Here is a 57,671-nt window from a genome sequence, read left to right on the forward strand (position 1 = left end):
TTTTGCAAAATATCATAAACAAAAAAACGTAAGCGCCGTATAGATTGGAATAGCATGCTGACCTTATGCGGTAAAACCCGCGCGTGGATAAATAAAATAAATCGCCATTGCCGCAAAAAACATTACCGTGACCGCCATAATGCCAAAGCTGACCTAAAAGGCGTCGATCGGCGGCTGCGTGTTATCCACAGCTAGCGTGTGCCCTCAGATTATACAAAATTTTTATAGTAAATATAGACAGTTATCAGCAGCGTAAAGGCAATTATCTATAACTCACTTCTAAAAGTTCACAATACCTCCATATCGATAACTTTACGCAAAAGTCTTGGTTTAATACTGAGAATAACCATTTATTACCTTACAGAAATTGTGGTTTTGTATTATAATGGCATTATAATGTTACAGATTAATCAATAATCATAATATTATGTATTGGTCACTACTGTCATCCCTCATTAGCTGACTGATAATCTTCTATTACGTTAAGGAATCAAACGATGAAACTACAATCCCTAGTTTTAGCCGCTGCTACTGCACTTACTATGACTTCTGCTTTTGCCGTTCCTGCTGGTACTTGGACAGTGGCTGCTGGTGCACACTATGTTGACCCTAAAAGCGACAACGGTACTTTAAACAATGGCTTATCAGTAGATGTTGATGGCGATGTGCGCCCAACCATCAGTGGCGAATACTTCATCGCTGATAACGTTGGTGTTGAGCTACTAGCAGCCATCCCATTCCATCATGACATTACGCTAACTGATGCAAATGGTAACGAAGTTGATGCCAAAACTCAGCATCTACCCCCTACTCTATCTGTACAGTATCACTTCGACGGTTATAATATGCCTATGAATGTGAAACCTTTCGTTGGTGTTGGTGTGAACTATACAACTTTCTTTAAAGAAAGAGTTTACCTAGGTAACGGTAATGATTTAGAGCTAGACGATAGCGTTGGCGTTGCTGGTCATATCGGTCTTGACATCCCATATGCACCTACTGAGTCTTTCCGTATTGACGCGCGCTACATGGACATCAAAACTGACGCTAGCCTAAACGGTGATAAAATTGGTGAAGTCGATATCAGCCCATGGGTATATGGCGTGGCGTTTGTAAAACAGTTCTAAGAAATCTATCATAGCAAATAAAGTACACTAGATAAGAAGCCAGCCGATGTGCTGGCTTTTTTGTTGGTATGATTTGCTACAATCTGTTTATTGTTATTTTTTTATAATCAATCCACTATAATATTGGCGCACTTAATGTCATGTCATAAGCCCGTAAAAAAAGACCATCCGTGCTGACAGTCTTTTTATAATACATAACCATTGATGCAATCTATCAGCCGCTATTAGCCAAACAGCACTCAAAAGTGCTGCCAGTCAGAGCTACAGCAAGATACGGCGCGGATCGGCTAATAAGGTAGCAATATAACGGGTAAACACTGCTGCATCAGCACCATTAATCACTCGGTGATCATACGATAAAGATAACGGTAACATCAGACGCGGCTCAAAAGTCTGCTTACTCTCATTCCAGCGCGGCTGCATACTGGCTTCAGAGACGCCTAAGATACCGACTTGTGGCCAGTTGACCAGCGGCGTAAATGCCGTACCGCCTAAGTTCCCTTGGCTCGAAATCGTAAAGCTTGCACCTTGTAAGTCTTTGGTACCGAGCTTTTTATCGCGAGCCTTTGCTGCCAGCTCACCTATTTCGATGGCGATCTGCTTAAGACCTTTGTCTTGAACGTTTTTGATAACGGGTACGATAAGCCCATCATCCGTCGCCACAGCGATACCCATGTTGACGCTTTTGCGTACGATAATCTGAGTATTGTCATCGCTCAAATGACTGTTAAAGCGTGGGTGCTGCGTCAAGGCATGAGCCGTCGCTTTTACCACAAAGGCTAGGATAGTAAAGCCAATACCTTCAGCTTTCATACCGCCTTTGAGCTCACCACGCAGTTTTTCAGTCTCGGTGATATCAGACAAATCAAACTGTGTGACTTGTGGCAGCAAGGTATTGTAGTTAAGCTGCGGTATAGAGACCTTTTGTAGGCGGCTTAGATCCTGAGTCTCAGTCTCTCCCCAAATCTCGGTATTACTCATATCGGGTAAGTTTGGCAGGCTTGCCTGAGCGCCAGTGCTGTTTGTCGGCGCCGCTTTTTGTTTGCTTAAGCTTTCTTTGACATGAGCAAACACATCTTCTTTTAAGATACGATCATTGAGTGCTGAGCCACTCACTTGAGTAATATCCACACCCATTTGGCGTGCCAGCTTACGTACGGCAGGACCTGCATACACATCGACAAGCTTTTCATTCACTTGACTTTCTGTCAGCTTGCCACCGCTTTTGCTGGCAGCACTAGCGCCTGTCGCTTGAGCGCTTTGTTTTGGCTTAGCGGTCGACTGTGTTTTAGCACTGGCTTGCTGCTTACTGCTGCCAGCCTCGCTATCTGCCTTGGCTGACGCGGCTTCTATTGCAGATGACTCTGTTTCAGACCCCTGTGTCTCAGATGTGCTATTGGTCTCATCCTCACCAATAATGACAATAAAATCTTGACCGTTGGCGACCATGTCGCCTGCTTCGACCAGTATTTTTTCGACCTTACCAGCGATGGGGGCTGGTACTTCCACCGAGGCTTTGTCCGACTCAATCAACAAAATCGATTGCTCAGCACTGACGGTATCACCGACACTGACCATAATCTCGGCCACTTGCGCTTCTTCAACACCTAAATCTGGCAATGCATGTGTACTGGCTGTACCCGCGCTCGTCGCAGGCTGTTTGGACTCTGACGAGCTAGCATCGCCAGCTTGAGACTCAGTTGTGGTCTCAGACTGTGCGCCAGCATCCTTTTCATCCGCTTGATTGCGGGTGTCATCAGTGCTCTTTTCACTGACTGGTGCTTTTGCTTGTGTATCGGCCGCAGTGCTCTCAAGCTCAATGAGCACCATGCCTTCACTGACTTGGTCACCAACAGCAACGCTGATTTTGGTGACTTTACCAGCAGCAGAGCTTGGTACTTCCACTGATGCCTTGTCAGACTCTAATAAAATGATATTGTCGTCTTTTTCGATGACATCGCCAACTTCGACCATAATTTCGCTGACTTCGGCACTATCGACACCCAAATCGGGGGCTTTAATGTCCATGGTTTATCTCCTCGTCTTATCGTTATTATTCTTTGACATCATCGTTATTGAGCAGCGTCGCGTCAGCTTGATCTTCGGCGCGACCTTCATTACTGATTTCATCATCCTCTTCACTGACAAACTCAGGCACAGGGCTTGGGTTGATGTTGTCAGGAGCTGGTGCATCTGGGAAATGATCGTAATAAGGCTGCTGCTGCCATGCTGGCGGCTGATCGGCCTCAATCTCAAAGCTTGAGATGGCATCTTTGACCAAGCGCATTTCTACTTCGCCTTCATCTGCCAAGCGCTTGAGCGTCGCCACCACGATATGAGCGGCATCTACATGGAAGAAGCTGCGTAGTTTTTCGCGGGTATCTGAGCGGCCATAACCATCAGTACCCAATGTAGTATAAGGACGGCTATCAGGTAACCAGCCACGTATCTGCTCTGAGTAGTTACGCATATAGTCTGTTGCCGCGACCACCACCCCTTTATGCGGTGCCAATTGCTCTGTGACCCATGGCACTTTTTCTTCATCCATTGGGTGCAAGCGATTGTAGTCATCACATGCCATACCGTCACGCGTTAGCTCATTAAAGCTGGTGACGCTCCAAACGTTGGCAGTGATATTAAACTCTTCTTTTAAAATCTTCGCCGCTTTTTGTACTTCGCGTAAGATAACCCCAGAACCAAGCAGCTGTACTTGGCTTGAGCCATTGTCTTCTAGCAAATACATCCCGCGCTTGATGCCTTCTTCCGCACCCTCTGGCATGGCTGGCTGCTCGTAGTTTTCGTTCATGAGGGTCAAGTAATAATACACGCGCTCACCCTCACCATACATCCGGCGTAGGCCATCATGCATGATGACCGCCAGCTCATAACCATAGCAAGGGTCATAGCTCACGCAGTTCGGCACGGTGTTAAACAAAATCTGCGAATGGCCATCTTGATGCTGCAAGCCCTCGCCATTGAGCGTCGTACGGCCTGCTGTCGCACCAAGTAAGAAACCTTGTGCCTGACAGTCGCCTGCCGCCCATGCCAAGTCGCCCACACGCTGAAAGCCAAACATAGAATAGTAAATATACAGCGGTATCATTGGCAAAGCGTTGACCGAATAACTGGTCGCCAGCGCAATCCAGGTACTCATCGCCCCTGCTTCGTTGATGCCTTCTTCCAACATGTGACCGTCGATGGCTTCTTTATAGCCCATCAGCGCTTCACTATCTTCAGGCGTGTATTTTTGTCCTGACGCCGAGTAAATACCTAACTGACGGAACATGCCTTCCAGGCCAAAGGTACGCGCCTCATCAGGAACGATCGGCACGACGCGATCTTGAATGTCTTTGTTTTTTAGCATCGCTGATAGCAGACGCACAAACACCATCGTCGTTGATTGCTCTTTACCTTGACTACCCTTTAAGATACGATCAAAAATCGATAAATCAGGAATATTTAGAGGAATATGACCACTACGACGGTTTGGCAAATGACCGCCCAACGCTTCACGGCGACCTTTTAGGTACTTCATCTCAAGCGAGTCTTCTTTTGGACGATAAAACGGCAGCGTCTCAAGCTCTTCATCATTGAATGGCAAATCAAAACGATCGCGGAAATACTTCAATGATTCATGATCTAGCTTTTTGATTTGGTGCGATTTATTCACCGCTTGCGCTTGCGTCGAGAGCCCATAACCTTTGACTGTTTTGACCAAGACAACTGTTGGTTGACCTTTGGTCTTCATGGCTTCACTAAAGGCAGCATAGACCTTCATTGGGTCATGACCACCACGGTTTAGACGCGCGATGTCATGGTCAGACAGCTCATTGGCCATCTCTTCAAGCTCTGGGTATTTACCAAAAAACTCTTTACGGGTAAATTCAGGAGTACGTGCCTCATATAGCTGGTACTCACCATCGACCACTTCTTCCATACGGTGCTTGAGCACACCTGTCACGTCTTTATCAAGCAGTGTATCCCAGTTACCACCCCAGATGACTTTAATCACGCGCCAGCCTGCACCGCGAAATACCGACTCTAGCTCTTGAATAATCTTGCCATTACCACGCACAGGGCCATCGAGGCGTTGCAAGTTACAGTTGATGACCCAAATTAGGTTATCTAGCTTTTCGCGGCCAGCAAGTGAGATGGCACCCAAGCTCTCCGGCTCGTCTGTCTCGCCATCACCTAAGAAAGTCCAGATTTTACGGCCTTCTTTTTCGAGCAAGCCACGGTTTTCCATATAGCGATGGACGTGCGCGTGATAAATCGACATGATCGGGCCAAGTCCCATAGAGACCGTTGGGAACTGCCAATAGTCCGGCATCAGATAGGGATGCGGATAACTTGATAAGCCTTTACCACCGACCTCACGGCGAAAATTATCCAACTGGTCTTCACTCAAGCGGCCTTCTAAATAAGAACGGGCATAGATACCTGGCGCGGAGTGACCTTGATAATAAACCATGTCACCACCGAAATGATCACTTGCGGCTCGAAAAAAATGGTTAAAGCCTGTCTCATACAGCGTGGCACTAGAGGCAAATGTCGCCAAATGGCCACCTAGATCATCATCGTTTTTGTTGGCACGCATCACCATTGCCAGCGCGTTGTAGCGAATCAGCGCACGGATCTTACGCTCAATGGTCAAGTCGCCAGGATACATCGGCTCGTCCTCGACTGCGATGGTATTGATATAAGCAGTATCAAGGCGGTTGAATGGCAGGCCTTCTTGCACCGCCATATTGTATAAGGCTTTTAGTAAAAACTGCGCGCGATCTTTGTCTGCATGTTTGATCACAGACTCAAAGGCTTCAAGCCATTCTTGGGTTTCGGTGCTGTCAGCATCCTTGTAATAATTCATTGTTGTCGATCCTTTTATATCAGTCATACCTACCTATCTAGACGGTAAGGCTGTGTTAAATACTGGTGTGAAGTGAGATATCGGTTTACTTATGACTTCCTTGATATGTCCAAGCATTCCCTTGTTTCATACGGTGAGATACAGCTAGATTATACAAAATAGTGCCACTGAGAATTGACATATGCGTCAAATGGACGAAGCTACAAAACAGATCATACTGTTGTCCCTGTATATTCAGTCATGGATGATTTTGACACTCTATTATAAGCGTTTGCGAGGCAATTGTTTATGGCTGTAGAGAAATGGATAAATAACAAGTATTTTTTAAATAAATAATGATTAGTTTTTTTAAAAATGACTATTGATCACTTGCTAAACTGTATCTATTCAACCTTGCTGAATGTATAAAAAATTAATACCGTCTCTGTAGTAACAGTTTGAGTTACTAAATAGATATTATTTGAGTAAACTTTTATGCTATTCATACCCTATAAATAGACTTTCATCTCATTTTTGTATATTAATTGTCACTTAGACATTATGCTTATCATAAAGCTATATCCAAATTCCATTCTTACTCTCGGAGCTATTATGAATTCGTCTATTGAACTGTCAGCTTTTAAGTCAAGAGTAACGCGTTGGATAGCTGTACCATCTTTATTAATACTGCTACCTAATTATTTAGCTTTTGCGGCAATAACAACATGTCCTGCTGGTTACATTTCTGATGAGTTTTCAAGCACTGATTACAGCAACTTAGGATCGACAGCATCACCACCTATTCTTGGTGTAAACCAACTTTTAAATGGTCTTAAAAGTGAAAGTTACACTGTTGCTTCTAACAGTTTGACTACTACTGGCAGTTTAGATGCAGGTGGCTCAAATTTTTATAGACCTAAAACGCTAGCGGGCAACCTTCAATCGTTTGAATTTTTTCAGGACTTCGTTACCAAGGAATCCACTCGTACGGTTTCGTATACTTTTAAAAATAAGTTTGATGATCAACCGCAAGCCCTTACTAATGTAAGCTTAAGTATATACGACATAGATACAAACTATTTGGGAGTAGCTTACAATACTAGATTTTTTGAATTTTCTGACCAAGTTACGATAACAGGTATTACTAGTTCAGGCACAAGTGTAACTCCAACTCGAAAGTATAGTGGTGCTGGAATGACAACTACTGCGCCTTATCGTCAAAAAACTAGTACTTCTAGTGTTATATGTGATACAGATTCAGTAGATGAAAGGTGCAAGGTCTCTGTAGCTTTTGATCAGCCAGTAGTCAGGGTGAATGTGACTTATGGCAATAACCCTGACTTAGAATATTATGATAGTAACAATAGACCTTTTTACAACAACCCTGGTGATCAGCTGATTAATATCGTATTTGATGGATATTGCTACCAACCACAGCCACGCTTAACATACTCGAAAGCGCTTTCGACTTCTCGTAAAAAAAATACGGATCAATTCACTGTTCAAATTAAAGACAATGCAGATAACTCCGTCGTTACCAGTGGTATTAACTCAGTTACTACAACGGGTTCAGGTAATACAGTTACTACGGGCACAGGTACTACAGGAACTTTCAAGGTTAATCCTACCAAGACTTATACATTGACAGAGGCGGTCTCAGGAACGACAAATTTAGCAGACTATACTGCGTTATATGCATGTAGAAGATCGGATGGTACAACCGTTACGACTTTAGACCCAAAGAATCTAAAGCTTACGTACGGAGATAGTTGGACATGTACAATCACAAATGATAGATCTAACTATGTATTCTCAGGCACTGTATTTAACGATAACGGTAACGTTGCAAGCCCAAATAAAGACGATGTATCAGATAAATATCTAAATAATGTCTTTTACTTCAACGGTAAGTACGATTCACCAACCGAATCTGGTATTCCCTTTACTACTGGTCATACCATTACTCTAAATAAATGTACAGGTGATAGTGGTACGTTCTCACCTCAGACGGTAAACATTGGTAATGATGGAACCTATAGTTTTAGCTTGACGCCAGCACAAGTAGGTAGCTATACAAGACTCTGCGTTACTCAGAATGAACCTAGCAACTATACATATTCTGTAGACACGACAAGCGATGTGCGACAAATAAACATTATTAGTAGTCAGTACAACTATCCTAGTAATGATTTCGGTGATGTTATCCAAGCAAATGCTGCGTTGGTATTAATCAAAAGTCAGTATGTGCATGACTGTAGTCTAAATAACCTTGCCACAATTGGTGTTAATTATGAAGGTAGTGCTAGTAGTGCGTATAGTACAAAACCAATATCTGACATTATTCCTGGACAATGTATCGCCTATAGAATTGAAGCTATCAATCGAGGTAATGTTTCCTTAGCCGATATTGTTATTAAGGATAGGCTACAGAGTAAAAACGACTCTAATAATTCGCTAATTACCTCTACCTTAGTCAATCCAATACCTATTGGTGAAAGTAGTGGCACTCCATCATTTGCAACAAACTCGGTATCTATTGGTAACAACGGTACAGTGATCACCAATACTTTTTCCTTAGGTGCTACTACAGCCACTAGCCGTCAGGCCATTCGTTTTAATACTAAATATGGTACTACCATTAGTAATTAAACACCTGTGTATCGAATTACTGAGTACTCAATCAAGCCCTGTCTAACCAGACAGGGCTTTTACCGTTTGTATCCTCCAAAATGCCAGTTGTCATTTTTGTGATGACTAATTGTATTAATTACGTGAAAATAGAAGAGAGGGAGATAGATGCCTTTTAAAACGATGAATGATATTAGATTACTAGCTCCTCCATCATGATATACGACGTTCACTTTTTACTGATAGTCATGTTCTAAGAAAGGATTTTATATGAAACGTTTCAAGATTCTACGCAATATTCTATTAGCTACTATAGCTTCTAGCTCTTTACTAAATGTAGCACATGCTGATGATGCTCTAAAAATGGAACTAACAGCCAATCAAGTCATAAAGAATGCGGAAGGTAAAACAGTCTATACGCCAGTACGCACCGCACCAGCTGGTACTGTCATTCAATACAAAGCAACTTATACCAATACCATCAACAAAGACATTAATGATCTGATGGTGACACTGCCTATCCCTGCCAACATGACATTTACTGGTGAGGCAAATCCTGCCAGCGCACAAGCCAGCACTGATGGTAAGAACTATGCTGATATGCCACTCATGCGTAAAGTCGATGGCAAGATGGTCAAGATTCCATATTCTGAATACCGCACTCTGCGTTGGAATATTAAGTTATTGCCAGCTAAAAAGTCAGCAGCTGTTGCTCTCAATACCACCGTTAATTAATTCAATAGACATTAAACCTTCACGCTTTTAACGTTTCAATTTTTAATCTTAACTCTGGAGCATTATATGAAATCAAACACTTTTAACTATAGCCTGCTAGCTGTCGGCGTCGCCGCAGTAATGGGTGTGTCTACTGGCGCTAATGCAGCGACCCCAGATGCCGCTGTAACAGCAGGCGCTGCGCCAATTAATAACGTAGCAACTGCAAGCTACAGTGTTGCTGGCGTCAGTCAGCCATCTGTAACCTCTAACACAGTAACCGTTAACGTTAGCGAAACGGCTAACTTTGCACTCACATCGACTGTTGATGATGGTAGTATTGGTGACGATATCGCTATCAATCAGACTGCTACGCCAGGTGGTACAACTACCTTTACTCATAATTTAACCAACACGGGTAACGTGACGGATACTTATACCATTAACACCACAGGTAATAACTCATCACTAGTAACGGCTGATCCCAACTACCCTTTAGGTACTGCGCCTGTTACGTTTACTATTGTACAAGCAGATGGCACTCCTTTAACTACTGCTCAGATAAACGCTTTAAATGGTCAAGCGCAGACAGGTACCCTAACTAATGGCGGTACTATTAGACTACAGCCAGGTACTAGAGCTAACTTAAGCTACGAAGCAGCTACGCCAGACAATCGTAACGGTAATGACAAAGGTGTAGGCACATTAACAGCGACCAGTACTTTCTTTACGGCTAATAATGCACCTGATGCGACATTGGTGAACGAAAACCAAACTATCGTGAGATTGCCTACCTTCAAAATTGTAAAAACAGCGACCAGTACTGTCGATTTGACAGTCGCCAACCCACAGATTGCTTATAGTATCGTAGTCACTAACGCGACTACTGACTATAGTGCTGCTGCGACTGATATTGTTATCAGAGATGTCCTTCCTGTAGGTTTGAGTTTACCTAATGGCACAGCATCAGACGTGACCGTAACTGGTGGTGCTGGTACCGCTACGATTTCTACTGTTGGTACTCGACAAGCTATTGATGTTGCCGTAGCGAACTTAGCTGTTGGCGCAAGTCGCACGATTACTTTCACGGTTAACGTCGATAAAGATCAGTTTAAATCTGCTAATAGTTCAGTAACTAACAACGCAGAAGTCTACGATAAGTTTGTCGGTCCGGTTAGCCCGCTACCTGCTAATCCTGTACTTGGTACTGACTATGATATTTTGGATAGTACAGATAGCAAGATAGATGTTACTAGAATACCTGATGATGCGGGTGAAGGTAACGGCGCTGGTGTAGATACTGCTGGTGTGACTAACTTCACTAGACGAGCAGTTGTATTGGATGAGCCAACCACCAGAGAGATTGCCCCTGCCTCAGGTACTACTGGTCAAGCCACACAGACGACTACTATTACTAACAATGGTCAAGATGCTGAAGGTACTGATGCTAATCCATTGACCTTCACTATTGCTGATGGTGGCTTGAATCCAGCTGTCAGACCTGTTATTGGTCCTGTCAGTGTGACTTATACACCACCTGGTGGTGGAGCAGCTGTTATCACAACTATTCAACCTACTGTTGCTAATGGTAATACCTACACGCTCAACACAACTACATTACCTGGTGGCATTGCACCTGGTGGCGTACTAGCGATTAACTATAAAGTGTCTTCAGGCAATGTCACTACTCCTGCAACTGTTGCTGATGCGGCAGCTGTTGGTAGCAAAGAAGAGACTATCGTCACTTTGACCCCAGCTGGTACTAACCCACCTGCTGCTACTACAGTGACTGATACGACTAATGTTAGAGGCTTAGATTTAGTGAAGACTCAAGCATTAGATGAGACTTGTTCAGGTACGGTTGCTGCAAGTACCTTTGTTCAGGATGCGATCAATGCAAAACCTGATCAGTGTGTTATCTATCGTATTCAGGCGACTAATACGTCTTCAGCGGCATTAGGTTTCAGTCTTACCGATCTAACCATCTCGGATTTGTTATCTAACTTCTCAACTGGTGCGGATTTAGTAGCTGGTTCACCTGCTACTTCTGCTACTACTAACTCTATTGCAGGCATAGCTAGTACTACCAGTACTGAAGTTCTTGGTACTAACTATACCCTAGTTCCTCAGGGCGTTGGCACCTTGACCTTTAGAATCAAGATCAAAAACGCTCGTTAATTGATATTTAACATTTCAAAGTCTATAAGCTTCACAAGACGCTTATAGACTAACGCTCCAGCTTGACCTAATTGATTTTGATGAGCCAAGCTGGAGAATTACTACCCGACCCTTTTATATTTTATTGGATAAGCGACATATGACTAAATCTTTAATGACACCGTCTAATCGTATTACGTTGCATACAGCGAAGATCTCTGCGCTGACAGCTGCAATGTTGCTTATGCAATCAAATATGGCGTTTGCTGCACCCACCACTCTCGTACAAACTATCAACAACATCGCTAATGCTTCTTATGACGTCAATTCTATCAAACAGAATAGCATTTCAAACCAAGTTCAAGTCAAAGCCTCTGCCTTACCTGAATACGGTATTAACTTAACTCAGCAACCCTTGCGTACTGTCGCACCCAACACACTGGTGAATTGGGTTAATGTTCTTAGTAATACTAGCTATAGTGATCAGACTATTGAGCTGACGCTTGATGTAGCACCTTCTTTGTCTAACCTTAAAGTTTATCAAGACTTGAATAAAAACGGCATTGTCGATAGTGGTGATACACAACTGATTCTTGATAACATGAGTGCCCAAATCAAGCTTGGTCAGAGTGAAAACATTCAGTTTATTGTACAAGCTCTATCAGATGCTAATGGTAAGGATGGAGATACTGCTGACATTAAGATTGGTGCAGTTGTCTTAGAAGACCCGTCAGTGACCAGCGTGAGTGCGACCGATAGTTTAGTCATTATCGAATCTGGTATCAAATTCACCACTCCTAAATTTGATGAAAGCAAAACGATTTCACAAATTAATGATGACGTTTATGTCAGTGCCAGCTATGCGCAATGTAATGTACAAACTGACAAGCCTGATCAAGTATGGGTAACCATCAAATCAGCTAACCCGCCCATTGGTAGTGGTGATAGCTACTCACTTAAAGCTATAGAAACCGGTAATAACACAGGTAAATATCAGCTATCAGCAGCCACTCAAAATAACGCTAACGCTATTGACGATAAGCTTATCCAAACGTTGAACAGCGACACATTGACTGTCAGTTTAGATGCTTGTATCGCCCCTTCGGTTGGCATTGATGCTGATGAATTGCCAAATGCGTCTGACTTCACCGTGCGTATCAGTGATCTGAGCTCACAAATTAATATCGTCGATGACAACCCAGCTTTAGTTGTTACAAAGGAAAGTGACGTAAAAAGTGCTGAACTCGGCGATTATGTCAGCTATACCATCGAAATCAAAAATAGCGGTAAGTCTACTGCTTACGATGTACAACTAAAAGATGCCTTACCACGTGGTTTTGACTACGTTGAGAATAGTGTACGTGTTAGTCCAACGACTGATATTGATATCAATCAAGCACAGACCACCGAGTTTAAAGCTGATGGTAAATATCAGGTATTGAACTTGGGAAACATGGCAAATGGCGAAAGTAAAAAAATTACTTATCGTGTGCTTGTTGGTGCTTCATCACTAGGTGGTGATGGTATCAACCGCGCAATCGCAGTTGCTAACAATGAGCAAGGCCAAAGCTTAGTATCAAGAGAAGCACAGTGGAAAATCGACGTAGAACGCGACGTCATGAATACTGACGGTATCATCGTTGGTAAAGTCTATCACGATATCAACCGTGATGGTATTCAGCAAAAAGAAGACGGCGAGCTTGGGGTTGCTGGCGTCCGTATATATATGGAGAACGGCAACTTCATCGTTACTGATCCTGAAGGTAAATACAACTTTTATGGGGTCAGTGCCAAAACACACGTACTAAAAGTAGATAGCACTACGATCCCTAGAGAAACAGAGCTGGTCACCCAAAGCAACCGTAATGCGGGTGATGCTGGCAGCCGTTTTGTCGATTTGAAATATGGCGAGCTACATCGTGCAGATTTTGCGATTGTGGGCGGCATGGGCGATAGTACTGAGCATCTGAACGCCGAGCTAATCGCTCGTAGCAAATCAGTGAGTGCTAAGAATGATACGCTAGAGCAAGCGGTAAAAACAGCGCTAACATTAGAGCCAAACTACGATGCCGACACGACTAATAATGTCGATGCTAGCGGCTGCAATATCAATGGCGACCTAGACCTTGGTAACAACTGTGATTCTGCTATTGTCAACGATATGATTGGGGATGCGACCAATCGTGTAGACATGGCCGTGACAACGGTTGCACCTCCAGTAGAAAAAGAGCTCGAAGAATATTTAAAAGAAGTTGCCAATAACGATGTCTCGTTTATCAACCTGAGCGAAGGTCAACAGCTCAGTACTTACAAGCAGATGGTACAGGTACAAGCACCACTTGGTTCAATATTTACTCTATACGCCAATGGCAAAGCGATATCAGAGCAGCAAGTCGGTAAAACTGCTGAGCAAGAAAAGCAAAATGTAATGGCTTTTGACTATTATGCGGTTGACCTAAAACGCGGAAGCAATACGTTACGTGGTGTGGCAACTGACATCAATGGCAAAACTATTTCCGAGCAGACCATCACCGTATTAACACCTGATAGTCTGCAAGCGATTGATTATCGTACGCAAGCACAATTAGTCCCAGCAGATGGTATCAGCGAATATCAGGTTGTTATTAGTCTAAAAGATCGCGACAATCGCCCCTATATCGGTACTACTTCTCTTACACTTGATACTAATATCGGTCGTATCAATCTGAAAGACAGCAGCCAAGATCAAGCCGGTACCCAAGTTACTGTATCAGGTGGTGAGCTATTAATACCAGTCATCGCGCCAAGCGCACCAGGCAAAGGTGAGTTGGTAATTGATACTGGTAGTAGTAAACAAATTATCCCACTACAGTTCACGGCTAAGCTGCGTCCACTCATTGCTGTGGGTATCGTCGAAGGTACTATCTCTCTCAAAGACTTTGATGGCAGCAATATCACAGACGCACAAGGCGCGTTCGAGCAAGAGCTGCATGAAATCTCAGGCAATGATGATTATTCAGCCACTGGTCGTGCGGCGATGTTCCTAAAAGGCAAAGTACGCGGCGATTATCTGCTGACACTGGCCTATGACAGTGACAAAAAAGGCGAGCGCCTGTTCCGTGATATCGAGCCGGGCGAGTATTATCCTGTGTATGGCGACTCATCGGCCAAAGGCTTTGATGCCCAATCGACCAGCAAGCTTTATGTACGTGTCGATAAAGGCCGCTCGTTTGCGATGTACGGTGATCTAAAAACCCAAATCGACAACGATGAAGGGATTGAGCTTGGTCAGTACAATCGCACCTTGACTGGTCTAAAAGCGCAATTTGAGGACGATAATACCCGTATTACCGCCTTTGCTGCTGAAACCAGCACGTCACAACGCGTCAATGAAACGCGTGGTCTTGGTATTTCAGGCCCCTACCCACTTGGCGAAGACTTCGATGCGGTACTTGAAAACTCAGAGACGGTCGAAGTCATCATTCGTGATGCAAACAACTCAGGGCTTATTATCAGCCGCAAAACACTGACCCGCTTTGCCGATTATGAAATCGACCCGATTAGCCGCAGTTTATATCTAAAATCGCCAATTGCCAGTCTCGATATCGATGGTAACCCGATCTACCTACGGGTGACGGTAGAGGTCGATGAAGGTGGCGAAAAATACTGGGTTGGTGGTGTGGCCGCTAAGCAACAACTGACCAAAAAAGTCGCTATTGGTGGTAGCTATGTCAATAGTGATGATCCACTTAATAAAGAAGAGCTTGCCAGTGTTAACAGTGTTATTAAACTTAACAATAAGCTAAAACTGGTCGCTGAATATGCCAAAAACAAAGCAGAAAATCCCAATTACGACCCCAGCAATCAGATCAATAACACTGAGCTTACTGGCAATGACGTCGAAGGCGACGCTTTCAGAGTGGAGCTTGATTATGACGACAAGAAAAGTACCCGTGCCAAAGCCTATTATCATGATGCCGATACAGGGTTTGTCACTGGTGCGTCTCCGCTAACGGCTGGCCGTACCGAGTCTGGCGTAGAAGTCACTCATACCTTTAATGATAAAAACACCGCCTTAAAACTAGAAGGTGTACGCACAGAAGACCACGCCACTGATGCCAGCCGTGAAGGCGTACAGGCCAGTGTCGAGCAGCGCCTGAGCAAAAACATCGTGGGCGAAGTTGGTCTGCGCTACTACAAGCAAGATGCTACTGCCGCTTCACGCAACACTCAAGCTGCCACAGATGTCGTAGACGTCACTGACGATACGTTATTTAACGATGACATTATCAACCAGTCAGCACTGAATGGTGTTAGCAATGCGGATAAAGACATCGAAGGCACCACCGCTCGTGCTCGTATTACCTCTCGCCTGCCCAAGCTAAATAATAGCTTGGTATTTGCAGAGTATGAGCAAGATATCGAAAACAGCTCTCGTAATGCCACGTCCATCGGCGGTGAGACAGCGCTGGGTAACCTCGGTCGCTTGTATGCGCGTCACGACTTAATCAATAGCTTATCTGGCAGTTATGGCCTTGATGATACAGACGAGCGCCAACGTACTGTTGCTGGCTTTGATGCTACCTACATGAAGGATGGCAAGGTCTATAGCGAATATCGTATGCGTGATGCGATCAGTGCGCGCGAAGCAGAAGCCGCTATCGGTCTCAAAAACAAATGGTACGTGCAAGAAGGTCTGACCCTAAGCACCTTGTTTGAGCGCGTCGAATCACTAGAAGGCGAGACAGACAATACGGCGACCGCAGCGGGCATTGGCGTCGAATACTTAGCCAAAGAAAACTACAAAGCCTCAGGACGCTTTGAGAAACGTTGGGGCGAAACCAGCGACACCTTATTAGGAAGTGCAGGCATCGCCTATCGTTATACCGATGATATTACCCTACTTGCCAAGGACATCTACTCACAGGTCGACTATGATGATGGCCATCGCACCATCAACCGTTTTCAGTTAGGCGCTGCATACCGCGACTATGATAGCAATCAGCTAGACATGCTAGCAAAACTTGAGTACCGTTTAGACGACAATGCTACTGGCACTGACCAATATCAAAAAGATACAACGATATGGTCGTGGAGCGGCAACTACCATCCAACGCGTGCCCTTACTCTCTCTGGTCGCTATGCGGGCAAATATACCCAATACGACGCTGATGATATCGTCAGCGAAAACACCGCGCATGCTGCCTATGCACGCGGTTTATATGACATCAGCGAGCGCTGGGATATAGGTCTACAGGCCGGCACTTACTGGAATGAGCAAGCCGATGACATGTCCTACATGCTTGGCGCTGAAGTTGGCTACAGCCCGATGACTAACCTCTGGTTATCACTTGGTTATAACTTTATGGGTTTTGAGGATGAAGATATCGCTTATGACGACAGTACACAAGAAGGCGCATACTTCAGATTACGCTTTAAGTTTGATGAGAATTTATTCAAACGCGAAGACCCACGCAAAAATAAGCGTTTGCTGAGCAACGCGACGCTATAATCTGACAAAATTGTCGTCGCTCTGAGCTGCGGCAATTTTTTCATTACTGTACTGATATTTTTCAGTTGGCTTATATATACTGATAAACGTTTGATATAGTGATTAGGGTATGTCCTGATATTGACAAATACTTAAAAAATAAAACCGATTGCCTGAATACAAGGGTTGTAATATGTCGAAGTCTGCCAGCACAGTAGCTACCTATAAACGCTCTTTTTATACGGCACTGTCCGCAGTATTGCTACTCACGTCTGCTTCATCAGCATTGGCAGCAAGCGACCGTGTCAAAACCAACACACTGATAAGTAATGACTACTGTCATAGCAATTTAGAAAATCATATCCCTTCTTATCAATACCAAAGTACTCAGCAGCGCGCATTGAGCTGTATGCTCACACAGGTAAAACCCTATCAGCAAGCGGATAAGACAGCACACCAGCGCTACTGGGCCTACAAAGCGCAAGCATGGCTGAACTACGCCATTCATCAGGACAGTATCAATAGCCGCTCTACCGCTGGTGCCTACGCTGCCCAAACGGCAGAGTCCATACTGCACTCATTAAAGAATGGCACAGAAAAAGATATCAGCCTGCATCAAGACATCCCTGCGATGTCTGCCTTGATGCGACCAGACCTATGGGCAACGATAAGTGCCCTCAAAGACAGTGACGGCATCGCTGTTGCCCCACGTGAGATGGCGTTTAGCGAAGTGGCTCTGATTTGGGCGGCCACCAATCAATGCGCGCGCGGCTGGCGAGAGTCAGGGATTCATTTTCGTATGGCCGATCGCTGGCTTGAGCAAGCACGCCAAGCCTACGTCAATGCTCACGACTCACAGACCAATGTTGCCCTGCAAGCGCGTATCGTTCGCTATTATGAGGCGTACGCCCCTCTTGACTCAGGCGAAGACACATGTCATGGGCAAGCGCTCTCTCCTATCTAAGCCACCTACCCTGCTAACTAATCATCAAGCACCAAGCACTAAACACTAAACACTAAACACTAAGCATAAGTACAGGCATAAAAAAGCCGACTATGCAGTGAGCATGTCGGCTTTTTCGTTGCTATTCAACCAGTAGCATACTGTCAACTAACGGTTTTTACGCGGTAGCTTTTCTGGCAAATAACAGCGCAAATAAGCGATAAATGCCGTATTTGCTTCTTGAATATAGTCATCCGTAATGGTCTGGTGGCGACGATAAGACAAAGTAAAGATCGCATTGACGATGCTATAAGCAATCAATAACGTGTCTTGAATATCATCAAAGTTCGGCATCTCATAGCGTTCTGATAAGCGCTTATACACCAAGTCTACGATTTGATGATCGATATCTTCACCGAAACTGTCTCCTTCAAAGTCTGGAGTATTGGTATCATAGATCAGCTTGGCTTTGGTTTCATCATTATGAAAAATTGTCACACACTTATCGATCAACGCGGTCAAATACCCCTGCCATCTGTCGTAATTGCCGATATCGACCGTCTCTACCATCTCTAATATCTCGATGGCGTTCAAAAAACGCAACGCTAAAAATATCGCTTCGATATTAGGGAAGAAATGATAAGCAGATGCGCGCGGAATACCTGCCTCTTCGCACACCGCTGCAAGGGTAATATCGTTAATAGCATGGGTTTCGCTTAGCTTTTTGGCACCAGCCAATAGCTTTTGACGGCGTGCACGACCCTGCTGACTGGTAAACTTAAACTTATTTGGCACCAGCTTTTTTGCCAGCTCCGAATCTACCAATACGTCTTCAATCTTTTCGTCTTTATTTTCGCTCATTGTAAGTCTCTTAATGTTACGCCCTATTTTATAAATACGGTCTTTATTGAAAGTTTGGTCTTAAATAAAAAACAACGATGATTGACTAACAATAATTCATTGCTATCATCGCCACCCCTTTCAATAAGGAGGCATCATAAACGCTTGTATACTATCAAGCAAGGCAGTTTAGTGGGTTAAAAATAATATATGAGTCAACAACATAACAATGTCGATATAACTGTATGATACTGCTAATTATTTAGTTTGATTTTCGCTCTTATAATACCATGATCGATGACCCTATCTGCATAATCCCATTTCAAATGATCATTAAAATAGTCCACCCGCTCTACCTGACCGAGCGAAAACTTGCTATCAGGTAAGAACTCTTCTGACACAAATAATTGATCGATGACCTCTGGCATACCTTGGTAAATATGAGTATAAGCCACATCTTTCATCCAGCCATAACGCGCTTGAATACGGGCAGCATCAAATAGTGCAACATCGCGCATGCTTTTATCATAATTGACCTCGCCCGTCTCCGTCATCAGCTGCGTGGTGACGCTATTCGTCACATCATTCATGTCACCCAACAAAATCAGCGGCTCACGGGTATTCTGCAAACGCTCAATGATAGACATACGAATCGAAGCCGCCTCGGCCGCACGCATACAAAGACTTCGCAGCTTGGCACGGACCCTGATATTAGGGTCATCCATATCTTCTAGCAAGTTACCGGCCTCATCACGCAAGAAAAAAGCACGTTTGCTTTTTAGATGCGCGGTGACGATGGTGATTGGCTGACCATAAGCATCAACTCGCACCATCAGCGGCGGCCGATTAAAGCGCTGATAGAGGCCTACATCAGGGACATCAAGCACTGCCTTCGATGCCACCTCCTGTAACAAACTGACCTCTAACGGCTCAAAACGACTGATCATGCCTACCGCTGGTGTCTTTTGGGCACCCTGCCCTTGGGTATAAGGGCTGGCCGCATCATTACTTGCCAGCGGTGCGATGACGTGCTTTGCCTCAAAACCTAAAGACGCCGCCAGCGCTACTAAAGCGGCACTATCCCAAACTTCTTGTACAGCGATGATATCGGCATGAGCCTTCGCCAACAATTCGCTGATACCGCGTAGCTTATGATTGTATTCAGTATCATTATAAGCAGGGGCATTGTCATAATAAATGCGGTTGGGATTTGCAAAGTTCAATAAGTTTGCGGTCGCGATATAAAATTGATGATTATCAGCCTTATTATTCATATATTCCCTATTATTTTTATAATGTCTGATATATTCATTAACACCCATAAATAATAAACTTTTTTCATAAAAAAAGCTTCCAAAGATGCCTTCGGAAGCCTCAAAATAACATAAATAATATAAATAAAAGCGATTGAAAGAAACTAATGTACAATTAAAATCTCTGCTGTAACGTCATAGTAAGCTCTTATAATACTGCTTAGTTTTTACGCTTTTTTATTCATATTTCTAATGAGTTTTTATAAGATTTTTAGTGCCTTATAAAGAAGCCAATTAAGAAACACGGTTCCATGCATCGCGTGAAGCTCGGCGAGCATCATTCCACTCTAGGCGAGACTCGCCTTTTACTTCGTGCCATGAGCGCTCTAAGTCAGCTTCGTGGTCTTCAAAACGCGCATCAGCTGGATAGCGCGCACGATTGGCGTAGCCTACTGCATATGCTGGGTGTAAATCACGATCAAAATCTAGGCCATCGCGATAGTAGTCTGCATTGGCATACTCAGCGCGCCAGTATGCTTCTTCACGCGTCGGATCAATCGCTTCTGCAGCTGCATGACCGGCGCCGCCACCGACGACTGCGCCAATCGCGCCGCCAATTAGTGTCCCTAGCGGCCCTGCCATTGTACCAATAGCCGCGCCCGCTGCTGCACCGCCAACGCCGCCAATACCTGTGCCAATAGGATGCGATCCTGGCTCACCGGTGATGATGTCTGCGTTTAGGTCTTTTTTAGACTCTTTTGACATGTGTTTTACTTCACTGCGATCGATACCGTCATGGTTACTCATAATATTATCCTTACATTCATTATTTGTTATATTTTAACTACTCAGACCGCCAAGCTTGCGGACTTGTGAATACCATTAAAGTATAGGAATTTATGGATAAGCTTCGATAGACGCGTTATGTAAACTCTGTCCCACTTCAGATTGCCTTACGTTACAGCCTGTATCTTTCTCACGGTCGTGTACGGCCGTTTCAGGGTTTCAGTAATAGTCTTTTATTAACTTTATCGTCTCCTTAATTGTCTATATCGTTATTTATCGCGTTGTTTTATAGCGGCATTAAGGATCGTTTGATGGCTTGCTGCCATTTACTCAGATGCTGCTCACGCATATCTGCCGACATGCTCGGCTCAAATATACGCTCTACTTGCCAAGACGCTTGCATCGTGGTGTCATCATACAGCCCTGTTTTTAGACCCGCGAGCATTGCTGCACCTTTTGCGGTGATTTCTGTATCCCTAGGACGCAGCACTGGCACATCCAGTAGATCTGCCTGAAACTGCATCAGCAAATCATTATTGGCCGCGCCGCCATCTACCCTGAGCTCTGTAAGCGGATGGGGGCTGTCTTTTTGCATTGCAATCAGCACATCATAGGTTTGATAAGCGACCGCTTCTAGCGCTGCACGAGCAATATGCGCCTTAGTAGTGCCGCGGCTCATCCCAGTGATACTGGCGCTGATATCAGAGCGCCAATAAGGCGCGCCAAGTCCTGTAAAAGCTGGCAATAGTACCACCTCTTCACTACTGTCTACTTGCCGTGCCAAATCCTCCACTTCACCACTTGTCTTAATCATACCCAAATTATCTCGTAGCCACTGGATAATGGCACCTGCCATAAACACACTACCTTCCAAGGCATAGGTCACTTCTTTTTTTGGTGGCTGTAATAGGCGCATACCTGACTGAACGATTTGGTCAAATGATAAGTTATCTGGGCGCGTTGGGCTGGTTTTTCGCTGCCATGCGATGGTGGTCAGCAGTTTATGTTCGCTGATTTTTGGTTGTTTGCCTATGTTCATCAGCATAAAGCACCCAGTCCCGTAGGTGTTTTTGGCCATACCCGCGTCCAGACAGCCTTGGCCAAAGAGCGCCGCTTGCTGATCGCCCAATACCGACTGAATAGGTATTTGCTTGGCAAATAGGCCTTTTTTGGTCTTGCCAAAATCTCCGTCAGACGGCAAAACGGTGGGTAGGATGCTCATAGGTATCGAAAAACGGGCACAAAGCACCTCTGACCATGCCAGCTTATGAATATCAAACAATAACGTCCGAGATGCATTGGTCACATCGATGACATGCGCGCCACCAGTCAGTTTGTATATCAACCAGCTATCGATGGTGCCCACCGCTATCTCACCTCTACTGGCGCGCACGCTCAGCTTAGGGTTGTTTTCGAGCAGCCAAGCGATTTTGCTGGCACTAAAATATGGATCGAGGCGCAGGCCTGTCAGACGCTGCACCTCTTCTGCCATGCCATGCTGCGCGCTGCTATTGAGACCCGTGTCGATAACCGCAACTTTGCTCAATGCGCTTTTGCTCCGTGCACCGCTGTCAGACTCGCCGCGACTTGCAGGTTCAGCGGCCAGAGTTTTGCAATAGCTGGCCGTACGCCTGTCTTGCCAAATAATCGCTGGCGCTAATGGCTTGCCGGTTTGTTTGTCCCACATCACAATAGATTCACGCTGGTTGGTGATGGCAATGCTACTAACATCGGTGGCCAGCAGGCCTGCGAGGTTGATCACATCGTGCGCACAGCTAATCTGCGTCTGCCAAATTTGCTGGGCATCTTGCTCTACAAAACCTGCCTTAGGTGTTTGCAAGGTCGTCGGTTGCTGCGCCATCTTAATGGGGCGGGCGTGATCGTCGTAGAGTATCGCTCGGCTCGATGTCGTGCCTTGATCTAAGGCCAATATATATCCTGCCATTACCTGCCCCTTTTTTGCTGATATGCTAAATAATCGTCAGCTCAGTTTACAATATGTCCTGAGTCTGTCCTATTCTGAGTATAGTCGATGTACTCTAAAAAGAGCATAGCGCTACTGGGATGCTATTTTTAAACGTAGGTTGCGCAGCCTCTAGGAACGCAGCACGCAAGTAAAATTTATACCAGTAGCGCGTTTAAGTTTATATAACAGTTTCATGTTCAACTGACTATATGTCCTATATAACGCTAAGTCTTCTATTTTTGATGTTAGGCTTATGATACCGATTATAGCGCGGTATTTTGACGGCACTGCTTGCCATATGTATAGCCATCTTTTGCGCGGTTTGATGTCTATTTATTTACTGTAGCTGATTGTCTATCATGGCGCTATTTAATACACAATAGAAAAAGTCAAAATACTGAGCATTGACCCGTCACGATTGAGGCTCTACAGTATGTTCATAATAGGGCACATCCTCACTTATTTGCTTTGGATGAATAGTCTATAATAAATGTACAATGCTATCTGCTGCCGGCTTGCGATACGCAGTCATACCCGTAGCAACCTGTATACCAGTGTACTTTTTTATAGGTCTGATGGTCTTGAATCATACCTTGCACTCTCATTAACGGCTTATGTGACTTATGAAATTTGCTTTATCGGCTCTCTCTATTGCTATGATGACGGTGACTCTAATGAGTGCATCGATAGTTACCCATGCAAACACAGACACTCGTGTAGACCCCACGGCAGCGCCTAGCCACGCCGGCTTTCAAAATGAGATACCAACCATCACGCAAATCGTTGAGGCAGAGGATAGCGCGGCGCGTATTCAGGCAACCGACGACATCCGCATCGCACACAGTGCGATGAATCATGACAATAAGCGTGCCACAAAGCCCTTAAGTACGCTTATCGACCCCATCACGCACAAGACAGTGGACAACAGCTATGCGCTGGATGTGTCTAGTTTTTTGAGCCTTGAGCAAGCACAAGATATCTTATTGCAAGTCTCACCCAAGATCGCAGCCAATGATGCAGCCATCGCCGCCAGTGAATACCAAACCGACGCTCTCAAAACCTTAGACAACCCACTGGTGTTTGCGCGCGTTTCAGCCAGTGCCTACCACCTCGATGAGGATATCGATTTGTCTTCACTCAGAAGCGGCATTGTCAATGAGATTAATAACAGCGTCGATGGCATTGTCCCGCCGCCTGTCCCAGATTTGCCAAACTTCGGTGAGCTCGTCGGCGAACGCCTGCCGGACTCTTATGATTTTAAGCGCTCAGGCGAGACGACCAGCGCTGGCCTAGGCGTGGCGTGGCCCATCTATACCGCCGGACGCACCGCAGCTCTAACGGGAGCCTCCCGCGCCCGTACCCAAGAAGCACTCGCAGATAGCATACTGGATAAAAACGCACTATATAACACATTAATCGAGCGGTATTTTAAAGCGCAGCTTGCCATCATTGCCGCCTATTTGCGCGACGATGCTTATGATACGTTAAAACAGACCGACCATATGGCCGAGCGCTTGTATGAAGAAGGCTTTATCTCTCATGTCGATAGACTAGAGGCACAGTCGGCGCTGGCAGATGCCAAAAGCGAAGCTGTCAAAGCCAACAACGATGCTCGCCTTGCGATGATTGCACTACAAAGACTGCTACGCACTGACTACCGTATCAAGCCCACTACGCCATTGTTTGTCTCCAGCCGCCCGTTGCCTGATGTCAGCTACTTTCAGGACTTGGCGCTCAATAATCACCCAGGGCTACAAAAAGTTGCGGCCAAGCGCGCGCAGGCGCAGCAACTACATGCCTTGTCCGATACAGGCTACAAGCCGACGGTCATGCTTTATGGCTACGGGCAAGTTGAAAAAGACCCAAGCTGGGTCGCTGGTATCTCTGCCAGCTGGAAACTGTGGGGCGGGCTCGACAAAACCGCATCACTGGCCTCTAGTAGCGCGCAGATTCGTCAAGCTGACTTGTCTGAGATCGAGGTCAGTGACAACTTACTCCTGCTGGTCGAAAAAAACTGGCATGATGTCAATAATGCCCAAGCACGCTATCAAGCCCTGCAGAGCAATGTAGATCTGGCCGCAGAGGTGCTGCGCTTACGCCGTTTGGGATTACAAGAAGGTGTCAATACCACGATAGATGTGGTACAAGCACAAACGCAAGCGCTCAAAGCTCGTACCGAGCAGGCACAAGCAGCACATGATTATGTACAAGCACTGGCCTCCTTGATGCAAAGCTGCGGTACACCGTTGGCATTCAATGCTTACCTCAATGCTGCTGACATTCAATTGCCGACTTTATATACTCAGCAATAAAAAAACACAGCGAAAAACAAATCACAACGACTTAAGTAAGCTACCGTCATTTACTTAACATGGCTGATAGAGACACCTAACCTGAACCTTTAGTGTGAATGATTGTCTTATGAAAAATCTGACTGCTACCTCGACCCGCAATTGGCGACAGACGTTACTAGAGACGTGGCGTATTGCTAATACCTCAAACGTTTGGGCACACTGCGCAAGCGTCGGTTATTTTGGTTTTTTGTCGATTTTTCCAGTCATGGCTGTGTTTGTGCTGCTGTACGGCTTGGCGTTTTCGCCCGCCGAGATGCAAGAGCAGATATCACTGCTACGCCCCTTTATACCTGATACGGTATATGACGTCTTAGATTCGCGCCTAAGTGATCTGGTCTCTAACACCGCCTCTACCCTCACTTTTGGCCTGACTGTCTCAGCCTTAGTTGCTTTATATGCAGGCTCCAAAGGGGTTAAGTCATTAATCGTTCTTATCAATCTGGCCTTTCATATCAGCCAAGAGCGCGGTTTTATTCAAGGCACTATACGCGCCCTTGGTTTAACCTTGGCGGCGGTGGTGGTTTTGATTATAGCCATATCCTCTATCGCGATTATTCCTGTCGCCGCCGCTTATCTGCCCTTCCCGCAAGTCGCCAAGACAGTGGCGCTTTGGAGCAGATGGCCGATACTGGCAGGCATTATATTTTTATGCTTTTTGGGTTTATACCGATTAGCGCCCAATCGGGACGCAGTCGCGCTAAAAAAACTGGTACCAGGTGCGCTGGTAGCGACCGTCCTTTGGATTGTGCTGTCGATATTGTTTTCGCTGTATGTGCAAAACTTTAATAATTATAGCGCTGAGTTTGGCGTGCTTTCGGCTGCTGTGGTCATTATGCTATGGCTGTATTATTCAGCGTTTATCGTCGCCTTTGGTGCTATTTTTAACGCTGAGACGATCGAAAACGCCAAGCCTTATGCGATTCGTGTGTATTAATATCCTCTTTGTTTTCAACTTTGTTGCTTTAGGACTCTCACCGTCATGACTGAATTTCCAAACGAATCAGACGACTCACGCAAACTCCCTGATTCTGATGAATCAGCGCGGCCTCATGATGCACAGACGCCAACGGAGTCTGTAAAAGAGACGCCTGATGACAGCCCAGCACCAGCCGCGGCCGATTATTATCGCGGTACGCCAAAGTCAGACAATGCCGCCATGCGAAAAAAAACCCTACTGGCTGGCGTGGCACTCATCATCATTGCTGTCATTGCCTACGGCCTATACAAAAGCACCGCGCAAAGTGAGCCACCGCTTGTGACGCTGCAAGGACAGATGCAAATGCAGCAAACATCTATCGCCGCAAAGGTGCCAGGGCGCATCGCTCAAATCTTAGTTACCGAAGGTGATGAGGTCACACCCGGCCAGCAGCTGATTGAAATGGACTCGCCTGAGATCAATGCCAAGATCGCTCAAGCGCGGGCAGGCAAACAAATGGCCCAAAGCCAGTTGGATAAAGCCGAAAACGGCGCGCGCCCGCAAGAGATTGCGCAGGCAAAAGCGGCATGGCAGGCCAACAAAGCCGCCTCTGATTTGGCACAAAACACCTATCAGCGTGTCGACCGCCTTTATAAAGAAGGCTTGATGGCACGGCAAAAACGTGATGAAGCTTATGCGCAGTATCTGGCCACCCAAGATCAGACCGAAGCGGCGCGGCTGCAGTATGACTTGGCACTAGAAGGTGCGCGCAGTGAGGATAAATCAGCGGCCACCGCACAAGTAGCGCAGGTTGATGCCCAGCTTGACGAGGCTTTGGTCGCAAAAGAAGAAGCCAATCTTAAAAGTCCGATTGCTGGTATCGTTGATAATGTCATCGTAAGCGCAGGCGAAGTCGTCGGTCAAGGAGTGCCAATCTTGACGCTGGTCAACACCGACGATCAGTGGGTGGTGCTCAATGTCACCGAGTCGCATCTCAATCAATTTGCCATCGGTCAAGTGTTTACGGGCACCATCCCAGCGCTATCTTCTGCCGGCAAGCCCTACAACAAACAATTTACCGTTTATGCCACCTCGACCCTCTCCGACTTTGCCACGTGGCGACCGACCAATAACGATGATGGTTTTGATGTGCGCACCTTTGAGGTCAAGGCTCGCCCGACTGTGCCCGATGCCCGTATCCGCTCCGGTATGAGTGTCATCGTACCTATCGACCCAACCACCATGAGCCAAGAGTAAGCCATGCGCCTAACTCAGCTAAGTGAGGCTTTTATACGTAGCGCCGCCTATGAGCGGCGGTTTTTGCACAAAAACCCATGGGACTTGACCATGGTGGTATGGATTCCCTTGCTCACCGTCTTGCTGATTTGGTGGATATTTTCGCAGACTCAGATTACCAACCTGCCTATTGGGGTCATTGATCAAGACAATGGCCCAGTGGCCAATACCGCCGTGCGCTATCTTGATGCCAGCCCAACGCTGAGCGTCAGACAGATGTATTATTCAGCCGCAGAGGCAGAAGCGGCTATTTTGCAGCGTGATATCTACGCTGTTGTCATCATCCCTGAAGACTTCTCGCGCAATATCTTATCGAGCAAATCCGCACCGCTTATTTTACAAGTAAATGCCCAGTATGGCACGCACTCAGGTATTATTCAGACTGGTGTGCAGGCAGTCGCAGGTACTCTGTCGGCAGGCGTTGAGATTCAGCGCTTGATCAAACAAGGCATGGCACCATCACAAGCGGCAATCGCCTATTCGCCAATCAGCATACAACGCATCAGTCTGTTTAATGCCGCCACCGACTATCAGCAGTTTTTGGCCTCTACCGTGATACCGGCGCTATTACACATACTGGCCATGGTCATCGGTGCCACGACCATCGGCCGTGAGCTACGAGATAAGCAGCTTGGCCATTGGTATGGTTTTATCGCCTCTGCTCAGGCTTATGACAATCTTAGTGGCAGCATTAGTGCCAATATTAGTGATAGTGCTAGTGCCAATATTAGTGCCAATATTAGTGCCAATGTGAATAACAATGTAGCTGATAACACTGTGCAAAATATAGCCGCGCTCAGTCAACCTGCAGCTAAGCTGCCAAATAGTACCGCTAAGGACAACACCAATCAAAAACCTGTATCTACGCTGCCGAGCGTGCACATGGGTGTTTTGCTTTTTGGGTTGTTGGGTAAGTACTTTTGGCCGATGCTGGCTTATGGTCTCTGGTCTATCTTGGCGCTGTGGCTGGCCACGCCGCAAGAGTCCGTAGCGAGCAGCGCTGTTTTTGCCACTTATCTTGGCCTGCTGCTTTTGATGATGCTATCGTTTTGGCTGGGCGCTATTTTTACTTTAGGCTCTTTTTCATTACGTATGGGTTTGTCTGCCACTGGTTTTATCTCCGCGCCTTCGTATGCCTTTGCTGGCGTGACCTTTCCTTATATTGCCATCAGTGACAGTGCCAAGCATTGGTCAGACGCCTTGCCACTTACCCATTATCTTAAGCTACATATCGCGCAGATGCAGATGCAAGCGCCTGTCGCCATCTCCCTGCCGATACTCTACGGCCTTGCCATCGCCACTGTCGTCGCTATGATGCTGACTGCCCTACTCACCAAACGTGCACTGGCACATCCTGAGCGCTGGGGAGCACGCTAATGCCGCCATTATCAACAGATCATAACGCTAAAGGCACCCAGCCGCAGCCGCCAGCGCAAGGCTTTTTTGCAAGCTTTTTTCAGACCCTAACAGACGTCTTTACGGACAAAGGCATTGTATTGATGCTGATTATTGCCCCCATCATCTATGGCTTTTTTTATCCGTGGCCATACTCATCGGAGGTCGTCAATCATGTGCCAGTCGGCATCATTGATAAAGACAACAGCGATTTATCACGCACCATCGTTCGTTATGCCAGCGCCAGCCCGCAGCTCGACACCAGACGGTTTTTAGACGAACAAAGCGCTAAGGAAGCCATTTGGGCAGATGAAATTGCAGGCTATATGGTGATCCCAAGTGGGCTTGAGCAAAACGTGCTGTCGGGTAAAGCAGCTAGTGTCAGTGTTCTTGGTAATGGCGGTTATTTTTTGCTCAACAAAAACGTGCAGATGGGGTTTTTAAAAGCGGTTAGCACGGTCTCCGCCGGGGTCAAAATTAAAAAGAGTGTCGCGCAAGGTGCCTATGCCCCGACAGCCGCACAAAACGCACAGGCCGTTCCGCTACAGATTGTCCCGCTATACAACCAGACAGAAGGCTATGGTGCTTATGTGGTGCCCGCCGTTTCTATTATCATCTTGCAGCAAACACTACTTATGGCCACTGCCATGCTCATTGGTACTTGGTATGAGCAGCGGCGGCATCAGACCAGCATCAGCGGCTGGCTTGGGCGTATCACAGCGCTTAGTACACTGAGCTTTTTGATCGGCTGCTTTTATTATGGCTGGGCGTTTGAGCTACATCACTACCCACGCGGGCAAAATATGCTCGGCAGCCTGCTGTTTCTTTTACTGTTTTGTCCGGCGGTGGCGACACTTGGCTGCCTACTTGGGCTTTGGTTTCGTCAGCGTGAGCGCAGCATGCAGATTTTGATTTTTAGCTCATTGCCGATGTTTTTTGTCAGCGGCTACCCATGGCCTGCCGACCAGCTGCCTACTTTCTTACAAATAGTGCGCTGGTTTATTCCGACCACGCCCGCCATCAATACCTCAGTCCAGCTAAACCAAATGGGCGCGAGTATCTCTCAGGTCGCGACTGGGTTTTATGCGCTAGCGGCCTTATGGGCGCTGTATTTTGCGCTACTTGTGTGGCTTCGCTGGTATAATGCGCCAAAGCGTAGGCAAGTCTCGTAGCGGCGGCTCGGCTCGTTTAAAAGCTTTCTAGGGCGTGTCCTCTCATCTCATTTTTATCGCCATTTTTAAAATGAGGACACGCCCTAGTCTAAAAGGCAACTCATCTAAAAATGCCATAAAAAAAGCGCCTGCTAATCATAAGCAGACGCTTTTTTATTTGACTGAACGTCGCGCGTCATTTTTAAAAAACGCGGTTTAGTCCATTTAATGCAGCCACGCGATACGCTTCAGCCATCGTTGGATAGTTAAAGGTGGTATTTACAAAGTACTCAAGGGTGTTGTTGCTCTTGCACTTCATCACCGCTTGACCGATATGGATAATCTCTGAGGCGTGATTGCCGTAGCAATGAATACCCAAAATCTCCAGCGTGTCACGGTGGAATAATATCTTTAATACACCAGAGCGCTCGCCGATGATCTGTGCGCGCGCCAGATGTTTAAAAAATGCTTGACCTACTTCATAAGGGACTTTTTCGTCCGTCAGCTCTTGCTCTGTCTTACCGATACTAGAGATTTCAGGAATGGTATAGATACCAGTCGGTACACTTGATACAGGCTCTGCATCACTGTCACCGACCATAAAGGCTGCCGCACAGCGCCCTTGGTCATAAGCGGCCGACGCCAGAGACGGCCAGCCAATCACATCGCCGGCTGCATAGATATTGTCGATTTCGGTACAGTAAGTATCATCGACTTTTAGCTGGCCTCGGCTATTGGCTTCAAGACCGATGGCCTCTAGGTTTAGGCCTTCTGTGTTGCCTGAACGGCCATTAGACCACAAGATCGCGTCTGACTTGATGCGTTTGCCGCTCTTTAGGTGCAAGACCACATAATCGTCATGGGTTTCTAAATAATCAATCTCTTCATTACTACGGATCAGAACGCCAAACTGCCTAAAGTCATGGGCAATCGCATCGCTAATTTCACTATCTAAATAGCTCAGTAGCTGGTTTTGGTTATTGATTAAGTCAACTTTATAGCCAAGGCCGGTAAAGATAGAAGCATACTCACAGCCGATAACCCCTGCGCCATAGATGATGATTTTTTTGACGACATAGTCCATCTGCAAGATTTTGTCAGAGTCAAATACCCGTGGATGGTTAAAGTCAAGAATATCTGGGCGATAAGGGCGGCTACCGACGGTGATGATGGCTTTGTTAAACGTGACAGTCTCAAAGATATTGTCATCGGTTTCGACGCGCAGAGTATGGGCATCGACGAAGCTTGCCCAGCCATTAATCACTTCGATACGATTGCGCTCATAAAAACGCGTGTGGGTGTTGACTTGCCGGCGAATCACTTGACGCGCTTTGGCCAGCACTTCATTGAGCGGGACTTGCTTGTATTCCATCGCTTTGGTAAACATGGGATCACGGCGAAAGTTGATCAAGTTAAACACCGATTGACGCAGCGCTTTACTCGGTATGGTGCCGACGTGCGTTGAATTACCACCGACCTGCTCACGCGGATCAATCACCGCCACCTTTTTGCCCGCTTTGGTCAGCTTCATGGCCGCCGCTTCACCAGCAGGACCCGCCCCTAAGACCACCACATCATACTCATACTGATGCTTATCGCCCTTTAGACGACGCGAGTCTTTGGTAAAGCCAGTTTTGATATCGATACGAGTATCATCGAGCGGATTGACCAAGTCAGGATGATGCATGATGTCTTCGGTGACTTGCTCGTGGGTTTGCTCGATTTTCTCTTTTCTACCTTTACCTTTGGTGTGCTCAGGGTTTGGTATAGGCGCGCTTTGTTTGTTAGATACTTCGGTATGGGTATCTTCACCAACATCGTTGGTCGCATCGCTTGGTTTTTTACTTCCCATTATGTCCTCTTTATATATTAATGTATGTATCGTATCGCCCATGAAACAGCGTCATAGATCTTCTCATTATCATAGCTTTAATCATAGCTCTAAGGGGTGCCTACCATACGTTGAGATAGGATATTTTGCAACGTCCAGTGGCCCGTCAGACGTTGTTGCCCCTCGTCGATCTGTGGCCGTACACTGATGACGTATTCGGTGCCAAGGCTTGGCGCAAAGCCATCAATCCAGTCATAAGGAATCTGAAACACACTGCCATCTTTGCTAGATTTGGCCAGCAAGCATTGCATCGGTAGCGCTGAGGCGCAGGCGACACGATTGGGCATAATGGTGAGCGTTTGAGCGTCACCAAGCACAATACTCGGAATATAACGCGGCTCAGGCACAGGCTCACGAGCAAATGGCGACGTCTGGCAGGCACTCAATAGCGTCGCGGCGCTAATAACGCTTGCTAATAATAAAGGTGTTTTTTTGGCTTGATAAAGTGAACGCATAATCTTCTCTATATAAAATGACCGTTTGATAAAGATAGTGTGATAAATCTGGAGGTATAAAATGTGAGCGCTCAGCATTCTAACCGATGCAGCGTTTTAGCCCCGTCATCTGCAAGATACGCGTGGCAATCTCTTCTACCGACATCTCAGAGACATCGAGGCTTGGGATGCCATGAGTGATATAAATACCTTGTATGGCGCGCTGCTCTTGCTGACACTGCTGATAGCTCGAATAACGGCTGCCCGCGCGGCGCTCTTGGCGAATCTTGACCAAGCGATCGGTATCAATCAGTAAACCAAACAGCTTGTCTTTGTGTTCGCGCAGGGGTTTTGGTAATTGATTGTCATACAGATCATCTTCGGTCAATGGATAATTAGCGGCGCGAATACCGAATTGTAACGCAAGATATAGTGACGTCGGTGTTTTGCCCGAACGTGATACCCCTACCAAGATAATATCGGCAGCATTATAATGGCGGGTGCGCGCCCCATCATCGTTATCTAAGGCAAAATGTACCGCGTCAATACGTTCTTTATACGTCTCGGAGTCGACATCATCATGAGCATGACCTGAATGGCCGTCTGGCTCTACCCCAGTCTCTTCTGCGACGCGGCCGATCAGCCCCTCATACATATCCAAGTTACAGCTGTGCGCTGAGTTGATTGTTTCGCGAATCTCGGGGCTCACGATGGTATCAAACACCAATGGCAGCAAACCATCACGCTGATAAGCCATATTGATTTGCTCAACCGCATCCTCAGCACGCTCTAGGCTATCGACATAAGGCAACACTCTGGTCTCAAAAGGAACCGAGGAAAACTGACTTAAGATCGCACGGCCCAGCGTCTCCGCCGTAATCGCCGTACCATCTGAGATAAAAAACGCGGTTCTGATGGCCTGAGAGCTGTCCAAGTTTAGCGCGTGGCGGTTTTGAATGGTGGGCTTGACTTGTTCAGCTGGATTGCTTGAGTACATGCGTGGATACCTCGGTTGAAAACTCATCGATTGAAAACTCAACAGGAGTCTTCATTTAGTTTTTGTCTATTATATGGCGTTATCTGATATGTTGTCTGATATATAGCATCTGGGTCTTTATTATACATACCGTGCACGGCTGAGCGCCCTGTTTTTCTGCTGTATATTATACGCATAATAGAAGTCTAATAGAAATCAATGTTACAGGCGTACACTTATCACCAACATCCATGCCGGCACAAAGGCTGTGCGCGGCAAAGGCGATCAAATAGCCGTGCCATACCTCCTAAAAACCAGCCACGTTATGTGGTTTTTGAGGCGACGGGCTTTATAAAACATCCATCGATGGCTTTAGTGGTTATCACTGCTGGTAGTTTTGGTAAAATCAGTCGAAACGGTGGGCGCTTGGAGATATCAACAAACGGATTTTTTTCTTAGCTTTTTTGGACACAGATAGCCCTTTATAATTGCTGTTTTTATAGCGTCATCATAAATTATGTAGCAAATCCGACAATTTGTATCTTTTTCACAAGTTTTTTTGGTCAAACCCCTCGAAATTCTACAAATATAGCGGTATAATTCACCGTTATAATCTTTACTAAATAACCTTATTTTCTGGAGTTATCATGGCAGCGCAATCTACAGCACTTGTAATCAATCTAGATCAGTTAGGAAAAGACGACATCGATATGGTCGGTGGTAAAAACGCCTCACTCGGCGAGATGATCAGCCACCTATCTGATTTAGGCGTTAGTGTTCCAGGCGGTTTTGCGACGACTTCCAATGCGTTCAATCGTTTTTTGACCGAAACAGGCTTGCTCGATAAGATCAACAACGAGCTAAAAGCGTTAGATGTTAACGATGTCAACAAACTTGCTGCCACTGGTAAAAAAATCCGTACTTGGATCATTGAGCAAGCGCTGCCAAGCGACCTTGAGCAAGAAGTACGCAAGTCATTTGAAGCCATGAGCGGCGGCGAAGACATCGCGGTTGCGGTACGTTCTTCTGCGACTGCCGAAGATTTGCCAGATGCGTCATTTGCTGGTCAACAAGAGACTTTCTTGAACATTCGCGGTATTGATAACGTCCTAATCGCTATTAAAGAAGTATTTGCCTCTTTGTATAACGACCGTGCCATCTCTTATCGCGTGCACAAAGGTTTTGAGCACGAAGGCGTGGCACTATCGGCTGCTGTACAGCGTATGGTACGCTCAGAAACAGGCGCCGCGGGCGTGATGTTTACCCTTGATACCGAAAGTGGCTTTGATCAAGTGGTCTTTATCACCTCAAGTTATGGCCTAGGTGAAATGGTCGTACAGGGCGCGGTGAACCCAGACGAATTCTATATCTCTAAAAAATTACTCGCCAATGGCAAGCCTGCCGTTATTCGCCGTAACCTCGGTAGCAAGCATAAGAAAATGGTGTATGGCGATGAAGGCAGCACGTCAAAATCAGTGAAGACCGTTGATGTTGAAAAACAAGATCGCATGCAGTTCTCACTCACCACAGAAGAGCTAACCTCACTTGCCAAGCAAGCGGTCACCATCGAGCAGCATTATGGCCAAGCGATGGATATCGAGTGGGCGAAAGACGGTGACAGCGGTGAAATCTTCATCGTACAGGCGCGCCCTGAGACCGTCAAAAGCCGCCAAGACAGCAATGTCATGGAGCGTTATGTCATCGATACCACTGATGCCAAAGTACTGTGCGAAGGTCGTTCAATCGGTCAGCGTATCGGCTCAGGTAAAGTACGTATCGTCACCAACCTAAACGAGATGGACAAAGTAGAAGAAGGCGACATATTAGTCTCTGATATGACGGATCCAGATTGGGAACCGGTCATGAAACGCGCCTCTGCGATCATCACCAACCGCGGTGGCCGTACCTGTCACGCGGCTATCATTGCTCGTGAGCTAGGTGTACCAGCGATTGTTGGTTGTGGTAACGCCACTGAGCTATTGGTCGACGGTCAAGACGTCACCGCCTCTTGTGCCGAAGGCGACACAGGCTTTATCTACGAAGGTCAGATCGACTTTGAAGTACAAACCAACTCTGTCGAGACCATGCCAGAGCTAGCATTTAAAGTAATGATGAACGTCGGCAACCCAGACCGCGCCTTCTCATTTACCCAAATGCCAAACGAAGGTATCGGCCTTGCTCGTCTTGAGTTTATCATCAACCGTATGATTGGTGTGCATCCAAAAGCGCTACTAAACATGAATAGCTTGCCACGCGAAATCTCACAAGCCATTCATGAGCGTATCGCAGGCTATGCCTCACCTGTCGATTTTTATGTTGATAAATTGGTCGAAGGTATCTCAACCCTAGCGGTTGCCTTTATGGACCAGCCTGTCATCGTTCGGATGTCTGACTTTAAATCAAACGAATATGCCAACCTATTGGGTGGTAAGCTATACGAGCCATCAGAAGAAAACCCAATGCTAGGCTTCCGTGGTGCCAGCCGTTATGTGTCTGACAACTTCCGCGACTGCTTTGAGCTTGAGTGTAAAGCACTAAAACGTGTCCGCGACGAGATGGGCTTGACCAACGTTGAGATCATGATTCCATTCGTTCGTACCACTGACGAAGCACGTCAAGTCATCGAGTTGCTTGAGAAAAATGGCCTAAAACGCGGCGAGAATGGTCTACGCGTTATCATGATGTGTGAGCTACCGACCAACGCTCTATTGGCAGAAGAATTCCTTGAGCATTTCGATGGTTTCTCAATCGGCTCTAATGACTTGACTCAGCTAACGCTCGGTCTTGACCGTGACTCAGGTATCGTCTCTCACTTATTTGATGAGCGCGACCCTGCGGTTAAGAAACTGTTGACCATGGCTATCGAAGCTTGCCGTAAGCAAAACAAGTACGTCGGCATCTGTGGTCAAGGTCCATCTGACCATCCAGATCTAGCATTCTGGCTCATGGAACAAGGCATCAGCTCTGTGTCACTAAACCCTGACTCAGTGCTAGACACTTGGTTCTTCTTAGCTGGTGAAGACAAGAAATAAGCCGTTACATTAAGTCACGACGGTGACTGACACAGTCATTACAAGTACTACTTTTAGGGTCTATTTGATTTTTTCAAATAGACCCTAATATAATGTGAGACAAGTAGTGGCTTAAAAACAGTGACTTAATATTTGACTAACTATGCAGGCAATTATGCAAATTTTTCTTGCTCGAAATAACGTACAAGCTGGTCCATACAATTTGGAGCAGCTCAATATCATGTTGGCATCTGGCGAAGTGGTGCTAGATGATCTGATGTGGCATGAAGGCTTGGAGCAATGGCAACGTGTCGGCACCTTAACCAACAACCAAACGGTCTATACACCCGCTCCGGTTAATGGCGCTGAGGTCAATGACTCTATCATTAACAACGTCACTATCTTTCCAGAAGACAATGCCTCAGGTAAGCAAACCGACAAGCCTGTGTCTTTAGATAGACTGTACGGCAAGCCTGAGCGTAAAGATACGGCGAATAATACCAAGGTCGACATGACGACCAATCGTCACCACACCCCGCATCACAACGTCTCATTAAACAAAACTCAGCTGAATAAAGCTGCCACCAACCAAGATAAAGTCGTTGGCGACGTCGTACTAGCGCCAATTATGTCACGGGTCTTAGCGACTGCCATCAATGGACTGCTATATCTGCTGGCGATATTTCCGCTGGTGATGGCACTGACCAAAATGGATGTCGACTATAGTAAGTTTCAAAACATCCAAGATATGGACGCCGCGTACCAGTACTCAATGACATTGATGGAGAGCCTACCTAGTAGCACATTGATGATGTCGCAAATCATGGTGTTTGGCCTATTTGCGCTGCAACTGGTATTTATTGCATTACGCGGGCAGTCACTGGGTAAGCTAATCACTGGTATTCGTGTGGTCGATCAAACCACTCATCGCCTGCCCTCATTTACCAAGCTCATCGGTATGCGTACATTACTGCTGTTTATTATTTATAATTTGCTATTTTCGTTTACCAGCTTTTTAGGATTTGTCGTTGTCGCCGTTCATTATTATATGGCCTCCAAAAGCCCTGAAAACATCGGTTGGCATGACAAACTGGCTAAGACGTTGGTGGTCAAAGCCGACAGCAGTCAGCTGACAAAAAAGCCAACTCTGAAATAATCAACCGATAAATAACAAGCTCGATCTCTAAATTTATCCTTAAATACCTCTTTAAATACTGAAAAAGCAGCGCATGATCGTGGCTTTTTTAGTATTACCGGCAATGCGTGAGTGATTAACCTTTGTATTAGCCACTCACTACTGTTATAATACGGCGCTTTATAAACTAAGCTTATCTCCAAGATCTTATAAGAACTATTTTTATAAATAGGATTTTATAAAACTGGGCGTTGGGTTTACCTTATAAATCTCCTTGCTACTGACATAGGGTCAATAGCTACTAATCCGTAAGGAGTCATAATGCGACATTACGAACTGGTGTTACTTGTACACCCAGACCAAAGCGACCAAGTGGTCGGCATGGTTGAACGCTATATCAAGTTGGTTCAAGACAACGGTGGTGCTATCCATCGCCTTGAAGATTGGGGCCGCCGTCAATTGGCTTATCCAATCAACAAGATTCACAAAGCTCACTACGTTCTTTTCAACATCGAAACTGACGGTGATACTTTAGCTGAACTTGAAGAATTATTCCGCTATAACGACGCGATCATTCGTAGTCTAGTTATGCGCCGTGACGAAGCTGTCACTGAAGAGTCGCAGTTAGCCAAGAATGCCGATGAAAAACGCGCACGCAAAGCAACTACTCGTCGTCCAGACAATCGTGAAAACGACGACAACGACAACAGTGAAGACTAATTAAAGGAGAATACTCATGGCACGTTTCTATCGCCGTCGCAAATTCTGCCGTTTCACTGCTGAAGGCATCACTCACATCGACTATAAAGATGTTGAATTGCTAAAACAGTACATCAGTGATAATGGTAAAATCGTACCAAGCCGTATTACCGGTACGTCTACTAAGTATCAGCGTCAACTAGCCACTGCTATCAAGCAAGCTCGTTACCTTTCACTACTTCCGTATACTGACAACCATCAGTAATTTAACCGTTAACTAGGAATGACTCATGCAAATTATTTTGTTACAGCGTATCGTCAACCTTGGTAAACTCGGTGAAACTGTCGATGTAAAACCAGGTTACGGTCGTAACTTTCTTATCCCTCAGGGCAAAGCGCTACCTGCGACCAAAGCTAACATTGAAAAGTTCGAAGCACGTCGTGCTGAGCTTGAAGCTGAAGAAGCAAAAGAAATCGCTACTGCTCAAGAGCGTGCTGACGCATTAACTGACGTTAATGTCATCATGCGTGCTAAATCAGGTGACGAAGGCAAGCTATTTGGCTCTATCGGTACTCGCGATATCGCTGAAGCATTGACTAACTCAGGTCTAGAAGTAGACCGTGCTGAAATCAAGCTACCTGAAGGCACTCTACGTCAAGTGGGCGAATACAATGTTGATATTCAGCTACATCATGACGTGACTGCTAGCATCTTGGTTACTATCTTGTCTGAAGATGGCGACAATGAAGACGCAGCTGACGATGTAGAAGACGACAACGAAGATTACTCAGAAGAGTAAGCCTTTGTAGCAGTCTAAAAAAGCCAGTGACATCATGTCGCTGGCTTTTTTTATTGCTGATCGCTGCTAATCTCGCTTGACTTATTTGTTGCGACCCGATGATATACTCTAGCAACTATCTGCAATAAAACCTTAAATATCTTATACTTAATGATAAGATAACCTCTATAAAACCCTCTATATATTTAATTATCTGACTGTTATCCTATAGCCCTCTCATTTGTTGATAGGGTACGACGAATAGTATGCCAAATAACAATACGTTGAACGATAAAACATTAGACAGCCGTGTGATAAATACCAATGATAAATTGCTATGTATCCAAGGTAATAAGTTTTATGCAGAAGGTGAGATTTATACTGTCGGTAGAATTGTAAATAATAAGTATTTTCAACTGCTGACTGGCAGTAATGACGATCACTGGTATGCCACACTAGATGAAAGAGGTATTTATGTCAGCTTCGATTCTATGACGCCTGATAATAACAAAGCATGGTTTGATAAGATTGCTTAAATGATGCAAAAGCCCTTGTCCATCGCTGCAGAAGATAAAATACACTGGTCATTACACATGGCCAGTTTTTTGCTATGAGCCTTTTTATTAGAGCATGTCATTAGGGTATATTTTCAATTGTATTATCGTGGAAGCTGGCATTGAAAACACGCTCAAAAAAGAAAAGGCAAGTCTTGGCGCTCCCCGTACGCCACTGAAGCTGGCCAATCTGCTGCTATCTTCGGCACATCCTGCTCAGCATCAATCATCTTGGCAGCAGTTATCCAGCCTGCATGACCGACTGCTAATATTGGTTTTTGACCACTATTTTGTGCAGCCATGTCATTTAACCAGTTCTCCACACGCTCAAATAACTGCTGCAAGCTCTCGCCACCATCAGGCGCAAAGTGAGCAAAGTTAGCACACCAGTCATCGATCTCTTGCTTGGCGATTTGCGCCCAATCTCGACCATCCCATTGACCAAAATTAATCTCAGCGAGCTCAGGGGCGACATGACAAGCAAAACCGCGCTGCGCCAATATCTGCCCGACTTTGAGTGAGCGCTGTAATGGGCTTACCCAGATCACCTTTGGCAGTTGATGCCGCCGCACAAAACGCTCGATACGATGCGCCAGACGTTTTAATTTGCGCTTATCGACGGCCACATCACTTTGGCCGATGCAGCGCCCATCAGTGGCCATGGGTTTTGGATGCCGCCAAATATAAAGTGTCATTGGTGGATTTGCCTCCTGTTTTTTTATAGTCAATTCACCATAAAATAAACACAGTGCTACTGGGATGAGTTTTTCGTAGCATCTGTCTGCGTAGGCACAGCAAGCAAGGAAAATTTATACCAGTAGCGCGTCATAATACTTGTACTCTTTTCATTTAGGACTGACTATATACTTCAGACAAAAGGTATAGAAGCAGCCAGCCCCGCATATATGGCGATTTCACTTACCTGCTGCGTCGCCCCTAGCCCATCGCCCGTATAGCCATCTAAACGCCTACGTAATAAGCGGCGCATATAGTCTGTCGCCAGCAGCGCCAATATCAGCGCTACTATCCATTGGCTCAGACCAATCTGCTGCACAGTGCTCGGAAACAAGTAAACAACGAGCGCGCCTGCCACCAATAGCCAACCACTACTAAACAGCGCTTGTAGCGGTGTCAGCTGCTGCGCCATCGGTTTGGCCTTGGCATGCTCGACCTCGCCGCCATACGGCAATAGCGCAAGCAAACTGATACATAATAAGCGCGACGCGGTATGAGCAATAATTAGCGCGACGATAGCCACCGATGACGGCATGGACGCCAGTAAAGAAATCTTAATCAATAGCGCCGACACCAGACCTAACACGCCATAAGTGCCTAAGCGCGAGTCTTTCATAATCGTTAAAGTGCGCTCGCGGGTCAGACCACCGCCCAGTCCATCACAGCTATCGGCAAGGCCGTCTTCGTGAAAGGCGCCAGTCAGCCTTATCCCAAAGACCGTACTTATCACCGCCGCGACCAAGGGCGTAAACAACAAACTAGCCAGCCAAAACACGCCAGCACAAAGCAGCCCAACGAGCAAACCAACGGCGGGAAAATGACGACTACTCTGGTGTAACCACTGCGGATCGTAGGTTTTAAACACGGGCACCGGCAGGCGCGTCAAAAACTGCACCGCAACCAGTAACAGTATGCCTTCTTGTTTGATACATTGATCAATGCTTGGTGGCTTATTTAGTAACTTTGACATTAGCTGTTTTGCTCACTGATGCCAGCATCACTAAAGCTTGCCATCTCGTTTATAAAGCTGCAAGCGGACTGCAATAGTGGATAAGCAAGCGCAGACCCACTACCCTCGCCCAGACGCATACCCATATCGAGTAATGGCTCAGCGTTTAGCAATTTTAATAAATGCGCATGTCCTGGCTCGACTGAGTGATGAGCAAAGATGGCATACTGCGCGACACCTGGCGCTAGATGCTCGGCAGCCAATAGCGCACTACTGGCAATAAAACCATCAATTAATAAAATACGGCGCTCACTGGCGGCTTGAATCAGTGCCCCTGCCATCATGGCGATCTCAAGCCCGCCTAATGCCGCCAGTACTTCTAATGGCGTCTGTGCGTTTTTATGCCGCTGCAACACTTGGGTCAAAACTGTTGTTTTATGCTGTAGTCCCGCATCGTCAAGTCCCGTACCGCGGCCGATACAATCAGTAATCGACACCTCACCCAAGCGTGCCAGTAACAGACTCGCCGCCGACGTATTGCCAATACCCATCTCACCGACGATGAGCAAATTACCTGCCAAGTCTTTAGCCACTTTCATACCATTGTTTAGAGCAGCGATGCACTCCGCTTCGCTCATGGCAGGCTCGCTAAGAGCATCTCGGCTACCGTATCGAACTTTATAATCGAGCAGCTGCGGATGGTCTTTAAAAGGAGAATTGGCAAAGTCTGCATCTACTCCCGCATCGACGACCTTTAGCTCGATATCATGCTGACGGGCAAACACATTGATCGCCGCACCGCCTTGCAAGAAGTTATAAACCATTTGCGCGGTGACAGCACTTGGATAGGCCGAGGTGCCATGTTTGGTTAAACCGTGATCGGCAGCAAACACTCGAATTTGCGGCTGATAAATCTGCGGCCTCGTCGTCCCTTGAATCATGCCGATTTGCAGCGCCAGCGACTCTAAACGACCCAGCGCGCCACGTGGTTTGGTTTTGAGGTCGATGATTTGCTGTAGATGCTGGCGTAGCTCGTTGTTTTCTATCGTGGCAATGGTTGGGGCAGTAAAGGTGGGCAAGATAGTCAAGACAGTCATCCTAATGTCGATGCTATTAAACAAAGAGTACATACTAGCAGAGTGTGGGGTTTTTGGCATAACCAAAGGCAGTCGACACCGACTACTATGCTAAATAAATTTCCTCGCTGCCTGTATTTGCTATAGAATATGCGCCTTTAAAAACTCATATCATGACTGCTGTTGTTCTATGTTGGCTTTGCTTGATGGCAGGTGTTTGCTGATAAGCATATCAGCACTGACACAAGCACGAGCATAACCAGCGACACAAGCCGTGATGATATCCACCCTATTATGTAGAGACAGTAATGATTGTATTTTGGCTTGTGCTGACCATTCTTTTTATTATTTTTGCCACCGCAAAGCTAAAATGGCATCCGTTTTTAGTGCTGATCCTATCTGCCTTTTTGGTCGCGCTATTTTATCAAGTACCGCTCAACACCGTCGCCAAGACTATCTCTGATGGCTTTGGTGGTATCTTAGGCTATATTGGTCTGGTCATTGTTTTTGGTACTATCATCGGGCTTATCCTAGAAAAAACCGGCGCCGCCATTGTGATGGCGGAGTCTGTCATCAAGGTTTTGGGGCCACGTTTCCCGACTTTGACCATGTCTATCGTCGGTTCTGTCGTCTCAATCCCTGTATTTTGTGACTCAGGCTATATTATTTTAAACTCATTAAAAGAGTCTTTGGCCGAGCGCCTAAAAGTATCTAGCGTGGCGATGAGTATCGCCTTGGCGACAGGTCTATACGCCACTCATACCTTTGTGCCGCCAACCCCAGGGCCCATCGCTGCAGCGGGTAACTTGGGCTTAGAGTCCAATCTGGGTTTGGTCATCATGGTCGGCGTGGTGGTGACAGCTGTTGCGGTATTGGCCGGCTGGTGGTGGTCCAATCGCTTTTTGAATGTTACACCTGATAATACAAGTGCACCCTCAGCGACAATACCTGACAATATCAAAACTCGCGATGATTATGGCAGTATGCCGTCAGCCACGATGGCGTTTTTGCCGATTATCGTGCCTATCGTCTTGATTTGCTTATCTTCTATTGCCAACTTTCCAAGCGCGCCTTTCGGTAGCGGCACGCTGGCAGACATCCTCATCTTTATTGGCAATCCTTTGACAGCACTGCTCATTGGGCTATTTTTATCGTTTTTACTGATCAACACTGAACAAAAAACGCAGGAGATTAGCGATAGCATCTCGCAAGGCCTCGTGGTGGCAGCCCCTATCTTGCTCATCACTGGCGCAGGCGGTGCGTTTGGCGCTATGCTAAAGATTACACCCATTGGCGACTATTTAGGCACCACACTATCGGCATTAGGGCTGGGTATTTTTATGCCATTTATCGTCTCGGCTGCGCTAAAAACCGCGCAAGGCTCGACCACTGTCGCGCTGGTCACCACCTCAGCGATGGTCGCACCGTTATTGGATCAAATTGGTCTCGACAGCGAGCTTGGCCGCGTGTTTTGTGTGATGGCGATTGGCGCCGGTGCCATGACAGTCTCGCACGCCAACGACAGCTTCTTTTGGATTGTCAGTCAGTTTAGTCGTATGAGTGTCGCGCAAGCGTACAAAGCGCACTCCATGGCGACTGGCATTCAAGGTATGACCAGCATCCTCTTTATCTGGCTGTTGACCTTGGTATTTATTTAATTGCTGGTTTATAAAATTGAATCGACTGTATAAGCAAAAAATATAAGATAAGCAAAGAGACATACATGAATATTTTAATTGCCCCTGACTCATTTAAAGAAAGCTTAGAAGCGCTAGATGTGTGCCGCGCTATTCAGTCTGGTTTTAGTCAGGTGTTTGCCAATGCCGACTATACGCTGCTGCCCATGGCTGATGGCGGCGAAGGCACCTCTGCGGTGCTCTCTTATGTACGGGGCGGACGCTGGAAAGAAGTGCTGGTCAACGATCCACTCATGCGCCCCATCACCGCCAAGTATCTATTACTAGAGAATGAGACGGCCGTGATTGAGATTGCACACGCCTGCGGTCTGCATTTATTGACGACGGATAAGCGCAACCCGCTAGCCACCAGCACTTACGGGGTGGGTGAGCTGATCGCCGATGCGTTGGATGAAGGCGTCAAGCGCATCATTATTGGGCTAGGCGGTAGTGCTACCAACGACGCTGGACTCGGTATGCTAACGGCGCTGGGTATTACGTTTTATGATCATGATGGCGTGCCTTTGGTACAAGGCGGTAGTGCGCTTGCTCATCTGTCACAGCTAGATATCTCACAACTACATCCAAAGCTGCGAGATACCACCTTTGAAGTGGCCTGTGATGTGACCAATCCGTTATGCGGATCATCGGGCGCCAGTGCTATCTTTGGGCCACAAAAAGGCGCCAGTCCTGAGCAAGTGGCGCTACTAGATAAGGCGCTAAGTCATTTTGGAGAGGTATCTGAACAGTATGGCTATCAAAGCTGTCAAGACGTCGCTGGTGCCGGCGCTGCAGGCGGTCTTGGCTTTGCCTTGATGAGCTTTTGCGGCGCTCGCCTAAAGTCAGGGTTTGATACCGTAGCCGAAGCGGTCAGCTTACCAGCGCACATTGCAAACGCTGACTTGGTGATTACTGGTGAAGGCAGGCTCGATGCCCAAAGCGCCATGGGCAAAGTCGCAGGTGGTATCAGCCAACTTGCCAAAGCTGGCGGCAAACCTGTGATTGCCATTTGTGGTAGCGTGGACAAACTGACCGCGGCTCAAGCCAGTCACTTTGACATCGTCATGCCCAGTATCCAAAAACTAGATAGCCTAGATAAGGTATTAGGCAGCGCTTATGACAGTATCGAGACCACTGCGAGCAATATTGCAGCGGCTATTAAACTTGGGCAATCTCTCGAGCAAATATAAAGCCACTGCCCTGATCATTAAACAGTAGAAAAAACAAAATACGTACCTTTTTTAGGTTAGCCAGCTTTTTACTGCCTCGATGATAATTGGTGTGCAAGACCCAAACGTAGAAGAGCTGGCCGAGCGCATCGTCGCCGCTGGTGGCAAAAAGCGTATGGGAAAACTGCGCTATTATTACCCTAACCAAAAGCCTTATCGTATGACTTAAATGAAAGACCCGTTTGGCAATATTGTTGAGATATATAGCCACAGCTATGAGCTAATATATAGTGAGGGTTGCAAACAGTTAAATAAAACATATACGAACCTACCTATTTATTACTATAATAGATAGATTATATCTATAATATAGAGAGCAAGTTAAGGGGAAACTGGTTAGTATTGGGGAGGCTGCCAAACATTTCGGGGTTGCTCAATCCACATTAAGACGTTGGGATGAGGATGGTACGTTAGTCGCCAAGCGAACCGAAAACGGGCATAGGCGATATGATTTAAGTGAAATCAGACCGCATTCCTTGAATACACCACCTAAATTAGACCGAAAAACCATTGCTTATGCTCGTGTGTCGAGTCGTGATCAAAAAGACGACTTACTTCTCCAGTCTCAAGTTTTGGAACTTTATTGTGCCAGGCAAGGCTGGACTTTTGAGACGATTACCGATCTTGGTAGTGGAATGGATTATAAAAAGAAAGGCTTAAAAAACCTGCTTGATGACATACTGAGCAATAAAGTTGAACGGCTGGTAATTACCCATAAAGACAGGCTTTTACGATTTGGTGCAGAACTGGTTTTCATGTTGTGTGAGGCTCGTGACGTTGAAGTGGTAATAATCAATCAAGGTGAAGAGTCTAGTTTTNGCAGCAAGAAAAACCAACAATTAATAGAGGCGGTTAAAAAAGCATTATGATCCGTGGACACATTATCGAACTCAAGCCAAACAACGTACAGGCAAATCACCTTGCTCGTGCTTGTGGCGTGGCGAGAAAAGCCTACAACTGGGCTTTGCATGAGTGGCAGCGGCAGTATGCGCTTGACAAAGCGTACCGTGATGCGTGTTTGGCCGCAGGCGTTGAGGTTGATACTAAAAATCTAAACAAGCCCTCACAGGCGAAGCTCAGACGCGAATTGAACGCCATTAAGCGTGAATTATTCCCCTATATGCTGGAAGTGACCAAATGCGCTCCGCAGGCGGCAATCATGCAGTTGGGTGATGCTTATAACAACTTCTTTAAAGGCTTAGCGAAATACCCAACCGCTCGTAAAAAAGGCCGTGACGATAGATTCAGTTTATCCAACGACCAATTTGCCATTAAAGGTAAATCCATTCGTATCCCAAACTTGGGCTGGGTTCGCTTAAAAGAAGCTTTACGTTTTGACGGCAAGATCATGTCAGCCACCATCTCTAAACGTGGCGGTAAGTGGTTTGTTAGTGTGGCTGTTGAAATACAAAAAGCTGTAATTCCTACTAAAAAGACAGGTAAAAGCGTTGGTGTTGATCTTGGTATTACCGACTTACTGGTTTTATCAGACGGCACTAAAATTAAAGCGCCAAAACCACTTCAAGCAAACCTTAAAAAACTAAGAACGCTAAACAAAGCGCTCAGTCGCACTAAAAAAGGCAGTAAAAACAGAGAAAAAGCGAAAACCAAGCTCTCTCGTTTGCACTATAAGATCAGGTGTATTAGGCAAGATTCTCTCCATCAAATCACAACAAGTCTGGTTAATGAGTTCGATGTGATTGCGATTGAGGATTTGAATGTCAAAGGTATGGTTAAGAACAGGCGGCTATCAAGAGCTATCAGTGACTTGGGTTTCTTTGAGTTTAAGCGACAGCTTATCTACAAAGCCACTGAGCAAGGCAAGGTTGTGAAATCAGTCGGACCCTTCTACCCAAGCTCAAAAACCTGTTCAAACTGCAATCATATCCTTGGTAAAGATGAGCTAACATTGAAAATGCGTGAGTGGTTGTGCCCTAACTGTCAGGTTTCTCATGACCGTGACCTCAACGCCAGCATCAATATTTTAAATAACGCGACTGTTATTTTAACAGCTGCATAATCCTGTTTATTGGACGGTGAGTTCCATCGCCAATTAAAAAAGTCTGTGGAGTCGTGGTCAGTCTAAATCTCAAATGAGAAATAGCGCGTGACAATGAAGCAGAAAGAAAACGTTAAACCTATCTAATAGTCAATACTGGCTAGGTTTGAGTAAGATTTTTGGAACGGTGCATACTAGGCCGCAGATTTATTGCCTCTTACATAGCGTACTCATGATTTGAGTACGCTATTTTTATAACGGATATTCAACACAAGTCAGCTGTTATATCACTGATAAGCCATGCTATCATTTGGGTTTATGTCCCATTATCAAGGAAGATAAATGTACAACACCCATACGCCTACGCCTGAGGCCAATGAGACGTTCGTTATCAGAGAAAACCATAAAGAGGCAAACGGCGTCGTCACGCTTACTCTCAATCGCCCCAAACAATTCAATGCGCTATCAAGCGATATGCTCACCGCCATGCAGACAGAGCTGGACAATATCGCCCAAGACAGCAATATCCGTATGGTCGTCATCGCGGCGGCTGGCAAGGCATTTTGTGCAGGTCACAATCTAAAAGAAATGCGCGCCCACTCGGATGAAGCATTTCACAGCGCATTATTTAAACAATGCAGCCAAATGATGCTGACCATCAACCAGATGCCGCAAGTCGTGATTGCCAAGATACAGGGCATCGCCACTGCCGCAGGCTGTCAGCTGGTCGCCGCTTGCGATCTCGCCGTGGCGGCTGATGAAGCCAAGTTTGCCACCTCTGGTATCAATGTCGGGCTGTTTTGCTCGACGCCGGCTGTCGCTGTCAGTCGCAACCTCCCTCGCAAGCAAGCATTTGAGATGCTCATCACTGGTGAATTTATCGATGCCCGTACCGCCTTGCAGCAAGGGCTCATTAACCGTGTCGCGCCAGCGGATCAGTTGGCGGCTAGCCTACACTCTTTAATCGATAGCATCACTGCCAAATCCTCTGTCGCGCTCAAAACTGGCAAGGATATGTTTTATCAGCAGTTGGAGATGGACTTGGCAGACGCCTATGACTATGCAGGCAAAGTGATGAGCTGCAATATGATGGCAGATGACGTGCGTGAGGGCATTGATGCGTTTATCGAAAAGCGCGATGCTGTATGGACGGGATGATAAGACTCACGCGCCAGAACGCATGACTAAACATGTGATTAAAAATCCACCTTGCCGCGTAACGCTTTTATTTTGCCGCGCTGCGTCTTTTGATCGACCCGTTTACGCTTAGCACTTTTGCTGGGTTTGGTCGGTTTACGTGTCGGCAGCGTTTTCGTGGATTGCAAAATAAAGGCTTTGAGGCGCTCAAGCGCATCTATCTTATTGCGCTCCTGCGTACGGTACTGCTGCGCTTTTAATACAAAGATACCATCTTTGGTGACACGGCTGTCTTTACTGTTTAATAAACGCTGTTTGTGCTCCTCGCTTAAGCTTGAGGCATTGATATCAAAGCGCAGGTGAATGGCCGAGGCGACTTTATTGACGTTTTGTCCGCCTGCCCCTTGCGCACGAATGGCATGCATGTCCACGTCGCTATCGCTCAGACGCATGGTATGGCTGATAAAAATCATAAGACTCTTTTTTGTTGTATATGGTTTTTATGATATGGGGCTTAACCTAGCATTTATAAACCGCAGTAGAGTAATGACAAAAAAGCTAACAGCAAGAAGCCAAAGGACAATACTAATAAAAAATACCAATGAAAAAGGACACGATATCGCTATCATGTCCTTTTTGTTTGGCTCTGACTGCATACTAGTAGCAGCGCTGCGCTCGTAGCAACGCTAAGTTACTCTGCGGCAGTGGCAATCATCTCGACGAGTAGCTCAGGACGCGCCAGTGCAGACTCGCCGCAAGCACGCGCTGGTGGCTGTATGCCTTCAAACCACTTATCCCAGACTTCATTCATCGCAGCAAAGTCTGCCATGTCTTTAATCCAAACGGTCACTGAGAGTAGCTTTGATTTATCGCTACCAACCTCTTCGAGCAATGCTTGGATTTTTTCTAGGCAAGTGAGGGTTTGGGCTTTGATGTCGTCTTCTGCGTTACCCACCTGACCGCACAGATAAACGGTCTGGTTGTGTACCACGATTTTACTCATACGCTGATTGCTGTGTAGCTTTTTCATCGTATTTTATCCTTAATATCTAATGAAAGTTAAGTTGCATTTGTCCGGTAAGCAGCTCTAACGCCTAGCGAGAAAAACGCTGAGCGCTAAATGGGGTGATATCGACCAATAGCGGCTTATCATGAATCATCTCTTCTACGATGCGTCCTGTCATCGGCCCCAAAGTAAAGCCTTGATGGCTGTGACCAAAGGCAAACCAGAGCTTGTCATGCTTAGGTGCAGGGCCAATGACCGGCTTCATATCTGGCATACAAGGGCGCGAGCCTGCCCACGCTTCGCTCTCGACAGCGTCATCTAGCGGTAGAATTTTGCGCGCGAATTTTAGGACGGTCTGTAATTGACCGAAGTTTTTTGGCGCGTTCATGGTGGTCATCTCAGCACCAGTAGTGATGCGAATACCTTGCTGCATCGGTCCCATGACAAAGCCTTTGTCCATATCAAACATACTGTGATGGATGGTGTTTTTGTTCGTCACTTTAAAGTGCTGATGGTAGCCGCGCATCGGGAACAACGGCAGGTTATAACCCAATGGTTTGATCAAGTCGTTTGACCAAGGGCCGGCGGCGATGACCAGCTTATCACTATAGTAGGTCTCTTTATCCGTGATGATTTTCCAGCCTTCACCTTCTTTGACGATTTCTTTTACGTCACTTTCTTTGATCGTCCCTTGCATCTCTTCGAAGTTTTTGGCGTAAGCTTTGACCAAGGCGCTTGGGTTTGAAACTTGCCACGAGTTGAGCCAATGAATCGCGCCCACAAACCCATCAAAATTGGCACTCGGCTCCATCGCTTTCAACTCTGCAAGACTCAGTACGTTGTGCTCAACGCCCTGCTCACGAGCTGCAATGGCTGATTCAATCGCCTCTTTAAAGGTGTCTTCAGAGCGATGCAGCTGCAACCATCCATCACGCGTGATCAGCTCATCGGCACCAGATGCCGAAATCATGGTTTGATGCTCACTGGTACAATGCGCAATCAGCGTCTGCCACTCAGCTTCGATTTTTTTAACCGTGGCTGGCGCCGAGTACTTCCAGTATTGCAGCAAGGCTTGATGATAACGCAAGAGAGCCGGTATCCGATAACGGATATCGGTACCTTGGTTGGGCAGTACGCGAATCATCTCTGTCAGCTGACGCGGGAAAGGGTGAGTGTGGATGGCTTCACGCTGGATCAAGCCAGCATTTCCATAAGAGGTCTCTGACCCTGGGAGTTTTTTATCTAGTAACAGTACTTGCGAATTATTTTTTTGTAGATGCCACGCAATTGAGGTGCCAACCATGCCAGCACCAATAACAATAACCTCATAGCGCATAGAATATCCTTTCCTAACAGGTAGTAAAGTCTTGCATATTAGGGGGGTGATAATAACGCGAACCTGATAATTAATAAACCCATATTTAACGGATTTTTTCGCCGAAAAATACTTTTGGTTATACGTTTTTAATAAAGGTATTTTCTTCAGGAATAACAAGCCATTTTATTAAAAATAAAGCCCGCAAGTACCCCACTCGCCTGATATTGCGGCGCACCTACGCGAAAATCACACGTGGCGATAGCTCATAAGAGCGCCCATAACGAGGGCATCGTCATATGTGTATTTTGATGTGAGTACTGAGACCAGTTTTGCGACAGATATTTGAGTCCAAATACACCGCAACAACCTCACCCTTATCCTCGGAAAATTTGCTACAATATGCCCAATTTTGGCTGGCGCTTTCATCGAGCATCGGCCGACCTTATTTTATAATACTATCGAGAGAGCATTATGGGTTTTAATTGCGGCATCGTCGGCCTACCAAACGTGGGCAAATCCACCTTATTTAATGCGTTGACCAAAGCGGGCATCGCTGCTGAAAACTTTCCGTTTTGTACCAAAGACCCCAATACTGGCATCGTCCCTGTGCCAGATCCTCGTCTCAAAAAACTGGCCGATATCGTCAATCCTGAGCGCGTGCTACCCACGACCATGGAGTTTGTCGATATCGCAGGTTTGGTCGCAGGAGCCTCAAAAGGCGAAGGCATGGGCAACCAGTTTTTGGCCAATATCCGTGAGACCGACGCGATTGCACATGTGGTACGCTGTTTCGACGATGACAACGTCGTCCACGTCGACGGCCGCGTCAGCCCTATTGATGACATCGAAACCATCAATACAGAGCTGGCGCTCGCAGACTTAGAAGCAGTCGAGCGCGCTATTCAAAACCAAAGCAAAAAAGCCAAAGGCGGTGACAAAGACGCGCAGGCCATGCTTGAGGTGTTTAAGAAAATCGAACCTTTATTGGCTGAAGGCAAAGCAGCACGCGCAGCAGGTCTGGATAAAGATGAGCAAAAACTGATCCGCAGCTATGGTTTGATCACTTTGAAACCGACCATGTATATCGCCAACGTAAGCGAGGATGGTTTTGAAAACAATCCTTATCTTGATGCGGTGCGCAACTATGCCACAGGCGAAGACTCTATCGTTATCGCTTTGTGCAACCAAATCGAATCTGAAATCGCGCAGCTCGACGAAGACGACAAAAAAGACTTTTTAGAAGACATGGGCATGGAAGAAGCCGGTCTTGATCAAGTGATTCGTGCAGGTTACGACTTACTTGATATGCAGACCTACTTTACTGCTGGGGTCAAAGAAGTGCGCGCATGGACGGTCGCTGTCGGCGCTACTGCACCGCAAGCAGCTGGCGTTATTCATACTGACTTTGAGCGCGGCTTTATTCGTGCTGAGGTCATCGCTTATGACGACTTTATCGAGTATAACGGCGAAAAAGGCGCTGCAGCCGCTGGTAAATCTCGCCTAGAAGGCAAGACTTATATCGTCCAAGACGGCGATGTGATGCACTTTAGATTTAACGTGTAACTTTCAATAGTACATAGTTAGCTGAATGTAAAACTGTTATGGATTTGAACGCGCTACTGGTATAAATTTTACTTGCGTGCTGCGTTCCCAGAGGCTGCGCAAAATTCATCCCAGTAGCGCTATGACATTTTTAAAGTGTATCGACTATAGCTTGTTTAAAATTAATTGGCCGATGTTGGATATTCTCCATCATCGGCTTTATTTTATCGCTATATTGTTATATTATAACATATCTTTATTTCGCTTATTTGAGGCCTCATACTGTGAATAATTATTGTTCTAGACTTGCAGGTATTACTATATTAGGAAGTGTGATGGCAGGCTCTTTATTGGGCTGTCAGCCAAACAACGATACCGATACAGCGGTATCTAAAGAAGCACCAGTAGATAACCACGCCGATCATGAACAAGGTCATGAAATTCATGACAATAAAGAGCATGAAAAGCACGGCTACGAAGAGCATAGTGATATGGAACATGGTCATGAAGAGCCTAATAATCATGAAGATCACAGTCATGAAGGTCATAGTCATGAGGAACATGCGCACGCAGGTCACGATCATGCAGCTCATACCAGCAACAGCACTACTTTCTCTTGTGAGCCTACTGCTACTATTGGCGTTTCTTATCATAGCGACAGTACACCGCAGACAGCGCATTTGCTCATCGATGGTATCGAATACGACTTGGCCGCCAGCGCTGAGAGCAATGACCAACAAACCTATATGAGCGATATCGGTCTTGATGATCGCCACGGCATCATCTGGCAAGTCAGTGGTGATGAGGCGATACTACTGAGCAAAACCTTAGATGATGAGGTCGCCATCAGCGATGAGCAGATACTTTTTAACTGCCATACAGCCTAATTATCATCACGCTGAGCGGTGGTACGAAAGCGGTACTAAGTAGCAGCTGTACCAAGAATGCTATTTTGCTATGCTAGAGGCTCCCTTGGTTTCGGATATTTTTATATGCTAGGCACCTCTATGTCTTTGTCGTCTGCCACCACCCAATGGTCTCATCTTCTAAACGCTCAGCGCCTCGGCGCTCATAAAAAACACAATGCCAATACCAGCACTCGCTCCCAGTTTCATAAAGACTATGACAGGCTGGTATTTTCGCACTCTTTTCGTCAGCTCAATCAAAAGACTCAAGTACATCCCTTGACCAATCAGCTGGGTATTCATACCCGTCTGACCCACTCTCTTGAAGTCTCTTGTATCGGGCGCTCTTTGGGTATGATGGCAGCAGAAAAGCTCCATGATAAGCTGTCCCACGGTCTGCCCGCTGGGGTCTCGCCTGCTGATGTCGGCGTCATCGTGCAAGCGGCATGTTTGGCCCACGATATCGGCAACCCGCCATTTGGGCACGCAGGTGAGTACGCCATTCGCGACTGGTTTGCCCATCCTGAGCGGCAAGCGGTTTTGCAGCATTTATCCTCCTCTGAGCAGTTGGATTTATTGGCTTACGAAGGTAACGCGCAAGGGTTTCGTTTGCTCGCACGTAACGAGCATCATCCTGATAAAGGCGGCATGCGTTTGACTTGCGCAACCTTAGGCGCTTTTATGAAATATCCTTGGCTGGCCACCCACAGCAATGACAGCTCACAACTTACCTATCCGCAGCGCCCTGCTGCCACCTTACAATCCCGTCCATCGCAAGCCAAAAAAGTACAAAAATTTGGCTGCTTTTATAGTGAAGCGGCGCAGCTAGAAACCTTAGCATCGTGTTTAAACCTGCCGCGCTCCAAGCAGCATGACGGTTTTGCCCGTCATCCACTGGCGTATCTATTAGAGGCGGCGGATGATATTTGTTACGCATTGATTGATTTAGAAGACGGCATCAATCTAAATATGCTGACCTATCAAGATGTGGCGGCGATATTTTATGAGCTGATCGGTGAGCGACCTTGTACCATCGAGTTACCTGCTCATATGTCTGTCAGGCAAAGTCTGGCATCACTGCGCGCGCGGGCGATGATGCGTTTGGTCAATACCGTGACGGATGCTTTTGTTGCCAATGATGACGCGTTACTGGCCGGAACCCTTAGCGGTAGCCTATTTGCCCACTGTGATACCAGCGTACAAAGCGGCATCCATCAAGCCAAACAGCTGGCGCGTGAGCAGATATTTAACCATCCAAGTAAAGTACGTATGGAGCTTATGGCCAATCAATGCCTGCATCGTCTTTTAGATGCCTTTATGCCGCTGGCGTGGACGGGGAGTACGATCATAAGCGCCGTGCAGCCTATGTCTTTTGAGCAGGAGCGTTTGCTAAAGCTGCTACAGCCGCACTTAGATGAGCATCGCCGTACGTTATCAGACAATATTTATCATAATATTTTAAGCATTCTAGACTTTATTACGGGTATGAATGATCATGAGGCCTATCGACTGGCGCAAGAGTTGCAGGGGCATTGGGGGAAGGTGGTATAAGACGCGTTCATTTGAAAAACCGTGATAAACAAAATGAGTGGGTGCGATATGGCGACTATTGAGTTAACAGTCGTTGCGTATTTTGGTCGTATTTGTGCGCTAAAATGCGTATGATAACCCTTTACTGGATAACTTTTGAAATACTATGAGTAGTCGCGAACAAAAAAAACTTCAAACTCGGCACGCTTTTTTTAATGCGGTGCTCGATTTATGTATGACTGGGCAAGCCTTTAGCTCTATTAGCCTTCGGCAGGTCACCCGCGAGGTGGGCGTGGTGCCGACGGCATTTTATCGGCATTTTGACGATATGGAATCGCTTGGTCGAGCCTTAGTGATTGAGGAGCTAGGCAGTACACTCGCTATACTGAGTGATAGCCTGCAGATTGGCCGTAAGCGCAGTTTTGATCGGCAAATCGCCAAAAGTATCCAGCTGTTTTTGTATATGGTTAGCGATCAGCCGTACTATTGGCAGTTTTTGGTCAGTGAGCGCTATGGCGGCTCTGATGCGGTGCGCAAAGCCATCAGCGATCTGGTCAAAAACCACACGCAAAACTTAGCAGATGACTTAGCGTTGCAGCCAGCCTTTACTCACATCAATGCTTATGATCGACGGCTACTGGCTGAAGCTGGCATCAATATGTTTTTTTCTTGGATCATCGATTGGTTGGAGCTGACTTACACCGAAGATCATGATGACGAGATCGATCTAAACGAAGTCGAAAAAAACAAACAAATGATGCTCCATAACTGTACTCGGCAAGCACAGATGCTGTTTTATGGTGCGTACAACTGGAAATCAAGCGAAGAGACTCGTTTAAAAGATTAGCGGCTCTACAGCTTAAAAGCTGGGTCTAAAGGCCCACAAGCGCTGTGCCACCACCTGAATATGCTTAGCGATTTTATCGGTCTCACTCGCGACGCTCTCATTGTTGCCGCCACTACTGTTTGCGGCATTGGCAGGCGTTTTGCTGATCAGTATGGTGGCAAAGCGTTGTTTTGCGGCACCAGTATCAGCGGCCGTGATCAGCGCCACAAATGCTTGGCTTTCGGTAGCAAGCAGCGGAGTCAACGCTTGGCGCTCGTCAGCGCTCACCGTAGCAAGCGCTGGTAGTTGCCACAGCGCATCAATCGCCGCTAATGCTTGCTGGCCGCGCATATCGACCAGCGCCTGCATCTGCTGACGATCAGCCGTCTCTGTCAGGGCAGCGAGCAAAACTGGACTGGCAGTATTGATATTTATAGGCAAATAATAAGGCACTGCAGTGATATAAGGACGTAGTGCTGCTAAATCCTCAGCGCTGACCTTTTCGATATCTTGTAGCTGCTCCACACTGACAAATGGCTGATTGGGCAGTGTGCTGGCCGCGCCCCTCGATTGCTGTTCATAGACCACACCTTCATCACCGCCATCTTGATAAACCGTGCTGTCACTATCTTGGTAGTCAAGCACAGCTATAGCAATCTCTGGTGCCAAATTTAACTGTACCAGCAACCTCTGAAATACCGCCAATGCGGTGCCATCCACTGCGCCGTCATGATATAAGTTATTGATATTAAATCGACTGGCTTCATCACGCACCTCGATGCTAATACTGTGCCCATCCAAGGTATACGGCGGGATCGGCTGCGCCCAAATATCTTGCTCACTATCCGTTTCATTTAGCGTATCGTCAGCGCGAATCAGCGTCACGGCCAGCTGTTGACCAGCATGGATGTCTTGTAAAAGCTGGTTTTGCTCAAACAATAACCCACTGCGTCTAATGGCAATCTTTTGACTGGCCAGCATGGCACCTGCCACGACGGTGATGCTGACCACCAGTAGCAATATCGTCAATAAGGCAACTCCGCGCTGTGAGTTCGCTGTCATCGACATAACTGCCCTCTAGTATCGAATAAAGGATGCATTTAGACACCGCCCCCTGCGTCATCGTTTTGGGCACCGCCATTATCATCATTGTTACTGTTGTTGCTGTTGTTATTGCTGTTACCATCATTAACTGTATTTGCTGTTTTAAAGCTATCAACAGCTAGCGACTTAGGAGCGAGCGCCCATTGCCACGTGATTGGCATGTCTTGATAAGTAAAGCTCACCGCCACACCTTTTGGCAAAAGAGTGATTTTGGCCTGAGTATTAGCTGTATTGGCTACGCGGCTCGTTTGATTTGCCGATGTGCCCAAGCGCCCACCCTCTGTATTAGGGAACTGATCGCTTGGCTCTGGCATTAATGCCTGCCAGCGTCCTGCACTCACGCCTTTTAATAGCACACTATCTAAGCTTGTGCTCTCGCCATTCATACTATGGATACTATGATATTGACGGCGAATTAGCTGATCGTTAGCAAACACATAGGTGATCCGCTGCACACTAGCGCTACTCTGATAGCGTGGATCAGGATCGGCAAATCGTACAAAACTGACAGACTCGCCATCCACGCTCATAAACGGCTGAGGCGGCGGAAGTGTTGCTTGCGGATCTGTGCTGCTATTATTGGTTAAGTCGTCAGTCGTTGACGCTTCATTCGCCTGATAAGCAATGACTTGCCCCATATCTTGTTGCAACTGCAAATACGCGTATTGTAATACTGCCAAATCATCTGCATGACGCTGGGCGCGCTCACGCGACTTGCTGACACTGTCAAACACTTGCCACCCTGCGACTGCGAGCATGGCAAATATCGCCATTGCTAGCAGTAGCTCTAGTAAAGTAAAGCCCCGCTGCTGCCTCATGGCGCACCGCCAGATGCGGCCAAACCTGCTAAATCTAGGCTGCCGATGTCTTGCTCACTATTGCTTAGCATCACACTGATATCGGTCACAGCCGTACGTGCTTGGCCATCTACTATCGGCGCAACTGAGATATTTACTTCTTTTAGCGCAGGCGTGATCGCCTCATTGACCGTCATGACCACCTGCCAATCTCGGCCTTGGGCATTGATCGTTTGAGTGCGATTGGCCGTCAGCCACGTCTCTTGAATACGTAAATCCGCCGCCGCGTTTTGTGCCACAAAATGCGCCAGTGTACGAGTACGCAGTATGTCGACTGAGCTTAAATAAGCACTACTGGCGCGGCTGGCTGCCACAGCAACCACGGCCAAAATTGCTAGCGCCACCATCACCTCTATCAACGTAAAGCCGCGCTGGCTCTGCTCTAAATGTGATGAGGCAGCTTTATCATAAGCGTTGGTGTGTTGACTCATCACTTACTGTCCTTGTCCAATCATCATACT

The 57,671-nt window shown here is 46.5% G+C and carries 46 protein-coding genes (2 of these 46 only partly in view); 26 read left to right on the plus strand and 20 right to left on the minus strand.

Annotation, left to right across the window (positions count from 1 at the left end):
- Window positions 1-56 carry the beginning of an ion transporter gene (locus C6W44_RS12830; RefSeq protein WP_100749413.1) on the minus strand. Its footprint begins 928 nt before the window's first position, so only the first 56 of its 984 coding nucleotides appear in the window; it begins with the start codon at window positions 54-56; its stop codon lies off the left edge, out of view.
- Between the two features lie 441 nt (window positions 57-497).
- Here C6W44_RS12830 and C6W44_RS12835 point away from each other — a divergent pair, with 441 nt between their 5' ends.
- Window positions 498-1,127, plus strand: a complete 630-nt coding sequence (locus C6W44_RS12835; protein WP_105246202.1) for an OmpW/AlkL family protein — start codon at window positions 498-500, stop codon at window positions 1,125-1,127.
- Between the two features lie 261 nt (window positions 1,128-1,388).
- Here C6W44_RS12835 and C6W44_RS12840 read toward each other — a convergent pair whose 3' ends face one another.
- Together C6W44_RS12840 and aceE are read right to left on the minus strand one after the other, a co-directional pair.
- On the minus strand, window positions 1,389-3,155 hold the full coding sequence (locus C6W44_RS12840; protein WP_105246204.1) for a 2-oxo acid dehydrogenase subunit E2: 1,767 nt from the start codon (window positions 3,153-3,155) through the stop codon (window positions 1,389-1,391).
- A gap of 25 nt (window positions 3,156-3,180) precedes the next feature.
- Window positions 3,181-5,994: a pyruvate dehydrogenase (acetyl-transferring), homodimeric type gene (gene aceE, locus C6W44_RS12845; protein ID WP_105246206.1), complete on the minus strand. Its 2,814-nt coding sequence runs from the start codon at window positions 5,992-5,994 to the stop codon at window positions 3,181-3,183.
- A gap of 591 nt (window positions 5,995-6,585) precedes the next feature.
- Here aceE and C6W44_RS12850 point away from each other — a divergent pair.
- The 5 genes from C6W44_RS12850 to C6W44_RS12870 all read left to right on the plus strand — a co-directional run bounded on the left by C6W44_RS12850 (window position 6,586) and on the right by C6W44_RS12870 (window position 17,906).
- Window positions 6,586-8,622, plus strand: coding sequence for a hypothetical protein (locus tag C6W44_RS12850; RefSeq protein ID WP_105246208.1), 2,037 nt, complete (start codon window positions 6,586-6,588; stop codon window positions 8,620-8,622).
- A 249-nt stretch (window positions 8,623-8,871) separates the two neighbouring features.
- Window positions 8,872-9,336, plus strand: coding sequence for a hypothetical protein (locus tag C6W44_RS12855; RefSeq protein ID WP_105246211.1), 465 nt, complete (start codon window positions 8,872-8,874; stop codon window positions 9,334-9,336).
- A gap of 66 nt (window positions 9,337-9,402) precedes the next feature.
- Window positions 9,403-11,493, plus strand: coding sequence for a beta strand repeat-containing protein (locus C6W44_RS12860; protein ID WP_105246213.1), 2,091 nt, complete (start codon window positions 9,403-9,405; stop codon window positions 11,491-11,493).
- A gap of 139 nt (window positions 11,494-11,632) precedes the next feature.
- Window positions 11,633-16,963, plus strand: a complete 5,331-nt coding sequence (locus tag C6W44_RS12865; RefSeq protein WP_105246215.1) for an SdrD B-like domain-containing protein — start codon at window positions 11,633-11,635, stop codon at window positions 16,961-16,963.
- A 172-nt stretch (window positions 16,964-17,135) separates the two neighbouring features.
- A complete protein-coding gene (locus tag C6W44_RS12870) occupies window positions 17,136-17,906 on the plus strand; it encodes a hypothetical protein (protein WP_105246217.1) in 771 nt (256 codons plus the stop codon).
- Window positions 17,907-18,053: 147 nt separating this feature from the next.
- Here the strand turns inward: C6W44_RS12870 and C6W44_RS12875 are convergent, their stop codons facing one another.
- The 4 genes from C6W44_RS12875 to C6W44_RS12890 form a co-directional block, all read right to left on the minus strand.
- Window positions 18,054-18,746, minus strand: coding sequence for a TetR/AcrR family transcriptional regulator (locus C6W44_RS12875; protein ID WP_100749531.1), 693 nt, complete (start codon window positions 18,744-18,746; stop codon window positions 18,054-18,056).
- 233 nt (window positions 18,747-18,979) lie between these two features.
- Window positions 18,980-19,999 (minus strand): endonuclease/exonuclease/phosphatase family protein, encoded by a 1,020-nt coding sequence (locus C6W44_RS12880; protein WP_105246219.1) that lies wholly within the window; start codon window positions 19,997-19,999, stop codon window positions 18,980-18,982.
- 273 nt (window positions 20,000-20,272) lie between these two features.
- A complete protein-coding gene (locus C6W44_RS12885; RefSeq protein WP_105246221.1) occupies window positions 20,273-20,785 on the minus strand; it encodes a hypothetical protein in 513 nt (170 codons plus the stop codon).
- 265 nt (window positions 20,786-21,050) lie between these two features.
- Entirely contained in the window at window positions 21,051-22,709 is a 1,659-nt protein-coding gene (locus C6W44_RS12890) for an FGGY family carbohydrate kinase (protein WP_105246223.1), read from the minus strand.
- Between the two features lie 695 nt (window positions 22,710-23,404).
- On the opposite strand from C6W44_RS12890, the gene C6W44_RS12895 reads away from it, so the two are divergent.
- The 5 genes from C6W44_RS12895 (at window position 23,405) to C6W44_RS12915 (ending at window position 29,863) form a co-directional block, all read left to right on the plus strand.
- The gene (locus C6W44_RS12895) at window positions 23,405-25,042 is read left to right on the plus strand and encodes a TolC family protein (RefSeq protein ID WP_227526446.1); all 1,638 of its coding nucleotides are present in this window, start codon (window positions 23,405-23,407) and stop codon (window positions 25,040-25,042) included.
- A gap of 109 nt (window positions 25,043-25,151) precedes the next feature.
- The gene (locus C6W44_RS12900; RefSeq protein ID WP_105246227.1) at window positions 25,152-26,018 is read left to right on the plus strand and encodes a YihY/virulence factor BrkB family protein; all 867 of its coding nucleotides are present in this window, start codon (window positions 25,152-25,154) and stop codon (window positions 26,016-26,018) included.
- 45 nt (window positions 26,019-26,063) lie between these two features.
- The gene (locus tag C6W44_RS12905) at window positions 26,064-27,257 is read left to right on the plus strand and encodes an HlyD family secretion protein (RefSeq protein ID WP_105246229.1); all 1,194 of its coding nucleotides are present in this window, start codon (window positions 26,064-26,066) and stop codon (window positions 27,255-27,257) included.
- A 3-nt stretch (window positions 27,258-27,260) separates the two neighbouring features.
- Window positions 27,261-28,673, plus strand: coding sequence for an ABC transporter permease (locus C6W44_RS12910; protein ID WP_105246231.1), 1,413 nt, complete (start codon window positions 27,261-27,263; stop codon window positions 28,671-28,673).
- The gene (locus tag C6W44_RS12915; RefSeq protein ID WP_105246233.1) at window positions 28,673-29,863 is read left to right on the plus strand and encodes an ABC transporter permease; all 1,191 of its coding nucleotides are present in this window, start codon (window positions 28,673-28,675) and stop codon (window positions 29,861-29,863) included. Before C6W44_RS12910 ends, C6W44_RS12915 begins: the two co-directional genes overlap by 1 nt.
- A gap of 181 nt (window positions 29,864-30,044) precedes the next feature.
- Here C6W44_RS12915 and sthA read toward each other — a convergent pair whose 3' ends face one another.
- The 3 genes from sthA to C6W44_RS12930 form a co-directional block, all read right to left on the minus strand.
- Window positions 30,045-31,694, minus strand: coding sequence for a Si-specific NAD(P)(+) transhydrogenase (gene sthA / locus C6W44_RS12920; RefSeq protein WP_105246235.1), 1,650 nt, complete (start codon window positions 31,692-31,694; stop codon window positions 30,045-30,047).
- Between the two features lie 89 nt (window positions 31,695-31,783).
- Window positions 31,784-32,188, minus strand: a complete 405-nt coding sequence (locus C6W44_RS12925) for a DUF4377 domain-containing protein (RefSeq protein WP_105246237.1) — start codon at window positions 32,186-32,188, stop codon at window positions 31,784-31,786.
- A 79-nt stretch (window positions 32,189-32,267) separates the two neighbouring features.
- Window positions 32,268-33,164, minus strand: a complete 897-nt coding sequence (locus C6W44_RS12930) for a pyruvate, water dikinase regulatory protein (RefSeq protein ID WP_105246239.1) — start codon at window positions 33,162-33,164, stop codon at window positions 32,268-32,270.
- A gap of 626 nt (window positions 33,165-33,790) precedes the next feature.
- Between C6W44_RS12930 and ppsA the strand changes: the two genes are divergently transcribed.
- The 6 genes from ppsA to C6W44_RS12960 all read left to right on the plus strand — a co-directional run bounded on the left by ppsA (window position 33,791) and on the right by C6W44_RS12960 (window position 39,303).
- Complete coding sequence (gene ppsA / locus C6W44_RS12935; protein WP_105246241.1) at window positions 33,791-36,175, plus strand: phosphoenolpyruvate synthase; 2,385 nt, start codon at window positions 33,791-33,793, stop codon at window positions 36,173-36,175.
- 154 nt (window positions 36,176-36,329) lie between these two features.
- On the plus strand, window positions 36,330-37,310 hold the full coding sequence (locus C6W44_RS12940) for an RDD family protein (RefSeq protein ID WP_227526447.1): 981 nt from the start codon (window positions 36,330-36,332) through the stop codon (window positions 37,308-37,310).
- 300 nt (window positions 37,311-37,610) lie between these two features.
- On the plus strand, window positions 37,611-38,009 hold the full coding sequence (gene rpsF / locus C6W44_RS12945; RefSeq protein WP_075102154.1) for a 30S ribosomal protein S6: 399 nt from the start codon (window positions 37,611-37,613) through the stop codon (window positions 38,007-38,009).
- Between the two features lie 16 nt (window positions 38,010-38,025).
- Window positions 38,026-38,253, plus strand: coding sequence for a 30S ribosomal protein S18 (gene rpsR, locus C6W44_RS12950; protein ID WP_058368567.1), 228 nt, complete (start codon window positions 38,026-38,028; stop codon window positions 38,251-38,253).
- A gap of 25 nt (window positions 38,254-38,278) precedes the next feature.
- On the plus strand, window positions 38,279-38,788 hold the full coding sequence (gene rplI, locus C6W44_RS12955; protein ID WP_075102155.1) for a 50S ribosomal protein L9: 510 nt from the start codon (window positions 38,279-38,281) through the stop codon (window positions 38,786-38,788).
- A gap of 245 nt (window positions 38,789-39,033) precedes the next feature.
- Complete coding sequence (locus C6W44_RS12960) at window positions 39,034-39,303, plus strand: hypothetical protein (RefSeq protein ID WP_227526448.1); 270 nt, start codon at window positions 39,034-39,036, stop codon at window positions 39,301-39,303.
- A gap of 152 nt (window positions 39,304-39,455) precedes the next feature.
- Here the strand turns inward: C6W44_RS12960 and C6W44_RS12965 are convergent, their stop codons facing one another.
- The 3 genes from C6W44_RS12965 to cobT form a co-directional block, all read right to left on the minus strand.
- Window positions 39,456-40,016: a histidine phosphatase family protein gene (locus tag C6W44_RS12965; RefSeq protein ID WP_105246245.1), complete on the minus strand. Its 561-nt coding sequence runs from the start codon at window positions 40,014-40,016 to the stop codon at window positions 39,456-39,458.
- 173 nt (window positions 40,017-40,189) lie between these two features.
- Window positions 40,190-41,026, minus strand: coding sequence for an adenosylcobinamide-GDP ribazoletransferase (gene cobS, locus C6W44_RS12970; protein ID WP_105246247.1), 837 nt, complete (start codon window positions 41,024-41,026; stop codon window positions 40,190-40,192).
- Window positions 41,026-42,102: a nicotinate-nucleotide--dimethylbenzimidazole phosphoribosyltransferase gene (gene cobT, locus C6W44_RS12975; RefSeq protein ID WP_105246249.1), complete on the minus strand. Its 1,077-nt coding sequence runs from the start codon at window positions 42,100-42,102 to the stop codon at window positions 41,026-41,028. Before cobT ends, cobS begins: the two co-directional genes overlap by 1 nt.
- A gap of 287 nt (window positions 42,103-42,389) precedes the next feature.
- Between cobT and C6W44_RS12980 the strand changes: the two genes are divergently transcribed.
- From C6W44_RS12980 to C6W44_RS13005, 5 genes are all read left to right on the plus strand, one after another.
- Window positions 42,390-43,739, plus strand: a complete 1,350-nt coding sequence (locus C6W44_RS12980) for a GntP family permease (RefSeq protein WP_105246251.1) — start codon at window positions 42,390-42,392, stop codon at window positions 43,737-43,739.
- A gap of 65 nt (window positions 43,740-43,804) precedes the next feature.
- Entirely contained in the window at window positions 43,805-44,947 is a 1,143-nt protein-coding gene (locus C6W44_RS12985) for a glycerate kinase (RefSeq protein ID WP_105246253.1), read from the plus strand.
- 371 nt (window positions 44,948-45,318) lie between these two features.
- Window positions 45,319-45,855, plus strand: a complete 537-nt coding sequence (locus tag C6W44_RS12995) for an IS607 family transposase (protein WP_105246255.1) — start codon at window positions 45,319-45,321, stop codon at window positions 45,853-45,855.
- Window positions 45,852-47,006, plus strand: coding sequence for an RNA-guided endonuclease InsQ/TnpB family protein (locus C6W44_RS13000; protein ID WP_093071385.1), 1,155 nt, complete (start codon window positions 45,852-45,854; stop codon window positions 47,004-47,006). Before C6W44_RS12995 ends, C6W44_RS13000 begins: the two co-directional genes overlap by 4 nt.
- Before the next feature lie 321 nt (window positions 47,007-47,327).
- Window positions 47,328-48,143: an enoyl-CoA hydratase gene (locus C6W44_RS13005; RefSeq protein WP_105246257.1), complete on the plus strand. Its 816-nt coding sequence runs from the start codon at window positions 47,328-47,330 to the stop codon at window positions 48,141-48,143.
- A 38-nt stretch (window positions 48,144-48,181) separates the two neighbouring features.
- Here the strand turns inward: C6W44_RS13005 and arfB are convergent, their stop codons facing one another.
- The 3 genes from arfB to C6W44_RS13020 form a co-directional block, all read right to left on the minus strand.
- Window positions 48,182-48,595 carry an alternative ribosome rescue aminoacyl-tRNA hydrolase ArfB gene (arfB, locus tag C6W44_RS13010; RefSeq protein ID WP_105246259.1) on the minus strand — a complete coding sequence of 138 codons (414 nt, stop codon included), beginning with the start codon at window positions 48,593-48,595 and terminating at the stop codon, window positions 48,182-48,184.
- Window positions 48,596-48,813: 218 nt separating this feature from the next.
- Window positions 48,814-49,152 (minus strand): RidA family protein, encoded by a 339-nt coding sequence (locus C6W44_RS13015; RefSeq protein WP_075101582.1) that lies wholly within the window; start codon window positions 49,150-49,152, stop codon window positions 48,814-48,816.
- A gap of 64 nt (window positions 49,153-49,216) precedes the next feature.
- Window positions 49,217-50,464: an NAD(P)/FAD-dependent oxidoreductase gene (locus tag C6W44_RS13020; RefSeq protein WP_105246262.1), complete on the minus strand. Its 1,248-nt coding sequence runs from the start codon at window positions 50,462-50,464 to the stop codon at window positions 49,217-49,219.
- 453 nt (window positions 50,465-50,917) lie between these two features.
- Between C6W44_RS13020 and ychF the strand changes: the two genes are divergently transcribed.
- The 4 genes from ychF (at window position 50,918) to C6W44_RS13040 (ending at window position 55,270) form a co-directional block, all read left to right on the plus strand.
- Window positions 50,918-52,009: a redox-regulated ATPase YchF gene (gene ychF / locus C6W44_RS13025; protein WP_105246264.1), complete on the plus strand. Its 1,092-nt coding sequence runs from the start codon at window positions 50,918-50,920 to the stop codon at window positions 52,007-52,009.
- 314 nt (window positions 52,010-52,323) lie between these two features.
- Window positions 52,324-52,875 (plus strand): hypothetical protein, encoded by a 552-nt coding sequence (locus C6W44_RS13030; RefSeq protein WP_105246266.1) that lies wholly within the window; start codon window positions 52,324-52,326, stop codon window positions 52,873-52,875.
- 120 nt (window positions 52,876-52,995) lie between these two features.
- Window positions 52,996-54,444: a deoxyguanosinetriphosphate triphosphohydrolase gene (locus C6W44_RS13035; protein ID WP_199774489.1), complete on the plus strand. Its 1,449-nt coding sequence runs from the start codon at window positions 52,996-52,998 to the stop codon at window positions 54,442-54,444.
- Window positions 54,445-54,589: 145 nt separating this feature from the next.
- Window positions 54,590-55,270, plus strand: a complete 681-nt coding sequence (locus C6W44_RS13040) for a TetR family transcriptional regulator (protein WP_105246270.1) — start codon at window positions 54,590-54,592, stop codon at window positions 55,268-55,270.
- A gap of 12 nt (window positions 55,271-55,282) precedes the next feature.
- On the opposite strand, the gene gspK is transcribed toward C6W44_RS13040, so the two are convergent.
- The 4 genes in view from gspK to C6W44_RS13060 are tightly spaced (at most 38 nt apart) and all read right to left on the minus strand, a layout consistent with a single transcriptional unit that may run on beyond the window.
- A complete protein-coding gene (gene gspK / locus C6W44_RS13045; RefSeq protein ID WP_105246723.1) occupies window positions 55,283-56,311 on the minus strand; it encodes a type II secretion system minor pseudopilin GspK in 1,029 nt (342 codons plus the stop codon).
- Between the two features lie 38 nt (window positions 56,312-56,349).
- Entirely contained in the window at window positions 56,350-57,171 is an 822-nt protein-coding gene (gspJ, locus tag C6W44_RS13050) for a type II secretion system minor pseudopilin GspJ (protein WP_105246272.1), read from the minus strand.
- Window positions 57,168-57,641 (minus strand): type II secretion system minor pseudopilin GspI, encoded by a 474-nt coding sequence (gene gspI, locus C6W44_RS13055; RefSeq protein WP_105246274.1) that lies wholly within the window; start codon window positions 57,639-57,641, stop codon window positions 57,168-57,170. Before gspI ends, gspJ begins: the two co-directional genes overlap by 4 nt.
- A gap of 3 nt (window positions 57,642-57,644) precedes the next feature.
- A protein-coding gene (locus C6W44_RS13060; RefSeq protein WP_227526449.1) for a prepilin-type N-terminal cleavage/methylation domain-containing protein crosses the window boundary here: on the minus strand, window positions 57,645-57,671 show its end. The gene runs 723 nt beyond the window's last position; only the last 27 of its 750 coding nucleotides appear in the window; its start codon lies beyond the right edge, outside the window — the gene reads right to left on this strand; the stop codon is at window positions 57,645-57,647.

It is taken from the genome of Psychrobacter sp. Marseille-P5312 (genome assembly GCF_900291405.1).
Taxonomy (GTDB): domain Bacteria; phylum Pseudomonadota; class Gammaproteobacteria; order Pseudomonadales; family Moraxellaceae; genus Psychrobacter; species Psychrobacter celer.

Bases quoted from the DNA above. Each gene is read 5' to 3' on its own strand.
- C6W44_RS12835 (WP_105246202.1), top strand. From the start codon at position 498: ATGAAACTACAATCCCTAGTTTTAGCCGCTGCTACTGCACTTACTATG.
- C6W44_RS12840 (WP_105246204.1), bottom strand. From the start codon at position 3,155: ATGGACATTAAAGCCCCCGATTTGGGTGTCGATAGTGCCGAAGTCAGC.
- aceE (WP_105246206.1), bottom strand. From the start codon at position 5,994: ATGAATTATTACAAGGATGCTGACAGCACCGAAACCCAAGAATGGCTT.
- C6W44_RS12850 (WP_105246208.1), top strand. From the start codon at position 6,586: ATGAATTCGTCTATTGAACTGTCAGCTTTTAAGTCAAGAGTAACGCGT.
- C6W44_RS12855 (WP_105246211.1), top strand. From the start codon at position 8,872: ATGAAACGTTTCAAGATTCTACGCAATATTCTATTAGCTACTATAGCT.
- C6W44_RS12860 (WP_105246213.1), top strand. From the start codon at position 9,403: ATGAAATCAAACACTTTTAACTATAGCCTGCTAGCTGTCGGCGTCGCC.
- C6W44_RS12865 (WP_105246215.1), top strand. From the start codon at position 11,633: ATGACTAAATCTTTAATGACACCGTCTAATCGTATTACGTTGCATACA.
- C6W44_RS12870 (WP_105246217.1), top strand. From the start codon at position 17,136: ATGTCGAAGTCTGCCAGCACAGTAGCTACCTATAAACGCTCTTTTTAT.
- C6W44_RS12875 (WP_100749531.1), bottom strand. From the start codon at position 18,746: ATGAGCGAAAATAAAGACGAAAAGATTGAAGACGTATTGGTAGATTCG.
- C6W44_RS12880 (WP_105246219.1), bottom strand. From the start codon at position 19,999: ATGAATAATAAGGCTGATAATCATCAATTTTATATCGCGACCGCAAAC.
- C6W44_RS12885 (WP_105246221.1), bottom strand. From the start codon at position 20,785: ATGAGTAACCATGACGGTATCGATCGCAGTGAAGTAAAACACATGTCA.
- C6W44_RS12890 (WP_105246223.1), bottom strand. From the start codon at position 22,709: ATGGCAGGATATATATTGGCCTTAGATCAAGGCACGACATCGAGCCGA.
- C6W44_RS12895 (WP_227526446.1), top strand. From the start codon at position 23,405: ATGAGTGCATCGATAGTTACCCATGCAAACACAGACACTCGTGTAGAC.
- C6W44_RS12900 (WP_105246227.1), top strand. From the start codon at position 25,152: ATGAAAAATCTGACTGCTACCTCGACCCGCAATTGGCGACAGACGTTA.
- C6W44_RS12905 (WP_105246229.1), top strand. From the start codon at position 26,064: ATGACTGAATTTCCAAACGAATCAGACGACTCACGCAAACTCCCTGAT.
- C6W44_RS12910 (WP_105246231.1), top strand. From the start codon at position 27,261: ATGCGCCTAACTCAGCTAAGTGAGGCTTTTATACGTAGCGCCGCCTAT.
- C6W44_RS12915 (WP_105246233.1), top strand. From the start codon at position 28,673: ATGCCGCCATTATCAACAGATCATAACGCTAAAGGCACCCAGCCGCAG.
- sthA (WP_105246235.1), bottom strand. From the start codon at position 31,694: ATGGGAAGTAAAAAACCAAGCGATGCGACCAACGATGTTGGTGAAGAT.
- C6W44_RS12925 (WP_105246237.1), bottom strand. From the start codon at position 32,188: ATGCGTTCACTTTATCAAGCCAAAAAAACACCTTTATTATTAGCAAGC.
- C6W44_RS12930 (WP_105246239.1), bottom strand. From the start codon at position 33,164: ATGTACTCAAGCAATCCAGCTGAACAAGTCAAGCCCACCATTCAAAAC.
- ppsA (WP_105246241.1), top strand. From the start codon at position 33,791: ATGGCAGCGCAATCTACAGCACTTGTAATCAATCTAGATCAGTTAGGA.
- C6W44_RS12940 (WP_227526447.1), top strand. From the start codon at position 36,330: ATGCAAATTTTTCTTGCTCGAAATAACGTACAAGCTGGTCCATACAAT.
- rpsF (WP_075102154.1), top strand. From the start codon at position 37,611: ATGCGACATTACGAACTGGTGTTACTTGTACACCCAGACCAAAGCGAC.
- rpsR (WP_058368567.1), top strand. From the start codon at position 38,026: ATGGCACGTTTCTATCGCCGTCGCAAATTCTGCCGTTTCACTGCTGAA.
- rplI (WP_075102155.1), top strand. From the start codon at position 38,279: ATGCAAATTATTTTGTTACAGCGTATCGTCAACCTTGGTAAACTCGGT.
- C6W44_RS12960 (WP_227526448.1), top strand. From the start codon at position 39,034: ATGCCAAATAACAATACGTTGAACGATAAAACATTAGACAGCCGTGTG.
- C6W44_RS12965 (WP_105246245.1), bottom strand. From the start codon at position 40,016: ATGACACTTTATATTTGGCGGCATCCAAAACCCATGGCCACTGATGGG.
- cobS (WP_105246247.1), bottom strand. From the start codon at position 41,026: ATGTCAAAGTTACTAAATAAGCCACCAAGCATTGATCAATGTATCAAA.
- cobT (WP_105246249.1), bottom strand. From the start codon at position 42,102: ATGACTGTCTTGACTATCTTGCCCACCTTTACTGCCCCAACCATTGCC.
- C6W44_RS12980 (WP_105246251.1), top strand. From the start codon at position 42,390: ATGATTGTATTTTGGCTTGTGCTGACCATTCTTTTTATTATTTTTGCC.
- C6W44_RS12985 (WP_105246253.1), top strand. From the start codon at position 43,805: ATGAATATTTTAATTGCCCCTGACTCATTTAAAGAAAGCTTAGAAGCG.
- C6W44_RS13000 (WP_093071385.1), top strand. From the start codon at position 45,852: ATGATCCGTGGACACATTATCGAACTCAAGCCAAACAACGTACAGGCA.
- C6W44_RS13005 (WP_105246257.1), top strand. From the start codon at position 47,328: ATGTACAACACCCATACGCCTACGCCTGAGGCCAATGAGACGTTCGTT.
- arfB (WP_105246259.1), bottom strand. From the start codon at position 48,595: ATGATTTTTATCAGCCATACCATGCGTCTGAGCGATAGCGACGTGGAC.
- C6W44_RS13015 (WP_075101582.1), bottom strand. From the start codon at position 49,152: ATGAAAAAGCTACACAGCAATCAGCGTATGAGTAAAATCGTGGTACAC.
- C6W44_RS13020 (WP_105246262.1), bottom strand. From the start codon at position 50,464: ATGCGCTATGAGGTTATTGTTATTGGTGCTGGCATGGTTGGCACCTCA.
- ychF (WP_105246264.1), top strand. From the start codon at position 50,918: ATGGGTTTTAATTGCGGCATCGTCGGCCTACCAAACGTGGGCAAATCC.
- C6W44_RS13030 (WP_105246266.1), top strand. From the start codon at position 52,324: ATGGCAGGCTCTTTATTGGGCTGTCAGCCAAACAACGATACCGATACA.
- C6W44_RS13035 (WP_199774489.1), top strand. From the start codon at position 52,996: ATGTCTTTGTCGTCTGCCACCACCCAATGGTCTCATCTTCTAAACGCT.
- C6W44_RS13040 (WP_105246270.1), top strand. From the start codon at position 54,590: ATGAGTAGTCGCGAACAAAAAAAACTTCAAACTCGGCACGCTTTTTTT.
- gspK (WP_105246723.1), bottom strand. From the start codon at position 56,311: ATGACAGCGAACTCACAGCGCGGAGTTGCCTTATTGACGATATTGCTA.
- gspJ (WP_105246272.1), bottom strand. From the start codon at position 57,171: ATGAGGCAGCAGCGGGGCTTTACTTTACTAGAGCTACTGCTAGCAATG.
- gspI (WP_105246274.1), bottom strand. From the start codon at position 57,641: ATGAGTCAACACACCAACGCTTATGATAAAGCTGCCTCATCACATTTA.